Raw genomic sequence first — 57,671 nt, forward strand, 5'->3', positions numbered from 1 at the left:
GTAAAGTGCGGCAAATTGAGAACGCCGCCCGAAGTCATCTAACCATTCTTTAACGTCTTGGGGTCTGCTTTGTTCGGGAGAGGTTGGGGCTTGGCTTCTTCGGGTTTTGACGGGTGGCGCATCGAGGACAACCATGCGATAGGCGGGGCTGGGGGCGGCATTTTCGCAGCCGGTAATCATGGTTTCCATTACGCCATGAACCTGTTCGAGGTTGAGGAGTCCGCGTTCGTAGGCGAGCATGAGGTCGGGACAGGCAACCATTGCTACATCGTCAATTTCAAACAGTCCTTGAACGCCGCGACGATTTTTGCGCGATCCTGATAGTTTTTGGTGGAGGCGCTCGGCGGGATAAACTTCGGGAGGAGGAGCGACTTCGTAGTAACCGTTGGCCGGACGACGGGCGAGAGGAAGTCCGCGATCGCTTTTGATTTCAACGTCGATATAGGGGGATTCTTGGAGAGCGGTTAAAACAAAGGTTCCTTCTTCTGGGGCGACCTCTGGATTCATGGTGAGATGCCGATAGGGGCCTTCTAGAACGTTTTCTCCTTGTTTAACGGTGAGTTGGAAATATTCTCCGGTATCGAAGGGTTCTTCGTCGGGGTTATCTTCCAGGGGACGGGGTTCGTCGGTTTCGATAATGACGTTAATTCGTCCGCCTTCGGCTTGTTCGGGTTTGAGTTTGAGTTCGAGGGAGGGATGTTTTCCGGCGGTGGTAATGGCGGTAATGCTCTGATTTTCTGGGGGAGACTCGTCTTGAGCTTGAGATTGAGGCTGAGGAAGTTGGGTTCCTAAGCTAACAATCCAGCAGCGTCCTCCTCCGTTGTCAAACCAGCCTTTAACCGCGAAAGGAAGGTAAGCATTGAAATCGGTGAAGCCATCCGAACCGGGTTTGGCAAAACATTCGAGATATTGCGTCCAGTCGGCAATAAGTTGAGGTTCGAGTAATTCTGCATCTCCGCGTATGTCTTCGGTGAAACCAACGAAACCAGCTACGCTCATTGACATTCCTTCGATGGGGCGACTGCCTCGGTTGACTTCTTCGACATATACCCCTGGAGCGAAGTAGTCCAAACGTCCCATGTCACTCTCCCTTAACGTAATTTAAGTTCAAGCCTAAGATAACTTAATAAGTTTTGCCAATTCGCGATCGCAAAACTTTACTGAGTATTTGAATTTTAAGGGATTGGAAGATTAAGGTACACTCCATTAATGATAGGCTGGAATACTTTTTTCGCAAGTTCGAGCTAATGAGTAACTATTTGGCGATCGCGACGGTAACGGCTGCTTTGCAAAAACTTCTTCTTACGGGAATCCAAGAAGATATGCCGGAAGCTAACGTTACTACCGTTCGTCCGGAGGTGACGGCTATTAATAACCAAGGTGCTGGGATTAATATTTTTCTTTACCAAGCGTTACCGAACCCCGCTTGGCAAAATGCCGATTTACGCACGCGCCGCCCGAAAGAGAATTTGATCAAACACGGACAAGCGGGACTGGATCTTTACTATTTGCTAACGTTTTACGGAAATGAGGTGGAACTGCAACCTCAAAGACTTTTAGGGGCTGCAATCCAAACCTTGGTCGATCGACCCATCCTCACGCAAGCCATGATTCGGGAAGTTTTAGCCGATCGCAATTTTGGGTTTTTAGGCGATTCGACGCTTGCCGATCAGGTGCAGCAAGTTATGTTTATTCCTAGCATTATGACGACGGAAGATTTATCGCGAATTTGGTCGGTTTTCTTCCAGATTCCTTATGCTTTATCCTTTGCTTATCAAGCTTCTGCTGTTTTGATTCAGGGCAAGCAGTTGGGTAAAGCTCCTTTACCCGTTCGCAAGACTCAGTTTTATGTTTCTCCAAGGTTGCCCGCGATTGAAAAAGTTAAGGTTTGCCGAGCAGAAGGCAAACCAATGTTGCTCCAACAAATTGGCGATCGCTTGCAAGATTATGGTAGTCTCACTTTAAGGATCGAGGGAAAGCAGTTGAGAGGAGAACCCACCACACGAGTGCAACTGGGGGATGCCCAGCTAACTCCTCAAGATGTAGGAGAAAATGGAGTTGAACTCATATTTTCAGAACTGACAACGGCTGAGAAAAATGCGTTGCGAGCGGGCGTACAAAAACTCCAAGTCATCCATCCGATTCCTGACGGTAGCTTTGCGCCGGAACGTGCGATTGAGTCTAATGCGATCGCGATTGTGCTGTGTCCGAAGATTGAAAGCATCAATCTTACTCATGTTGAGGAGAACGAGGAGGGTTTATACGATGCTAGTTTGACGGTACGGCTCGATTTGATGGTCGGTAAGCAACAAAGAGTCTTTGCAATTTTGAATAGTATTCAGAATGATAATCCGATAACTTACATTTTTGCGGCAGAGCAACGCGAAATTGCTACGCTTTCGTTAATATTTACAATAGACAATATTTCTTTAGGGGAATATCTCGTGCGCGTTCAGATTGACGGTGCGGAGAGTAATCTAGAGGTTGAGGGCGATCGCTATTCGGGACCTTTCGTTAGCTTGCAGCGTTGAGGCTATACTCAGAACTCTACTTTCTGATAATATTCAGCACTGTTCAGCAGTTCTGCGATTTTCTAATAAGGGTTCGATCGCGCGATCGATTTGCTCCCATAAAGCCTCTAAACTTCCCGAATTCTCTAAAACGACATCTGCCGCCGCTATTTTTTCGGCTAGGGGCATTTGACTTTCAATACGCGCGATCGCTTGCTCTAAATTGAGGCGATCGCGATTCATCAACCGTTCTAACTGTTGCTCGGCGGTGCAAGCAACGACCCAAATTGTATTGACAAAATCGGTCATTTGTGATTCAAACAGTAAAGGAATCGCTAAAACGGCAATTTTTGGGGCAAGGCGAGCCAGTTCTGCAACGAAGCGATCGCGAACAAACGGGTGTATTTGCGCTTCAATCCAGCCTTTTTCCGCCTCGTCAGCAAACAGGATATTCCCTAATTCCGCGCGGTTTAAGCTGCCATCTTCCTTCAGCATTCCGCTGCCGTAGCGCCGGACAATCGCCGCTAAAGCCGACGAACCGGGCGCTACCGCCTCTCGCGCGTAAATATCCGCATCCAAAATCGGCAAGCCATACTGTTGGGCAAGATAGCGAGTTACCGTCGTTTTACCCGTCGCAATTCCGCCGGTTAAACCGATGCGGATGGGCGAGGTGTTAAAATGAACGTTTAGCGAATTCACCGTACCTTAAAAAAAATTTCGAGAGTTCAGAATGAACGTTCAGCAAGTTTTAACGATTGTTTGGGCAGCGTCAGCCTTATTTTTAATTATTTTAGTGTTATTGCACAGTCCCAAAGGCGATGGCATCGGCGGTATCGGCGGACAAGCGCAATTATTCACCAGCGCTAAAAGTGCCGAAACTTCTCTCAATCGCATTACTTGGGCGCTGAGTAGTGTATTTATCGGTTTGACGATTGTTTTGAGCGCTGGTTGGTTGAAGTAAGCGAGAATTGCCGGTGAATTATCGAGGGCGCTGGGGGGGAAAAGTTGCGATCGCTGCCTTTGTCGCCAGCCTCATCATTTTCTCTCCGGCGCTCCTCCCCAGTCAAGCAACCCCCCCTCAATCCTCTCTACCCGCGCCCGCAGCCACTCCCCCACAAAACCTGCCGCTGTTACAAGTCTATCCCCTACCGCCGCAACTCGAACGATGGCAGGATTCCGAGCAGCAAGGCGATTATTTTGATGCGATTAAACCGACGGCTGTCGGTTATTTAATTTGGTCGTCGTTTCCAATTAAAGTTTATATCGAACCGCCGAACGATCCCGCAGATCGACGCTTTCAAGGTTGGTTTAAAGCCGTAGAAACCGCCGTTACCGAGTGGAATCAATATCTACCTTTAGAACGAGTTGCAGAGCGGGAAGTTGCGGATATTATTTGTTTGCGATCGCGTCCGCCCCTCCGCGCCACCCTCAACCGCCAAACCCGCACCTTTGAATTTCCCACCGCGCGTAACGCCGAAGCTAGTTACAAACTCTATTGGCGGGGAAACAACCCTTCTACCCTCGTCCATCGCTTCACCCTAGAAATTAGCCCCAATCAAACCGACGCATTCACCCTCGCCACCGCCCGCCACGAACTCGGACACGCCCTTGGAATTTGGGGACACAGCCCCGATCCCGCCGATGCACTTTATGACACGCAAGTCAATAACCCGCCGCCGATTTCTGCACGGGATATTAATACGTTGAAAAAGATTTATCAACAGCAAACGCGATTGGGTGGGAGTTTGTGAACGTCGATTGTACGCCCTAGGGAAACAGTATTTCTTTCCGTAATCGCTGCGTTGCAGAAAGACTGAAATCTTTTGAATTAGCACGGGCAATTTAACTCAATTGGGAGTGCAAAAAAGAGTAGCTTATTCACCTACTCAATTAAGGTTGTTTCCAACTAATACCATTAAACTCCTGCTCCCCTCTCCTGGGGTTGGGAGAGGGGCGGGGGGTGAGGGCAATTCCAATTTCTGAGGGGGGTTTTATAGCGCTAGCCAACTTGCTTAGGACATTATCATGCGCTGAGAGTGACAACTGGCTTGAAGTACCTCGTCCTAATTTCAGTGGCTACGGCTATACGTTAAGTTGATACTAATGGGATTCGTTTCATTCTCTTCGAGCGCGAGGTTTCCTCAAAGCATCGCGAAAAAACAAAAATAGGGACGTTATTTAAACATCCCCGCGCAGAAAATTCACGCTAACAATTGTCAATTATCAATTAAATTCTACATTCCCGGCAGATTCAAACCGCTCGTCAGTTCTTCCATGCGAGAGCGCATCGTTTCGGTTGATTTTTCGTAAGCATCTTTCATCGCTTCGGTTACTAAAGCTGAAAGTGCATCCGCCCCTTTTGCAAGCGCTTCGGGAGCAATCGTAGCAGAGCGCGGTTCTTGGTTGCCGCTAACGACGACTTTCACCGAGCCATCGCTGCTTTTGCCTTCAATCGACATCTCCTCGAGTTCTATCTGAAGCTGCTGCGCCCCTTGTTGAACTTGTTGGGCTTTTTTGAAAGCTTCGGCTAACTCTTTCATTTTGCCCAAGCCTAAACCAAATCCTTGTCCTTTATTCATTATCTGTTCTCAAGTATTACTCTGGCGTTACTCCATTGTACTGACGGAGTTACGGTTGCAACTCCGTCTAAATGTCGGGGTTTCTTAAAACTCTCCTAAGAGTTTAACCTCTGGATGCAAAGAAAGCGACCAGTGCGCTTCGACTTGCTCTTGGACGTGGCGGATGAGTTGAAAGATATCGTTGGCTTTCGCGCCGCCGCAATTCAAGATAAAGTTGGCGTGACGGTGGGCGATTTGCGCGCCGCCGATTTGATAGCCTTTGAGTCCGAGTTGCTCGATTAGCCAGCCCGCTTTATGGGTATCGTGGTTGCGGAAGACGCTACCGCAACTGGGCAAATGGTAGGGCTGAGTGCTTTTGCGCTGCTGGAGATTTTGGTTAGTGGTTGCCATAACTTGCGATCGCGTCGAACCGGGTTGCAGTTGCAGCGTCGCTTGCAGCACCAAGCGCTTATCGCCTTGCAAGCTCGAAGTCCGATAGCAGTAGCCCAAATCTTCGGGTTTGAGCGTCACCAGGGTTCCATCGGGTTCGAGAACGACGACACTCTCGATAACATCGGCCATGCAACTACTGTGCGCGCCTGCATTCATCACTACGCAGCCGCCGATGGAACCGGGAATCCCGACTCCCCACTCAAAGCCCGTCCAACCGCGTTTTGCGGCTTGCCAAGCGATACGCGCGATCGATTCTCCCGCGCCCACCGTAACTTTACCGCTATCGGAGTCAAATTCAGCACCACGGAGATGGCGAGTCCCGACAACGAGGCCGGGAATGCCGCGATCGCTGATTAACAAATTCGATCCCGCACCGAGTAAAGTAATGGGCAAATCGCGTTCTGTTGCCCAATCAAAACTTTCCATCACTTGGTCGATATTGTTCGGTACGACATACCATTCTGCCGGACCGCCGACGCGAAACGTTGTGAAATCGCCTAGAGGAACTTGAGGGCGAATGATGCAATCGGTGTGGGGAAGATGAACGCTGCTAGGCGCTACGGGGCGATAGTTTCCGTAGAACAGAGTGGGGCTGCAACCGGAGGCATCATAAGAAAGGGTCATAGGATATATAGGTTTTAGTCTTAAAGAGTTGAATGTGAATCGAGTTGGTCATCGGCAGCAAAAGCGGCTCGAACGTCTGGGCAAGACCCCTAATCTGGATGAAGGAAAAAGAGTCTGGAGTTCGACGGGCTGCTCGATCTCTATTACTAAATCCGCAGATCCAATAATCATGCTCCTTAAGGGTTATAAAAAGCGACCAATTTGGGGATGATTTGATTCAAATTGCCCGCACCCAAAAATAAAGCAAGATCCCCTGGTTGAAGAATTTCTTTCAGGCAACTTTCAAGACCGTTGAAAGTCGGTTGATAGATGACATGGGAATGATGTGCTGCGATCGCATCAGCCACAGTTTGACCGCTGAGATTATCGGGGTTAGCTTCTCCTGCGCTATAAATATCGGTAACGATCGCGATATCGGCATCGCCAAAGGAACGAGCAAACTCTTGAAGGAAAGTTTGCACTCGGCTGTAGCGATGGGGCTGAAAGACAGCGACAACGCGATGGGGATCCTCGACTCGCAAGCGCGCTGCTGCCAGAGTCACTTGAATTTCGCTGGGATGGTGGGCGTAGTCATCGAAGAAGGTAATACCGCCGCCCTCACCGCGATACTCGAAGCGTCGTTTTGCACCCTCGAAACTTTTTAAGGCTGTTGCGATCGCGTCGAACTCCAATCCTAACAGCCGCGCTACCGCGATCGCTGCCAGGGCATTGCTAAGATTGTGCCGTCCGAGCAGTTGCAAATTCAACTCGCCCAATAACTCTCCCCGCTCCCAAATTTTAGCGCGCGTTCCCTGCCCGCTGTAGGTTGTCTCGGTGGCGATGTAGTCGGCTTCGCTGTTGGGATCGAGGCTGTAGGTAATCTGCGGGTTGAGGCGATCGCGCACCACCGCACAATCCTTGCACCCGACCAGGATTTTGCACTGCTGGGCAAAGGTTTGGAAGGTGCTGATGACTTGCTCGAGGCTGGTGTAATGGTCGGGATGATCCAGTTCGATATTGGTGACGATCCCGATATGCGGAACCAATTTTGTCAGCGTACCGTCCGATTCGTCAGCTTCTGCGACTAACACGCCTCCTTGCCCCAAACGCGCGTTTCCGCCCAACGTTTCGATCTCCCCGCCGACGATGACGGTGGGATCGAGACCGACTTGTACCAATAAGTGCGCGATCGCGCTACTGGTGGTCGTCTTGCCGTGAGTTCCCGCCACAGCAATGCTTTGGCTGTAGTCGCCCAGCAACCCCGCTAAGACATCCGAACGATGGAAAATCTCGTAACCCTTATCGAGGGCGGCTAAATACTCCAAATTCGTCGCCGCGATCGCTGTCGAACAGATCACCTGCGGGGAATCTCGGCGATCGGTCGGAACGACCGCACAGCCGCTCGAATTGCGACTTTGCCCTTCAATTTCGAGGGCATTGCTCGAAGATTGCGACTTCGAGGAAATCGATTGAAAAAAGTCTAAGTTCGTCGCTTCTTGAGCGCTAAAGATATGAGCGCCTGCCGACTGCAAGCGATCGGTAATCGGCGTGACCCGCAAATCCGAACCCGAAACAGGAAGCTTGCGTTTCGCTAAAATATATGCGAGCGCTGACATTCCAATGCCACCGATTCCGATAAAATGGAATGGTTTGCCCCGAAAATCAACAGTCTTTGACATCAAATCTCCTTCTACACCACACCGCGCACCATGTGCCTTTGATAATCACGCGCTATAATATCAGGAATTGATTTTCTCGGATCGCAGCTATCACAAATTTCTATCCTTAACCGAGATTTTCTTATTGATTCCGTTATCTCGAAAGCTAGCATTACTCAGCAATTCCCGCGATCGAACAACCCTGTTGGCGGCGCGCGCGAAATTGACCGCCACCGAGACTCGAGCCGTCTCTAAAAGTCTCTACCCTTCTCAAAGGATTTAAACAGAAATCCGGAAAAGTTTCCAACTGAGAATTCAAAATTTGAAATTGTCCGTAGCTTTACTTCCCTCCCCCCTCATTGAACTCGATCGGCACAACTCGATCGCGGCATCGTCCGCGAACATTTCGCTCCTCTCAAGCCTTGAAGATTCGAGCTTCTTTTCTCCCTCGACCTCAAGGGATAAGGATATCCCCGCTCTGAAAAGCCTCGTTATCACCTCGGCTTCGCTCGATTGATGCCCTCGATTGCCAACTCGCGCGCGCCGTCGCCCGTCTCAACTCGCTCTCAGAAAAAATAGAGAGTTGATGCTGAATTGCGGCCGCTCTGCGATATGATTTGAATGATTAAAAGATCTTTAGCGGTAACGCGCAGACAGACATATCAGTGATACTGCGGTCGGACAGATCGTGAAAGCTTGTGGAGGGCTAGACTACAACCTGGAAGTTGTAAAACTCCAGTTCCCTGCGAAGCAAGAATCCCCAGTTTCTAGGGATGTGGAGGGCGAGAGAATCTCACAACCGAACATCGTCCCCGAGTTATGGGGAGTGTCAATAGAACTTCCGAGCATAGAGGGCAAGACAAAGTGATTAGAGTAGCGATCAACGGATTTGGGCGGATTGGACGTAACTTTTTGCGGTGCTGGTTGGGTCGAGAAAACAGTCAACTTGAGGTTGTTGGCATTAACGATACCTCAGATCCCAGAACCAACGCTCACCTGCTCAAATATGACTCCATGTTGGGCAGACTCGATGCAGACATCTCAGCTGACGAAAACTCTTTAACGGTTAACGGTAAAACGATTAAGTGCGTCTCCGATCGCAATCCTTTGAACTTGCCTTGGGGAGCATGGGACGTTGACTTAATTATCGAATCGACCGGCGTTTTCGTTGACGATGCCGGTGCTGGCAAGCACATTCAAGCCGGAGCTAAAAAAGTTCTCATTACTGCTCCCGGCAAGGGCGATAAAGTCGGAACGTTCGTTATGGGCGTGAACGACAAGGACTACGATCCCGACAAATACGACATCGTAAGCAACGCTAGTTGTACGACCAACTGCTTAGCTCCCATTGCTAAAGTGTTGCACGAACATTTCGGCATCATCAAAGGCGTGATGACGACGACTCACAGCTACACCGGCGACCAACGCATCCTCGATGCCAGCCACCGCGATTTGCGTCGCGCTCGTGCAGCGGCGGTTAATATCGTCCCGACTAGCACGGGTGCAGCCAAAGCCGTGGCTTTGGTGCTGCCAGCCCTGAAAGGCAAGCTCAACGGCGTAGCCTTGCGCGTTCCGACTCCTAACGTCTCGATTGTAGACTTCGTGGCTCAAGTCGAGAGAAGCACCATTGCCGAGCAGGTGAACGACGCACTCAGAGCAGCTTCGGAAAACGAACTCAAAGGCATCCTCGGTTACAACGAACTGCCTTTGGTGTCTTCTGACTATCGAGGAACCGACTGTTCTTCCATCGCTGATGCCAGCTTGACAATGGTTTTGGGTGGCGACATGGTGAAAGTTGTGGCTTGGTACGACAACGAGTGGGGCTATTCCCAACGGGTTGTTGACTTGGCAGAATTAGTCGCTAGCAAGTGGAAATAAACGCCGGGTTTTAATTGATTCTCCGGTAAATCTCCGCAGCGATCGCTCTCCTTAACTTTCGCAATTACAGGGTTGAGGGGAGCGAATTTATCGGTTTTAAGGTTGGGTAGCAAAGGCGCAATTCCAAGTTTTTTCTGCGATCGGGTTATGATATCCCGTTTAGCCCAATGGCTTGACAAAATCGCAAAACCATGAAGATCGATTCCTTCAGAAATTATCCGTTATAAAAGCTTCGGCTTCGGCGCGATCGCGGATTTTTCCATCGAGCGTAGCAATTAACAATTCATCCAAAATTTGCTTGAATTGCGGCCCGGGCTTATAACCCAATCCCTTGAGATCGTTTCCATTTAAAGGCGGGCGCAGATTCGCCCAACAAACGAGATAGCGCCAAATTTGCCGTCGGATGCGGCGCGGCGTTCTCAACATCAATAGCACCAACATCGGCAGCGAATATTGACGCAACAATAGGACGATTTCGCTCGGACGCGGCGCACGAGTTTCCATCTCGCGGCTATTTAAATTATCCATCACTTCTCGTTCGACATCCGCGAGCTTTTCCAAACGCTGCAAACTCTCAGCACTCAATTGTAAGTTCGCAGCGACGGGCGCGCGTTCTTCGGCAGGTAGGTATGCAATCAGCGCCTCGAGCCGCAGCAAATAGGGCGTTAAGCGACGTTCGGAATCAAAGCGCTGCAAACAGCGATCGAGGAAGCGAATTTGCCACCACAACCGCTCCGTTAAGGTTAAATTGGGGTGCAGACAGCGCAACGCCCCTAAGTCAGCCAGAAGGCGCAGCGCTCGCTTCCAATAATGCGCTTCGAGAATGTATTTAAGTTCGGTTTTGAGGCGGGTGGTGAGGGCGGGGGCGCGCGGATGGGTAAGGCGCAAGCGGTCGTAAGCCCCACTTTCGATCGCGTAACGAATGTATTGTTCCGTTTGCGCTTCTAGGCTGAATCCCAGGCGCACGGCAAAACGCACGGCGCGATAAATGCGGGTGGGATCTTCGATGAAACTGTTGGCGTGGAGAACGCGAACCCGGCGCGATCGCAAATCTAACATCCCGCCAAAAAAATCGAGCAATTCCCCAGAATTCGGCTCGCTTAGACGCAGGGCAAGGGCATTAATCGTAAAGTCGCGGCGATATAAATCTTGCCGAATCGAACTGGCTTCAACTTCGGGATTTGCCGCCGGATAAGGATAAAACTCCGTGCGCGCTGTCGCAATATCGACGGCTAAAGAATCTAATTGCTTATCTTTATGCCACAACAACGCTGCGGTTTGAAACGCGCCGTGAACTTCCAAGCGTGCATTCGGATAAGCAGCTTGCAGCGCTTTGGCTAATTCCATTCCCGCCCCCCCATCGGCAGCGCGATGAAAACCATCGACGACGAGATCGATATCTTGGAGAAAGGGATTGCCCGCCGTGATTCCTTCGGTGGCTAAAAGTAAATCGCGTACCGCCCCTCCCACTAAATAAAGGTGCCAGCCCCGGTCTTGGGCGGCGGAGGCGGCGCGCATCAAAAAGTCCCAAATCGGGGCGGGAATCGCCGATTTTAAGGTATTGAAGCGATCGCGCTTTCCCCGATCGCGCGGCGGTTCGGTTAGAACTTCCCCGCTTCCCAACTCCCAATCTTGGTAGCGTTGGCGCAAAACATCGGTGCGCGTCACGATTCCCACCAATTGCCCGCCTTCCAACACCGGCAAGCGCCCCACATCATACGTCACCATCAAGGCTTCGATTTCGGACAACGGCGTATCGGGCGCAATCGTTTTCAGGTTTTGGCTCATATACGCCTTCACGGGCGCGTGACTGAAGCCGTGGTGCAGGGCGATATCCAAGTCCCGACGGGAGATAATGCCGACTAACTCATCGCTTTCGTTGACGACGGAAAGCCCGGAATGTCCGTAGCGCAGGAGGATGCGTTGTGCTTCGTCGATGGTGGTTTGGGGGCGAATCGTGCGGACGGGGGAGGACATCAAATCGCGGGCGGCGGGCGGGTGGGGAAGTTGGGCGCTGAGTTGCTCGATGAATTCTTGGAGTTGGCGCTGGGAGTTGACTTCGCGTAGCGTTACCGAAGCCGCCGAAGCGTGTCCGCCGCCGCCGAAGGGTTGGAGGAGGCGGTTGAGGTCGATTTCGGGAAGGCGCGATCGCCCGACGATGGCTAAACGCTGCCCTTCCCCTTCGCGGCGATAATATTGGTGGGCGAGGAGTAAGACATCGAGATTGGCGAATTCGATGACGTACATCGCTAAACTGGAAAGTCCCGGCACGAAAGATTCGGTTTCGAGCAGTACCGAGCCGAGGGTATAGCCTCGCACGGTGAGGATTTGCAATTTTTCGATCGCTTCTGCTAAAAGTTGTTGCAATTGCGGGGATAAACCGCGATCGCTATACTCGCGAATACTTTCTAAACTCGCGCCTGCTTCCATCAACCAAGCCAAAGCGCGGATATCGCGGGGCGTGGTTTGCTCGAAAACCAGCGAACCCGTATCGGCGTGAATCCCCAGCGCCATCACCGTTGCTTCGAGGGGGGTGAGTTGTAAGTTTTCTTGCTGGAGTCGTTCGACAATCATCGTGGTTGTCGCGCCGATGGGTTCGATTTGGCACTCAGTAGCGGGAATATCGCGATCGGCTTCTAAATGATGGTCGTAAATCGCGATCGCTTCAATTTGCGGCAAATCGAGCCATTGTGCGGCTTGCCCGAAGCGATCGCGTTTTTGTGCGTCCGGGATTGCCAGCGAGCGAATCCGCTCCGGATTGACGCTGCGCTGTTCGAGCGTCGCCAACTCATCTCGATGCAACGCCAAAAAATCTCTCACCCCCGGATGCGCGCCCCCCGTCAGCACGATTTTGCTGCCCGGTTTCAGGCACGACAACCCCACCGCCGCCCCTAAAGCGTCGAAATCCGCAGTTTGATGGCACAAAATTAAATCCACTCGTTAATTCGTAATTCGTAATTCGTAATTCGTAATTGAGCATTTCGGCATTTCGGCAAGCGCCACACTGCGATGCCCCGAGCTTGCCAAAATAAATTAAAGTTCAAAATTATCAATTATCAATTGTCCATTGTCCATTATCTCCGTCCCCTCTCTGATACAATAAAATCTGCGATTGAGGTGGCGCAAACTTCGATCGCCGCTCGGGCAATGAGACGGACTCACTCGTTTTGCCCCGATTCCCTTCTCTGTCTTTAGAGTACCGCGTCCTTAGTGGAAATAGCTTTGAGATAGAGATCGGCAGGGGAAAAACCCCCTTTCTGGAACCGAACGAGCTTCGAGCAAGCCGCCGATCTCGCCGTTTTGGTGGAATTGAGGTTTGCACGGACACAGAAAACCTTTAAGATTATCTCGATTAAATTTTCAGCACAGAGAGCGTTTCGATCGCTAATTTTGGGAGAACCACAAGATGTTTTTTATTTTCCAAGTCGCCCTTTTGTCGTTAGTTTTTCTGTCTTTTGCAATGGTAATTGGGGTTCCCGTTGCCTATGCTTCTCCCCAAAACTGGGAACAGTCTAAGAACCTGATCTTCCTTGGCTCTGGAGTTTGGGCTGTATTGGTGATTGTGGTTGGCATTTTAAACTTTTTTGTTATTTAAACCCGTCAACCCCGCAAACAACTGGGGAATTATGCGATCGCGCCTTTGACTGTTTGACGAGTTGAAGTCCGCGATCGTTTGTCGTTTCATACCTTACCAACCCATTCATGACTGTTTTTGAGGGAACCTTCGATCGCGACCTTTCCGCCCTGCGCTTCGCGATCGTAGTCGGTCGTTTCAACGACTTAATCACTAGCAAACTTTTGTCCGGATGTCAAGACTGCCTCAAGCGGCACGGCATCGACATCAATCCCCACGGCTCTCAAGTCGATTACATTTGGGTTCCCGGCAGTTTTGAAGTCTCGATGGTCGCTCGCCAACTCGCCCTTTCCGGACAATACAGCGCCATTATCTGCCTCGGTGCCGTGATTCGCGGTCAAACGCCCCACTTCGATTACGTCTCCAGCGAAGCCGCCAAAGGGATTGCCGCCGCCAGCTTTCAAACTGGAGTCCCCGTCATCTTCGGCATCCTCACCACCGACACCATGCAGCAAGCCCTCGAGCGCGCCGGGATTAAAAGCAACCACGGCTGGGATTACGCCCTCAACGCCCTGGAAATGGCCAGCTTAATGCTCCAGTTGCGAGGGAACCTAGGCAATCAACCCATCCTAGCCGCCGCCGAAGAAGCCGAGGTTGTCCCCTCCGCCCCCTTACCCTCAGAAAAAACAACGCATCTTTGAACCGTATCCCGCATGACAGCGAAGAGCTTCCTTCCCGAAGGTCAATTGTCAATTAGAATCCTAGGCTACACTGCGAAACGCTTTAAATGCGATAGGATAGTTCAAATTGCTCGAGTGTTCTCAAAAGGAAGAATCGAAAAGCAGAACGCGATTGCTAGCGTTAGGAGGGTTGAGATACCGCCCCGCTCGCAACCCTAAGTTACATTTATTCGCTACCATCGCTAAAAGAGCGTATTAGAATAGCATAAAAGGTCAATCACGGTGCAGAGGTCTGGATGAGTTTTGAAAGTGACAGCCAACAGTGTTTAGAAAAATTGGTCTGGGCAACCCGCGAACTCCAAGTAGACATCGATCGGAGCCAACTCTCTAAGATTGCCGATTTGATTGTCCAAACTATGACGGGGCCCTGGCGCTATTTTCACACGCCCGAACACACCTTTGAGGTCGGCGGGTCGGATAATGCCGTTGAAGTGCTAGCCGCCCTGTTTCACGACCTCGTATACGTTCAAGTCGATAAGAGCGTTAACTTTAACCTAACCTATTACATTTCCCCGTTCATCCAACAGGTTCAGGAAAAGCTCTATATTCGCTCGGCTAACGAACTGCCCGATGACCCCATGTGCCGAATGGTGATGGATGTTTTTGGGTTTACCCCCGGAAAAGAACTCTCGCCCTTTGCCGGACAAAATGAATTCCTAAGCGCACTCATTTGTACTAAAGTTCTCGAACCTTTCATGAATCGAGGACTCCTGCTGAAGCTGATTGCCTGCATCGAAGCGACTATCCCTTTTCGCTTCCCCTCCCCAGACGGAGTGAGTGCAGCCGAACAACTGTACGAGCGCCTCAAAGAAGTCAACAGCGAGTACGACGCGCAGTTAAGTCCTGAAGAAATTACGGAAACCGTTCGGCAAGCAGTGCGGATGTCGAACCGAGATGTCGGGAGTTTCGCCAACCCCAGTTCGGCACAATTCCTCGATGGAACCTGGAGTTTGCTACCGGAAACCAACCATAACCTGGATTCCCGCTCTTATACGGTGCTTGAATATCGGAATGCGCTGCAAAAAATGGAAGGCTTCATGAACTTCCTCAAGCCCAATATTATTTTCCAGCAGTTTGAAGGCGAACCCGACGACGAATACTATAACGAGTTACTGCACCGCTCGGGCAGAAACCTCGATATTGCGCGCCTTTATTTAGGCAGTAAACTTTATACTATCGCCTTGCTTGAAGCTCTGTCCTTGCGCGTCGGCACCGATATTCCCCTTTCTACTATGATGGGAGAATCCGGCGATCGCTCCGCAGAAGATAACTTAACCGTCGAAAAGCTCGAGAACTTTCTCCCCAAAATCTCTCATCCCCACCAACCCGCCAACGATACTGAAGGAGAAGTGCTGAACTTGCTCGAACAGGGACGTTCTAAGAGTTCGGGCTACGATATCAAAAACTCGCCTCTGACAACGTTTATCGTTAAGTTAATCGGCTTTGACGAAATTCGCGATTCTTTAGCCATCACGAAAGAGTTTTTCCAAGGCAAGATTTCGGGAGAAGCCTTTCTTTCGCAGTGTAATGCTGAAGTTGTTGCGATCGTCACCGATGCGCTCGTTCAACTCTTCGAGCGTCGCAAGGTGGCGTTGCGCCGAACTACGGGTGAGTTAATCGTTGAAGCGGTTTCCTGAAGGTCTGTTCGGTGTTAGTCGCGATCGCCCGATTCTGATAACGTGAATTTGAGAACCGCGCAAGTGGCAAGTCCGGTTGTGTTGTCCTTCGAGTCGTTAACTCCCGCAAGCGGAATGTATAGCGCTACTCGAAACGTGAATGTATGTTTTTAAAGGCTGAAAGTATTGACTGGTGGGCGCTGCCCACCCTACCCGATGTCATAACTGAGTTGCGTAGCGCTATATTAAAATGAACGATGCTCGAAGCTCAGCTACCCGAATCAGAACAAATTGATGTCTCAGCACTAGCTCGCATCTTTACAAACACGACAACATCTTATAAATACCTTTTTTTCCTATCGGTTCTCGATATTCTCAAGAGACGCAACTTTACAGTGAGTTGTCCGATTAATTTTCGAGAAATAATTGTCGAGATGTTAGCTAATGCCTGGTATCCTCACACTTATTTTAAACTTTATTTTGGCACTCAGGACAAAATCGCTCAAAAACTCGATTCTCTACAGTTAGAGATTACAGAACGAGTTTTAAAATTTACGGATACCGATAAAACGGAATTACGCGCCACAATTGCCCAGCAAAATTTAAAAGACGCGATCGCTCATTTAAAACGTTACGTTCCTTTTCGCCTTATCGCTCCTTTTTTAGAAACCGAACTCGAAGCAGAAAATGTAAAGCGAGGAACGGGAAATTGCTTAGAAAAAGCGATGCCCGCTCTTGCCGATCGATACTTCGAGCGCCGAAAACCTTTCTATAAATTCGATACTTCAAGTTATCGAGATTGTACCTCAATTTTGATTCATCCCGACTGGGCAAACTATATTAAAAATAACTACGCAATTGTTCGCGGTTGGGTATTCTGGGAATGGGTGCAATATATGCAAAAACTCAATCCTAATACTCCTAATATCATCAATAAAATTTTTATCCCGCAGCAAAGAGGGTCTTTAGAGGTGCAAAAGCAATATTGGAAACTGATTCTAAAAAGTAACCCCATCCTCTGCATCTATTCAGGGCGAAACCTCGAAGCTAATAATATTAGCTTAGACCACTATTTACCTTGGTCATTTGTTGCCCACGATCTTCTTTGGAACCTAATCCCCACTCACCCAAGTATTAATTCGGCGAAATCAAATAACCTCCCTTCAGAACAATATTTTGATGCTTTTGTTAAAGTTCAGCATCAAGGTTTAGTAACTTCTCACGAACAACTGAAACCCCAACAATGGGGGAAAATGATTGAATCTTATCTTGCAGAATTTAGGATGAGCGGTACGGAAGACCTTCTCAATTTAGAAAAACTCCGCAACGCATACAAGTTAACGATTCAACCTCTAATTTCGTTAGCAACACTTCAAGGTTTTACTCCCAACTGGTTTTATCGCAGCACTGAAGATTAACTTGCCTAACCGCAATAACGGGAAAGTCTAAGAGATTATTTATAAACTGTTGCTGAAGACTTGTAGAGACGTTGTATACAACGTCTCTACAATCCAGCTTTAACATCTCCCTCCCTCACAGCTTTTTTGACATTCAAACTGCCTCTAATTGGCTGCGAGAAGCGCGCAACTGTCCGCAAGCCGCATCCGCTTCCAACCCGCGAGAATAACGAATGCTGACGGCGATATTTTCCCCTTCTAACGTCTTTTTAAAGGTATTGATGCGATCGCGCGTCGGCCGTTGATAATCCACTTCAGCGATCGGATTATACGGAATTAAGTTAACGTGGGTTTGGAATCCGCGCAAGTGACGGGCGAGTTCTGCGGCGTTTTCCTTCGAGTCGTTCACTCCCGCGAGTAGAATATATTCAAAGGTAATTCTGCGTCCGGTAATCTCCACGTATTCCCGGCATTCTTCGAGCAATTGCTGAAGCGGATAGTGTTGGGCGCTGGGGATGAGTTGTTCGCGCTGGCGTTGGTTGGAAGCATGGAGGCTGACGGCTAAAGTGGCTTGCAGCTTGTATTGCGCGAGTTGGTGGATGCGCCCTTGGAGTCCGACGGTGGAAATCACGAGGGAACGTTGCCCGATACCCACATCTTCATTCAAGCACTTGACAGCAGCAACGACTTGTGCAGTGTTGAGCAGGGGTTCGCCCATCCCCATAAAAACAACGTTACTCACCCGCCGCTGAAAGTCATCCCGCACGGTTAGGACTTGATCGACAATTTCGTAAGCTTGTAGGTTGCGCGTAAAACCGCCTTTCCCCGTCGCGCAGAAGTCACAAGCCATCGGACAGCCCACTTGGGAGGAAACGCACACGGTTAGGCGGTTTTCGGTGGGAATGCCAACGGTTTCGATGATTAAGCCGTCAGCAAGGCGCAATAAATACTTGCGCGTCTCATCTGGCGCGACGCTGCGATAGTGGAGGGTAGAACGTCCGATCGCGCCCTCCCCCATTTCCTCGCGCCACGCCTTGGGGAATACCGAAATTTCAGCGAGCGATCGCGCCCCCTGCTGATAAATCCACTGATAGAGTTGTTTCCCACGATACTTAGGCTGCCCCTGCCGTACAACCCAATCGGTTAATTGAGCGAGCGACTGTCCGAGTAGAGGCGCATTTTCAGCGTGCGGCGTACTGAGTTCGGAGCGAGTGTCAAGATTAACAGTCATAAAATAACTTGTAAAACAATAAAGTTTAAGGGACTTAATAGAAATTCAGGAAATCCTTACTTTTCTTTAAGTTTATTAAAATTCTGCTCGAATCTCACTATAGACTTACAGCATTATCCCATGCCCCAGAGCTACAGCGCTTGGCGATCCAACGTGGTTTTACAAACTAATTTAAAAACTCCTGTGTCTGCTCCTGACTCTAATTTAGAATCCCTGCCTCAATTGTGGGCGAAAAAGTACGTTCAAAATCTAGTCGATCCCGAGGGGATTTGGCAAAATCAAGCCTCAATGAGTCGGGAAGCGATCGCAGAACAACTGAACGAATTCTTACGCAATGCCTCAGCGCGAGCTTGGACGCAAACCGAAAACATTCTCGGCAATGAAATCAAACGCCACAGCATCGATAGCCAACTAATCAACCCCTGGCAAATTTCCCAAGATGTTCGAGATGTTTACGAAAAAGCTCTTTTAGCCTACCGCGATCGCGTCCTACCCCGCCGCTTCTCCGTCAAAGTTTCTCATGACTTAGGAGTCATTCGCCAGCGCCACACCGCGAACGATCCGCGCGTTATTGGCTTCGTCAGTATGCAATTCCACTATACCGGACAAGTCCTACTCGAACCCCTCAAAACCGAAGAAAAAAGCATTCTCAGCGAATATTTCAAAGTTATTGACGATCACCTCTATATGCCGCTGCAACGCGCTTATTACGCTGCCGCAGAACTCAACTACGACGATCCCATTCTCCAGGCTGTCCGCAGTCTGTTGCCCCTAATTACAAACATCGCCCAAAAAATCTATCAAGATGTCACCGAACTTTATCCCGGCTATCAATGTTATACGGGAAAATTGACCGATGCGCCAGTTCGGATCTCCAGTATTCGCGATGCTGAAATGTTCCAAGTTTACCTCTGTTTGTGCGCATTAGAACAAAACTTTAGCAGCGTCAAACAAGAACTCTTTCCCCTCTGCGCGATGCTCTATCCTTCCTTAAAAGTGAGGTGGGAATTGGTACAACAATTAATTAATTTGCTCGGAATTGAAATTCAGCGTAACCTCGGTCCCGATCTCATAAAGATATTCAAACCCTATCTCAAATCTTTTGCCGAAATGTTCTCTCCTGAAGTCTTCTCCGATAGCTGAGTAAAGGCATTAACCCTAAAGATTTCGGTCACTCTGGCTTCGCCGCTAAAATTTAAGAGACTGCGGGTTAATTAGCCTGCTGACCTTTTCGAGCTTCTATCCCGAGCCGCGTCGTAAATTCTTACTAGCGGTAGATTTGAACCGGAATGCAGCGGGAGTAAAGTTGAGCGAAGTTAAGGATTTGGATTTCCCGGAATGCTAAAACATAAATTGATTGGGATCGGACGAACCATCTTGTCCTGTATTGTTGTAGGATTTATTGCGCTTGGGTTTGGCTTCGCGACTCCACAGCAGGGGATGGCTGCCCCTTTACCAACCCTTATCGCTGATGCAGCAGATGCAATCCCAGAGCCGAACCCCGCTGAAGGGGCAAAAAAAGCGGAAAAAGCTTCCGAGAAAATTTACGACGGTTTAGAAGAAACCAAGCAAAATATTGGTAAAACAGAACCGCGCAAGGATGCAATGGACTACGCCCGAGGCCATGCCAGTAAGCGTTTGGAAATACTAGCCGATAAAGCTGAAGCAGCAGCACGCGGAGAAGATTCCCTTTCTGAAGTCGATAAAGTCAATATCGATCTTATGCTAAATCCTCAAGGTCGCTAAAGATTGTTAAAATCGGGCTTTTCCTAACAACTTGAGATCGATCGAGAAGCTGAAAAGAATTACAATTCATAAAGCTTATAAGTTTTCAAGAATTTGATAAAGAAGGCTAGAGAATCAGTTCATTCCTCGCTCTTGAGAAAATGCAATTGACTGCATTGCTGACTTTTTGCTTTTTTTGATTGGATACTAATTCTCATTGATTTTGCACGATTCTCGAAGAGGGCATAACATTGTTATGCCCCGGAGAGCAAAAAATTTAGTGCATCGCAATTGAGAATAGGTATAAGGAGATGCAATGCCCACCCTACACCTTTACTCGTAGAAACTTGTCTCAATCAAGCTGTTCTTCACCAACATCGGAGAGAGGAGGCGGCGCATCTTCTGGAGAACGCAAGGTTTCAACTAACTCTTGAATTTCAGCAGGTGGCGGCGGCGTTACACGAGAAACAATTAGGGTGACGAGGAAGTTTAAAATCATGCCGACAGTGCCGATTCCTTCGGGGGAAACTCCGAAAAACCAAGGCGACATCCCATAGAACTTTACGCCGACAATGTAGAAGACGGTAAATAGCAATCCGACAATAATACCCGCGATCGCGCCTTCTCGATTGGTGCGCTTGTCGAAGATTCCAAGCAAAATAGCAGGGAAGAAACTGGCAGCAGCTAAGCCAAAAGCAAAAGCGACAACTTCGGCGACAAAACCGGGCGGATTGATGCCAAAATAGCCCGCAATTGCGATCGCGAATCCAACCATAACGCGCCCCACCATCACCCGTTGTGATTCGGATGCTTGGGGATTAATCATGCGGAAATAGACATCGTGGGCAATAGAACTCGAGATCACTAATAGCAGTCCCGAAGCCGTTGAGAGGGCAGCGGCGAGTCCTCCTGCGGCAACCAGCGCAATCACAAAGGGCGAAAGTTTGGCAACTTCCGGAGTCGAAAGAACGATGATATCTTTGTCGATTTTGATTTCGCTGGCTTCTGGGGTAGGCGCTAACTCAATGCGACCGTTATTATTTTTATCGGTAAACTCTAAGAGTTTAGTTTTTTCCCATTTTGTGGCCCAGTCGAGTTGTTGAATTTCGGCGGGAGTTTTGTCATGCAAGCTGTCAATGAGGTTGTAGCGTGCAAAGGCAGCAATGGAAGGTGCAGTGGTGTAGAGAAGGGCGATAAATAGCAGCGCCCAACCAGCGGAATATCGAGCGGCGCGAGGGCTAGTAACGGTGTAAAAACGCACGATAACGTGGGGGAGTCCTGCGGTTCCGACCATTAAGGCAATGGCGATAAAGAGGACATCCAACATCGATTTGTTGGCGAAAGGTTGGGTGTATTCTTTGAAACCGAGGTCGAGTTGAATTTGGTTGAGTTTGGGGACAATATCGCTGAAGGTGAAGGCGAGTTGGGGGATGGGATTGCCCGTGAGAATCCAAGCGATCGCGATCGCGGGAATTAAGTAAGCAACGATTAAGATAATGTATTGGGCAACCTGCGTCCAAGTAATGCCTTTCATCCCGCCCAACACGGCAAAAAAGCCAACAATTACCATCCCGATAATTACGCCCGTCTCGACGCTAACTTGTAGGAAGCGACTAAAGACAATACCTACGCCGCGCATTTGTCCGGCAACATAGGTCATAGAGATAAAGATAGCGGCGACGACTGCCACCAAGCGGGCGACATTGGAGTAGTAGCGATCGCCAACAAAATCAGGTACGGTATATTTGCCAAATTTCCGCAAATAAGGCGCTAAGAGTAGGGCCAGAAGAACAAATCCGCCCGTCCAACCCATTAAATAAATCGAACCGTCGTAACCGAGAGTTGAGATAATCCCCGCCATTGAGATAAAGGAAGCGGCAGACATCCAATCGGCGGCGGTAGCAGCACCATTAGCGATAGAAGGAATTCCTTGGTCGGCGACAAAAAAGCCTTTGCTATCGCGAACGCGCGACTGCCAACCAATGTAGGTATAAAGGATAAAAGAAAGAATGACGATGATAGTCGTCCAAGCTTCAACTGACATGATTTTTGCGAGAGTCCCAAGCGGCGAAATTACATTCGGTTGTTATATTTGCGATCGATTTTGTCCATTTGGATCGCATAGATAAAAATGAGGATGACGAAGATTACAATCGAACCTTGCTGCGCCAACCAAAATCCGAGCGGCAAACTGCCCAAGCGTATGCTATTGAGCGGCTGGACGAGCAAAATACTGCCGCCTAACGAGACAAGCGCCCAGACAAGCAGGAGGTTGCGAATTAACGTCGTATTTTCGCGCCAATACGCGCGACGGCGATCGGAGTTCATCTTGAATCGCGTTGTTTTTAAAAGGAAGGAATGGAAAGATTAGTCTACACTGGAGTTTGACCGAGGATGAGAATTTCGTATTTTTCGTAACAAATTGTTCGGCGATCGATTTTTTGATAATATTCCTCGGATACAGTACATAAAAACTCTATTATTGCTCGATGGTTTCCCCCGTTCCCAAACCGGAAAAAAATAACCAACTCGAACCCGCCGTACAAACCTGGGAGTTAGGAAAAGTTTATCGCACGGGTTTTTGGATGAACCAAAAAGTAGAATCGCTGAAAAACTGTTCGCTGACGGTGTATCGAGGCGAAACGTTTGGGTTATTAGGGCCGAATGGTGCGGGAAAAACGACGCTATTTAAGGTATTACTAGGGATTATCCGACGCAGTGGCGGCAGAGCGACGATTTTGGGGCAGCCGATTGGCGATCGCGCCGTCAAGCATCGCCTCGGATACCTCCCCGAAAATGCTTATTTTTACGATTATTTAACGGGATGGGAGTTTCTTTCTTTTGTCGCGGGATTGTTCGAGATTCCGCGATCGATTCAACGCCAGCGCATTCCCCAATTATTAGATTTAGTCGGTTTATCGGAAGCAACGGCGAAAAAGAAACAATTGCGCCAGTATTCTAAGGGAATGTTGCAGCGAATTGGTATGGCGCAAGCGCTGATTAACAATCCTGAATTAGTCTTTCTGGACGAACCGATGTCGGGTTTAGACCCGATGGGACGCTATCGAATTCGTCAAATTATTCTCGCGCTTCAGGAAGAGGGAAAAACAATCTTTTTTAACTCGCATATTTTGTCTGATGTGGAGCAAATTTGCGATCGCGTTGCCATTCTTGCCAACGGAGAATTAATCGGGAGTGGAACCTTAGACGAACTGTTAGGAACGACCGAAGCCTTTCAAGTGGTCGGAAAAGGAGGAAATGAGGAAATATTGCGGCGTTGGGTGGCTAATCTAGAATTCAAATACGACGGTTGGCACGGACAGTTGACGGGCGATGCGCAAGAATTTATCGCGACGTTGCGGTTGATGAATGGGGAACTGTTGAGCATGACGCGCGATCGCGTTTCGCTGGAAGATTTCTTTATCCAACAATTGCGCGATCGCGGCATGGATGTCAGCCGTTGATAATCCCCAAATAAACTGTAACGCAATCCGAACACCCCCAATTCTTGCCCGATTGAGTAGCATAGAAACAACATTGCCCCCCGTAACCTCCGCAGACTGCCATGTCCCAAGCTGCACTCACCCCACCCCCAATTATCCTACTTCCCACCGAAGACGACTTACCCTACGACGACGGTATCCCGATGGAAACCCCACGACATAGAGCGCAAATGGAAGTTTTGATTAACGCTCTCGACTCCTGGCTGGAGGGGCGCGACAATGGCTTTGTCGGCGGCAATATGTTCGTCTATTTTAGTGCCGAACAAGTTCGCGATCGCGACTTTCGCGGGCCGGATTTCTTTGTCGTTCTCGGAGTCCCCAAACGCGAGCGAAAAAGCTGGATTGTCTGGCAAGAAAGCAAAGCGCCCGATGTCATCATCGAGTTACTTTCCTCCAGCACCGCTCTTTTCGATAAGAATGAGAAAAAACTCATCTATCAAAATCAATTGCGGGCTTCGGAGTATTTCTGGTTCGATCCCGATAATCCGGCAGATTGGGAAGGCTTTATCCTCGACGGCGGGGTTTATCAACCGATTCCCCTCAACGAACAAGGGCATAGAATTAGCCGTTCGCTCGAACTTGCACTCGTGCGCTGGCAAGGTAGTTACCGAGGAGTTTATACAACTTGGTTGCGCTGGGCAACTTTGGACGGAGAATTATTGCCCCTGCCACAAGAACTTGCCGAACAAGCTCAAGAACGCGCCGAACAAGCCCAAGAACTTGCTGAACAAGCCACAGAACTTGCTGAAGCCGAACATCAACGCGCCGAACAAGCTCGAGAACTCGCCGAACAAGCCCGAGAACTCGCCGAAGCCGAACATCAACGCGCCGAACAAGCCGAACGGGAACGCAAAGCAGCGATTCCTAAGCTTTTGGCGATGGGATTGACGGCAGCACAAGTTGCTGAGGCGTTAAATTTGCCGATTGAGGCGATCGAGCAATAGTCAAAAGGGATTGACATCAGTTAAGAATTGTGCGTTACCAATGGTCGGGGTGAAGGGCTATTTGTCCCTATTCTCTAGCGAGCGATCGTTGAGAACCGTTAAACGTTAGCTCGCTTGGGTTGTTCGTAGCTTTCGTAGGCTGCAACAATCTTTTGGACAAGCGCATGGCGCACCACATCGGCGGCGGATAAGTGACAAAACGCAATTCCTTCGACGGATTTTAGAATTCTTTGGGCGACAATTAACCCCGACTCTTGAGCGGACGGTAAATCGGTTTGCGTGACATCGCCGGTTACAACCATGCGGGAATTCGCTCCCAAGCGAGTGAGCAACATTTTTAACTGCGCGGGAGTCGTATTTTGGGCTTCATCGACGATAATAAAAGCGTTATTTAAAGTACGACCTCGCATATAGGCAATGGGGGCAACTTCGATTTTGCCGCGTTCCATTAAATCGGGAATTTTTTCGGGTTCGATGAATTCGTAGAGGGCATCGTAAAGCGGGCGGAGGAAGGGATTGACCTTTTGTTGCAAGTCTCCGGGGAGGAAACCGAGTTTTTCTCCGGCTTCAACGGCGGGGCGCGTCAGAATCAAGCGTTCGCATTCATCATTAAGGAGTGCTTGAACGGCGAGAACGGCAGCGAGAAAGGTTTTTCCGGTTCCGGCAGGGCCGATGCAAAAGGTAATATCGTGGGTTTGAATCGCTTGGATGTATTGGCGCTGGCGAAAGGTTTTAGCGCGAATTTGTTCGCCGCGACGGGTACGGGCGAGAATTGTTTGTTGGAGGTCTTTATATTCGTCAGTGCGTCCGGTATCGATCGCGTGGAAGGCTGTCTCAATTTCAGCGCGGGCGATGGTTTTTCCTTCCTTCCAGTAGGGCGCGAGAGAGCGCACTGCTTTAACGCAGCGTTCGACAGCCTTTTCTCGCCCGGAAATAACCACTGTATTTCCGCGCAAGACAACTTTCGTCCCAGTATGCTGCGAGAGAAACTTTAAGTTTTCCTCTTTTTTGCCCGAGAGCGCGATCGCGCTTTCAATACTCGGTAACTCAATGGTTTGAGAGACTTCGCTCAATACAGTTAATAGAAATCAGCAATCAGTGTGTAAAGGCGGGTTTTCGGAACTTACCGTGTTATCAACTCACCCTGCGCGGAGTGGAGCGAGGAGCCGCGAGCAACTCCCGCCCCAACGCTTAATGAGGATGCGATCCGCGAAGCGGATCCCTTCGGGCGCGAGTCGCCGGTTTAGACAGAGAGGAACGTTGAGGACGCGGCTTTCGGTGCTTGTTAGTTTCTTCCGAGCCATCCCCAGCACGCTCTTCCGAGCGATTTCGCTCGTCTTGAGTGCCGTAAATATCTAAGTAGACGGACTGAGCCGCTCCTCGGGCTGCCGCTTCGAGGAGGGTGCGAATCGCCTGGATATTGCGTCCCCCTCGCCCCCAAACTCGCCCCCGTTCGCGCTCTTCAAAGGCAACTCGAAGCCAAACTCGTTTGCTGTGATTGGCTTGTTCGCAATTAACGTGCAGCGCCTCGGGAGTTTCTAAGAAGGGTTCAATTAGAAATCGAACCAGCCCCACATAGTCCGGGCTGGTGGATTCAAGGGGAGAAGGGGTTTGAGCTTCAGGCATTGACTTGTTCTAAGACTTGAGCTTTTCTGAGAATACTGCGTACCGTTTCTGTGGGCTGCGCGCCTTCTTGAAGGCGTTTAACGATGGCGGGTACATTTAAGCGAGTTTCGTCGGTTCTGGGATTATAGAACCCTAGCTCCTCAATGGAACGACCGTCGCGGCGATCGCGGCTGTCCATTGCGACGATGCGGTAGCTAACTTCTCTTTTCTTGCCGTAGCGTTTTAGTCTCAGTTTGATCATGGAATCTCGAACAGTTTACAAATTCTCCTTTCCGATCCTACACAGATCGCAGGCAGAAAGCAACGGCTCTCCTATCTTAGCTCTTCGAGACGTGCCGTCGCTAGGAACAGTGTACTGATGCGTGCTGGGCAGAGCGTCAAAATTTTTCTATGGGAAAATTTTAACGAATTTGCCATAATTCTAAAGTTCGTTACTGTCAACCTTGAAGGGAAATTCCATTTTGATGATGCTGTTCAGAAAAGCGTTAACGCGCAAGTCCATTGTTGTGGCAAGCGTTCTCGGATTGGGCGCGCTGAGTTTGCCCGCGATCGCGCAAAACCTGTCTTCCCCCGCACCGGGCGCGATCGAACTCGCTCAAGCTCCCGCTCCAAACATCGTCGGTGTTGCCCAAAACAATCCCGATTTCAGCACGCTGGTTAAAGCCGTTCAAGCCGCCGGATTAGCTGATACTTTAGCCGGGAACGGGCCTTTCACCGTGTTTGCGCCCACCAACGAAGCCTTCAATAAGCTTCCGCCCGGAACCCTGGATACGCTCCTGAAACCCGAAAATCGGGATTTACTGACCGATGTTCTCAAATATCACGTCGTCCCCGGTCGCGTTCCTTCCGACGACCTGAAAAATGGCGGACTCGATACGCTCAATGGCGGTGTTGCCGTGCGAAAAACCCCCGATCGCGTTATTGTCAACAATGCTAACGTCGTCGCGCCCAACGTCCCGGCTAGCAACGGCATCGTTCACGGGATCGATCGCGTCCTCATTCCGATGGCCGTGCGCGATCGACTCGCTCAAAGAACGCCTGTACCTGGTTTATGGTAATCGTTAGCAACAAAGTGAAACGCACCAGAATTATTCATTGTGCCTCACTCTTCGTTCGCTTGACTTTTTCTTAAAAATCGTAGAGACGTTGTATACAACGTCTCTACGATCTCTTATCGTTATAATTGCAATCAATCCAGCAAGGTGAAAAAACTTTCATCGAGGTCGTAGCCCAACATTTGCGCGAGCGCTTTTAACTTTGTCGCACTAGAAATCCCCTGCTGTTTCAACCAATCCGAAAGGACAAACATTTTATTCATCACAAAAATTTCTAGAGCTTCGGGATTATATTGAATTCCTTCAGTACGGTTGAATTGATGGGGAACAAGCATCGCGGTGTAGCGGTAAATTTCGCCAGATTTTCCATCGAGTAGAAAGAAAAACCAGGGATAGCGCGCATCCAAGCGAACGAACCACAGACGAATTTCAGGAATTTCTGAAAGTTCGCGCGGATCGTCTTCCTCTCGGGAATAGTTAATTTCAAAACTGACTTGCTGTTCGTAGCTTGCTAGCATTCCTTCTGCTATCTGTTTCGTTACAAACGTTTCGACAGGCGACAAGTCTAAGGCGTTAATGGTGGCGGAATTCAGGGCGATGCTGATACTCATTTTGGGCTAGTCTTCAAGGTTTTCTGATTTTTCAATAACTTCCCCATCAATAATTTCGTATCCCCAACTTTCGTAGCGTCGCGCTAACTGTTTTGCAGCTTCATATTCCCCAATTTGGCACAGTCCGGAAAGTTGTTGATACAGTTCTTCTTTTTGCTGCCGTGCTTGCTGCTTATTGTGTTGCTTCCGTTCCCTTGGGGTTACAGGAGAACGCTCAATTTTTGAAGGATCGATCCGCGCAAGCTTTTGCATAGTTCTTCATTCAGTAAGGCTTGCTGAATAATGGATAATGGACAGTTGACAATGGATAACGTCTTTCATAATGGATAATTGATAACGTTCGGAGCCGTTAATTGCTTTGTTAAGACCTAGTTTTTTCGCTACATCATCCCTTGTCAATTACTCCCGGCGTTATCCATTATCCATTATCCATTATTAATTAAGCCACGAACTCATATCGACTCCCAAACTTTGCCCCAAACTTAGGAGAATCGGTACTTGCTCGGATTTCCAGCGGCAGGGAATCGAGGCGGGCGAGTGGGTTTCCGATTCGAGACAATACGGCAAGATGTGACTGTGGAAGAAGCGATAGTACAACTCCTGGACGCGCTCGAGCAGGAGTCCGAGGTGCAAGCTGTTGCCGATCGCGATCGCGCGAGCAATGCGTTCGCTTTCTGACTCGAGTTCGGCGGGATCGCTGCGATCGAGCAGATTTTTCAAAGCCGCCGCGATAAACTGCTCCAGCATTACTCTCGCTTCGGGAATCTCTAGCTGACAGCGCATGGTATTGGCTTCCACCGCGATCGCCTCTAATTCCCCAAAATATTGCTCGATTTGCTGGGGATCGTCGCTACTAGCTGCCAATAACCGTACCATTGTCAAACAGCGATCGGATAAAGCCAAATTAGCAGCAACTTGTAACTCTGGCGGAACGGGCAGTTCGTCGCGATGGAAGGCGCGCAACACGCCATAATTATCCCGATAGATTTGAGTGTAAAGCCGATCTAACTTCGCGCGCGTATTCTCAGTCAATTGTTGAATGATGCGATAGCGTTCCTCAGCGAACAAGTCATCCAAATTAAAGGCGAGATCGCCGAAAGTTTGCGTCATCGCCACCATCATTCGCGTCACGCTGGCGCGATCGAGCGCCTCAAATAGCTTATCTTTAATTTGGTTGTAGGCTAAACGCCCGCCGAAGGGTTGAAGGCAGCAGTGAAAATCCCAGCCGCCTAAATGCAGTACCGCAAAGGCAAACTCGGCACTTTCCCGCGTAATTTCCGAGATTAAGCGCAGGTGTCCGACGGCTAACGTCATCGGTCCCATTTGCTGTTTTTGGTAGTCAAACTGCTCGGTTTGGTAGCAATAAACGCGATCTTTGCTTTGGTAGCTTTCAAAAAGCGCACTAATCGCATAGTGGGCGGCGACTTGCTCGAAACTAACGCGCGCGGTGGTAACGAGGCGATCGTAAACGATTGCGCCGTTGCCAAATCCTTCAATATTGCTCGGCGCGGCTTGCAAGCGGCGGCGAAATTCCGGTTCGAGTTGTACCCCCGCGATATCCCCCGCTAATTCGATCGCTCGAGCCGCATAACGCAAAATTTGCACGCCTTCCGGACGCGACAGTTCTTCAAAAAACCAACCGCAACTGGTAAACATAAACAGGGCGTTACGCTGCATTTCTAATAACCGCAGCGCGTCGATCTGTTCGGTTTGGCTTAAAGGACGACATTGATGTCGATAGAGGAAGTTAATTTGCGTTTCGGGGCGGCGATCGCGAATCACTTGAATATATTCGTCCCGCGCTCGCCAGGGATCGCTGAAATAGTGCCGCCCCGAACTTTCGTACACTTCCACAACGCGATCGCGCAGCCAATTGAGGCTCTCGCGCAGGGGTTTGCGCCACTTTTGATGCCAAGCCCCACCGCCGCCGCAACCGCAGTCATCCTGCCAGCGATCGACTCCGTGGGAACAACTCCACGCCGTGACGGGCTTCAGTTCGACTTCCCACGTCGGCGGATTGCTGCTTAAATAATGGGCGTAGTTCGTCACCGTCCAACCCCGATGGGGGATTTCTTGGGTAAAGGCGTAGGCGAGAGATTTTTCTGTCCCGCGTTTGTGATGTCCGAAGGTTTCGCCGTCGGTGGCAACGCTGATTAATTGCGCGGCGCGGCGATCCCCGCGCACGGCTAGGCCCAAACGCCCGACAAAAATTTCGGAACTGTTAAGGACATCGTTAAAGCCCATATCCCGCGAAATCGGGCCGTCGTAGAAGAAAATATCAATAAAGCGATTGTCGTTGAGGAAGCACCGATAGGGACGGGTGGGATCGATCTGCCCGCCGCCGACTTCGTGCCATTGGGGATCGCTGTTGCCTTCACTGGGGATCGCGCGGTAGCGGGCGGCTTGGGAAGGTGCAAGGATAATAAATTTGATGCCTTCATCGATTAAGGCGGCGATGGTTGCAGCATCGACTGCGGCTTCGGCTAGCCACATTCCTTCGGGATCGCGCCCGAAATGGGAGCGGAAATCGGCTTTCCCCCAGCGAATTTGGGTGTATTTGTCCCGTTTGTTGGCCAGGGGCATGATGATGTGATTGTAGACTTGCGCGATCGCGTTGCCGTGACCGTTCAAGCGTTCGGCACTTTTGCGATCGGCTTCGACAACCCCGTCGTAGGTTTCGCGATCGTAGCGTTCCAGCCAGGACATCAGCGTCGGGCCGATGTTGAAGCTCATATACTCGAAATTGTTAACGATCCCCACGACTTCGCCGCGATCGTTGAGGATGCGTGCAAAGACATTGGGACGGTAGCATTCGCGATCGATGCGTTCGTTCCAATCGTGAAACGGATAAGCGCTCGATTGGCGCTCGATCGCGTCTAAGTAAGGATTTTCCCGAGGCGGTTGATAGAAGTGTCCGTGGATGGTTACGCAAACCCCCGTAGCGGGTTGCGATGGTTGCGATTCCTGCGATCCCCCGACGACGGGCGAGGGGTTGGCAACAGGGCGAAGGCTAGTGTAAGTCATAGTATTGCCACAAATAGAACAAGGAGTCGCTTATCCTGGATGCACCGACCACCGCCGACGGATATCGAATCTCGTGCTGCTCTTTGCAAGCGAGAGAACCTTCAGCTTTGGGGTCAATTAATTGTTAAAAGTCTAAGGGTCTGTTGATAACCGATTTATTTCACGACCGGATAAGCGACAGGGTGAGGATTCAGTTCGCGCGTGGCGCGGTTTGCTAATATTCTGAACGATCCTTATCACCCAACTTAACACTTTTTTTTGAAAAAGTTGAATTCAATAAATTATTAGATTTGTCAAGTATTTTTTAGCTTTTATTTGGGATCGCTAGAAGTTAAAGGGAGGACGGGGTTGAGTGAAGTGAGCGTTGTACTGGCGGTTGTTCTTTTGCGAACTTTGTTTAAGGGCAATTAAATATTATTTAAAAGTTGCGATCGCGAAATCGGCATACTCAAAAACGTCGATTGTTTGAATTCGGCTTTTAAATCGGTTTCATCGCCCGCTCTAAAAACGCGAGTCTGCCAGCGCCAGATATAATTGCCTTTGACTAAATTTGCTTGCAATTTAACGACGACGCGATCGCGTTGCGCCAACTCAACCGGGTGCAACCAAGGGACAAACGCCTGTTTGTAGATTAACTCGGGCTGTCCCGGTGCATTGGAAAACGTTACCCCATCGGCTAAAGTCGTATCGAACCACAACCCCAAACCGCACGCTTCGCCGGGACGTTCCACCGTCCAGCTTAATTCGGCGCTGGCATTCGGATTTTCAACCGTGGCGTAATCTAAAGTTAGCCAGCATTGGGGTTCGACTAAACACTGTTCCACCGAAAAAAGCGCCTGTCGCCAAGTATTGACCATAAAGCGCCGCCCTGCTTGTAAATTTAAGTGGTAGGGTTCGTCTTCCCAGGGGGAAAGATGCTGGCGGTAGAGTTCTGGGGCTGTTACTAAAGTCGCCCACAGGCGATCGCACTTTGGGATTAAAATACCATCGGGGGCGAGCAAGCGCGATCGCGCGTCGATGATTGTCGGGATATGTTCTCCGAATAGGGGCAAAATTCCGCGCAAATCCGATAGAATCACATCAGCGGGATTCTCGAGATTAACCGCTGTCGAGAGCGCTTGGATAAACTCGATGCGATCGCGATAACCATTATCCCGTGCCATTTCTCGCGCAATCTCGATCGCTGGCGAAGGTTCGATCGCGTAAACCTTCCGCGCCCCCAATTGACAGGCGACCAACGCAAAAAAGCCCGTCCCCGTACCCAGGTCGAGAACGACTGAATCGCGCCTTACAGCACCTTCTAGCACCCGCACGTAAGCTTCAATCCGAGGGCGATCGGCAATCATTTTGCCATAGCCCGAAAGACTGTACATCTATTCAATTGACTACAAAATTGATTCGGGTCGGAGGAAGACGAACTCCGGTAGAAATTTCTTCAGGTATACATCTTCCCCAAAACCTACACTAAATCACCGTTCCATCGGGAATCGTTGCATTCTTAAGAATTACCACAATTCCACTGCGAATATAGAACCCTAAATCTTCGCGAGCCGCCTCATGAACTCGCTCTTTATTTAAGATTAATACTTTGCGACCGATGCGAGCGTTCTTATCGATAATGGCGCGCCGAATGATCGTTTCTTCGCCAATTCCCATTGGAATTTTTCCCTCTCTTTCAGCAGAAACCCGCTCGGCAAAAGGTTCGTAATAATCCGCCCCCATCACCAGCGTATCTTCAATTTTGCACCCTGACTCGACTCGAGAGCGAACGCCTAAAACCGAACGGCTAATCTGACATTTTTTGATCAGACAGCCATCCCCGATCATCGATTCGATCACCTGACTATCTAAAAGCTTACTGGGAGGAAGATAACGCGGACGGGTATAAATCGGAGCCTTTTCATCGTAAAAACTAAAAGGCGGCGCAGGCTGTTTAGTCAAAGCTAAATTCGCATCGAAGAACGCTTCGATCGTTCCGATATCTTCCCAATAACCATTAAATAAATAAGCCTGAATGTTGTAATGTCCGCTCGCACTCGGAATAATTTCTTTTCCGAAATCTGTTTTATCGGGATTTTCTTGCAAAAGCTTCTCGAGAACCTGCTTTTTAAAGACATAAATCCCCATCGAAGCGATGTAAGGACTTTGGCGAGCTTCTTCTGGAGTGAGGCCGAGAACCGTCGTATCGACTTGCATTTGTTTTAGCTCGTTGCCCGTCGGTTTCTCGCTAAAATCAATTACCCTACCGTTACCATCGATCTTCATCAGACCGAAAGCGGAAGCTCGTTTGTCGTCAATGGGAACGACCGAAAGCGTAATATCTGCACCCGTTTCTCGATGGCGTTCCACAAACTGACTGTAATCCATCCGATAGAGATGGTCGCCCGACAAAATAATATACTCATCTACATCCCACTCTTGGAATAACCAGAGATATTGCCGAACTGCATCGGCTGTTCCCTGGAACCAACTCGGGTTTTCAACGGTTTGTTGAGCGGCGAGAACTTCAACAAACCCTTGAGTAAAGCCCGAAAAATTGTAAGTGCGGCTGAGATGTCGATTCAGAGAAGCTGAATTGAATTGAGTCAGAACGTAAATTTTGTTGATGTCTGAGTTGATGCAATTGCTGACGGGAATATCGATAAGGCGATATTTTCCAGCCAGCGGAACTGCGGGTTTTGCCCGCAATTTGGTTAATGGATGAAGACGGCTACCGGCACCGCCCCCTAAAATGATCCCTAGTACATTTTTCACAAGAACCTCTCGACTGCCGCTGCTTGACTTCACACTGTTAAGTTTAAGGCGGTGTGGATCGTCTGGTAAGGGGGAAGGGCAAATTTCCTGTTAGTCGAGAGAGGCGATCGAGATATTCGCTTGTTTTTGGTACAAAAGAACTAAGCTGAAGCCCGGATTCGAGCCGCAATTTCGGAAAATTTTAGATCGCTAAACTTCTGGCATCATAAAGATTTTTGAAACAAGCAAACCAACTTGCGTAAAAATCCTGCTTTCAAGCTGAGACATTAATGAAAAAATGAATTAAGCCAGCAGACGCGGGCAATAACACAGCGATGGATTCAGCCGTAATTCAATCTCTGGTCGAGCGACTCGACGAACTTCTGGAGCAGTACGAAGAACCGAAACTTAACTCTCGCGAAAGCGCGTTGCTGCGAGGCACTCTTGGCGGTCAGAAGTATACCCATCTGAGCCAAGAGCCAGATAGTGCCTTAGCTTACTACCAACCGGGCTACATCGGCAAAGTTATTGCCCCTCCTTTGTACAAACGTTTAACTCGGGTTTTGCGAGAAGTAGGCGTTCTGAAACCCACAGAAACGCTGACTCAAAAAAAAGCACCGGAATATTTGAGTCGGCTGCTCGATTTTCCGAGCAGTCCTGCGGAATGCAGCGCGGAAAGCGAGAGGGATAGCGAACTATTTTACTGGGTTGGGAGAAAAAGCGCGATCGCTCAATGTCGAGAAAAACTGCTGCAAGACTGCCGCATCCTCGAAATTCTCGGCATTACCGGAATTGGTAAAACCTTCCTAACCAAACGCCTCCTCGCCGAACCCGCCCTTAAAAGCGCCTTAAGCGAAGTCATCGTCCTCAACTTTGAATCGCCGCGAACCAGCTTCGAGACGCTCGTTGAAATGCTGTTGGGCGACGCACTCTCGGGCAACCCCGAACTCTACGGCAAATATCCCGAACGAGTGATTCGCGCCCTCGTCACCGAGTTGCAGGATTCCCCCCATATCGTCATTCTCGATATGGTTGAAGAAAGCCTGGAGTCGGATGGAGAGGGACAAATCCGCTTTAACGACTGCCGCTTCACGCAACTACTCGAAGAAGTTCTGCGCGTTGCGACAATGCCCAGTCGTATCATCCTGACCTCGCAAATCTACCTTCCCGTCCTCAACGAAGGGCGCTACCCTCTACGAAAGTACGGCGTAACGCTTCAAGGACTCGACGAAGAGGAAAGTTTGGAACTCTTTGCCAAACGAGAGATTATCCCTTCCTCGGAATCGGCTCTGTACTGCCTCAAACGCATTATTTGCGCCCATGCCGGACACCCGCTGACCCTCCGCACCATCGCTGGCGAAATTCGCGAAGCGCCTTATGATGGCTCAATTCTGGCCTATTGGAACGATTACGGCAGCGAAATCGAAGGCGAGGCTGCGAGCAACAATGAAAATGCTCTTTTTGTCCCTCGCTTGGATTGTTATAGTCCCCAATTGACCGATTACGTTAAAATTCGCGTCGAAAAAAGTTTCGATCGCTTGTTGGATTCTGCGCCCCTTGCCGCTTACCTCTTGGCGATGGGCGCGACTTATACCGAAGCAGTTCCGCGCAACTTTTGGTTGGATATGATTTCCGAGTATCCCCAAAATGAGGCGAAGCTGGCTTTCCTAAGCTTGCAACGTCGCTTCTTGCTCAATGCCGTTCGAGAGAGCGATCGCGTTTTTTACAGCGTCCATCCTTTGATTCGTCGAGTCGCGCTCGAAAATGTGGACAGAGCATACGCCAGAATACAATCATGATGAGTATATGCGATCGCGCGCTTCATTTGCAACATTTCCAACGGGAAAATCTGAATTCTTTTCGACAGACGCGATCGGAAAAGTTAGTGTTTGTGCCGCCAGGAAGTCCTATCGATCCGGAGCTTCAAGCGCTGCTTCCTCGCTACAAACAAGTGCTGGTTAAAGGGATTAATTGGTTGCAGTATCAAAGCTCGGAAAACGAAGCGCCCCTGACGCGATCGCAAAATAATCTCAAAGCCTTCGATGCCTTTTGCGAACTCGAACTCTGGAGCATTGCCAGGGAACTGTTATGGCATCCTTTTGATGCGTTTCAAGATGGTAGAAGTGCTTTTTGGACTCCCCTCGCGCCTGTCGTGCCAACCGACGCTCCCGACACGGCTAAAAGTGCTTCAACTTGGGCAGCATTTCTCGTTAAAGAAGGGTTCTATCAAGAGGAAATTCAGATTTACTCCAAGCTGTCCCAGCGTTTCGATCGCGCTTTTGAATGCTTCTGTTTGTACAAAATTGCGGCTGCATACCACGCGCTTGGTCGATTTTGGAAAGCGAAGGAGTTCTATCAACAACAATTGGAGTTGGCTCGCGCGATCGACCATCGGGGCGCGATCGTACAAGCATTAAATGGCTTAGGAAGGGCTTTTCACAAACAGATGAAGAATGAAGAATCTCTCAAATATCATCATGAATGTCTTGCCCTTGCCGAACAGCTTCAAGATGCTGGAATTATTAGCGAAGCTTTATATTATATTCATATGGTCTACGATCGAATTTATCAATTTAAAACCGGAATGATTATAGCCAAACGAGCATTAAATTTAGCGCAAGCGATAAAATGCGAGCCATTAGAGGGTGTAATTGTAGGGAGTGTTGGTATGTCTTTAGTTCTACAAGCAAAATTTAAGCAAGCATTACCTTACCTCCAGCAACAATTGTCGATTGCAAACCAAGCGGGAACGCAGCGCGATCGTTGGATTTCGCTTCGCGATCTCGGCGGTCTTTATACAGGATTAGGAGATTACGATCGCGCTCTTTCTTTATTCAATGAAGCGCTGAAGTTAGCCGGAGGTTCTAATCTTTACAGTAACTCTGTTTTATACTACGACATCGCATTTAATTGTATTCATGAAAAGCAATATAAAGCTGCAGTCGATTTCTTTAAAAAAAGCAGAAAGAATGCACGAAAATTAGCTAACGTCGATTGTGAATTAAACATCTACTATTCACTTTCTTACTGCTACGCTTGCTTAAAACAGTTTTCTCAAGCGCGGCGTGCTGCCTGGAAATTGCTTTGCCTCAACCGGAAACTACAAGATCGAGTCTATAAAGGGTATGGTTTACTCGTTCTCGCCAATGTAGACTGGCATACCGGCAAAAAAATAAAGGCACTGAAGCTGCTTATAGGTGCTGCTATTATTCTCTTTAAATATCGAAACCTATACGACGTTCGCTACGCTTTTGGAGTTGCCTTCGACACCATCTTGGATTTTTTTAAACGGAAGTAGCGATATTTTTACTATTTTGATAAAATAAAATCATAATTTTTTTTTGCTAGTATAGCGGTTTTCACATGAATGAGGTATGCCCAGCAGGCAAATACCATTCGCCCCTACCAATTTCATTTTTGGATTTGTACCTCATACCAGTTCTCATCGATTTTGCATGATTCTAGAAGAGGGCATAGCAGTGCTATACCCCTACAGCAAAAAAATTAGTGCATCGCGATTGAGAATTGGTATCACACAAAAGAAAAACGCTAGATCTTGATAGTGGTCTTCATTTCTTTTACTTACTATGAATACTACACTTGCGGAACATCGAAAGAAAATATCAAAAATCATTGATATATTGCCGGATAGCGCCCTGCCCGAACTTTTGCTATTCCTCGAATATATGCAATATAAGTTCGACTCTTCATCGATATCATTCTCCGAATCAACTTCCGAACCAAGCTCTGATTTTACGCTACCCAAGATTCTCCTGAAGCTCGCAAATATTCCTGACGCAGAACTAAAGCTAGAACTTGCTCTTCTTCTCTTTAAGCAAGAAAAAATTACTTTAGGCACTGCCAGTCAAATAGCAGGTCTCAATCAACTCGAATTTCAACGCCATTTAGGTCGCCGTCAAATTCCCATCCATTATGGAATTGATGATTTTCGTCAAGACTTAAAAACTTTAGAAACCGAACTATCGGAATGATTGTTGTCAGCGATACTTCCCCTATTTTCTATCTTTCGACAATTGGTAAACTCGATCTTCTTCATCAATTGTATGAGAACATCCTTATCCCACAGGCAGTTTTTAAAGAAATAACTAATATTGGGAATACTGAGCCAAGTGCTACGACTGTACCTACCTTAACTTGGGTTCAAGTTCGGGTAGCGACCGACAGAGATTTGGTGGAACGCTTGCTAGTCGAACTCGATATTGGTGAAGCTGAAGCGATTGCTTTAGCACTTGAATATAAAGCAGATCGCCTTCTTATCGACGAACGATTGGGAAGAACCGTAGCCCTACGTTTAGGGCTGCAAGTTACAGGAGTTTTAGGAGTTCTTGTTACGGCAAAACGTAGAAACTTAATTCAAGAAGTCAAACCTTTACTAGATACATTAATCGAGCAAACTGGTTTTTGGCTCGATCGAAAACTTTATGCGGAAGTTTTAGAAGCTGTTGGGGAATCAGTCTGAAATGTTGTTTTTTCAGATTGGGTAGTGGTATAGCGCTGCTCGAAACGCGAACATCCGTTTTTAAACACTGAAAGTCTTGGCTGGTAGGCGCTGCCCATCCTCTATAGAAGTTTTCATGTGAGGTACACCGCGCGGGTGAATACCATTCGCCCCTACCGATTGAATTTCAATTTGTGTGCCTCATCCATTTGAAAAACGCTACAAAATGGCTCGGTATACCTCATCCATTGAAAAAATGCTTTACCGCATTCCTCGTCTTTTGTCAAGAAGGTATTGACCCAACGAGGAAAGATTTTGAATTTTTGAATATTTTTTCGCCTACCCGTCTCAAATATTCAAAAATTCACAAAAAGATAATGAATTTTTGAATTGCGTTTTCAATCTCCTAGCTGTTTAACTAAAGGAACGCAAAGAATATTCCCCTTTTTAAATAGAGAGAAGATTGATGATGCTAGCTATCAATGCGATCGCGTGTGGCCCCAACTTTTCTGAAGCTTTTGCATGGGCTCGATCGCTCGCACCCAGTTTTGAAAACGCAAAAGCAAGCTATCACCTTGAAGAAGATGACGACGACGATCGCGATGATATCGTACCGACTCGCTAACCAACCGTTATCGAGCGTGCGATCGCCCAGGCGAATTATTAGTAGGGTGGGTTAGGCGCGGTAACGGTTTTGAGGGAAAAACTCATAACTTTTCAGAAGCGCCGTAACCCACCATCTTCAGCTTAGCAGTCTGGAATACTTTTTCCTCGATAAGGTCGGAAAAGCCAGATGACTGAGAACTTCAATTCATTTTAACGGTAGGAATGTTAAATTCAACTTCCCTACGCTGTCGAACTCAAAAAGGCGACACTTTTTATTCAAGGATTTTGAGAAACTGACGGGCTTGACTCTGCCAAATATCGAGTTCGGGAAGTCTCCAAGGTCGCTCCGAGGTTCTGTTCTTGTCTAAATTGAATCCTTTTTCCCAGAATAGACGAGCGCCCTCTGTATCTTTTTGGATTTCCCGGACTTGCGCTAATAAATAGTAGGCATCGGAGCGAGAACTGTCTAACTCGATCGCTTTTTGTAAGGAGTTTTCTGCTTCGCTGTTGTTTCCTTGCTGGAAATATGCCCAGCCTAAATTTTTATGGAGGGTGTATTGTACTTTAGGGTCTTTAGCGCGATCGCAATAGCGTAAAAGTAGCGCGATCGCGCTTTCACTTTCGCCATCTCTAATTTTCAAACGGGCGAGATTATTAGCAGCATCGGCACCAACGCTCTGCTTAGATTGTGTCGCGCGTTCGTAGTGTTGCTTGGCAAGGTCGAGTTGTCGCAACTCTTCGTAAGCCGAGCCTAAATTATAGTGGGCTTTCCACAATTCTGGCTCAAACGCGATTGCCCACTTTAAATAAAAAGCCGCATCGCCAAAGTTGCCTTTTAAGTAACTGTTGGAACCAAAATGGTTGAGCTTCTCAGCAATGTGCTGTTTCTCCCATGCGTCGGAAACGTTGCGTTCCAAAGCGATTAACAATGGCTCTTGACTCGGTTGGGGGATGGCGAGTAACTGTTCGACGATATGGACTTGCTCTGGAGCGGGTTTATCGATCTCGTCGCCGTTTTCGGGTTCGGTAGGAGTCGAATATCCCAGTAGTTCCGGTTTGTACTTGGCAATCAGGGCGACGACGCGATCGCGTTTATAGGTTCGTCCCTCACTCTCCTCGCTCTCAATACCCAACGCTTGACAAATGCGCTCGATGTGCTTGCGGATGGTGGTGCGATCGATTTCGAGGGATTCCGCGATCGCGCGATCGCTTTCCCCCGCCAGGACTCGGCGTAACACTTCTTTACGTCGGGGAGTGAGTTTGCTGAAAGCGCGATCGAATTCTTCTGGGTTCATGGGTTTTGGGCGATGCGGGAATCTGCCACGGGTGCGACTGTATTGATTGTAGGGGGTGGGTGCGCGATCGCAGGGAGACGCGAAGCAGTGCAATTTTGGAAATGGGTCTTGACAGTTAATGTTTAGTGTCACTAAACTAAGCTATAGTCACTCATGCGACTTTAGGTGCATTATACAGGCGTGGCAAGAGGAGATAGTCGCTTAATTGCAAGCTTTAAGGACGATATTTGCTCGACACATTGGGCTTCACCTTGGAAGGATTAGACAGCAATTTGACTCATTTTGATAGGAGTATTTCATGTACGCTACAAAAAATCCATCGTTATTGTCCGCAACCTTAATCGCGATCGCTACAACTATCGGTGTTTCCTCATCTTTAATGCCAGCTAAAGCCGGAACCATCCGTAGCGATCGCAGCGACTGGGAATATCGCAGCCTTGCCAATAACTTTTCTAGCGTTGGCTACCTCAGCGCCCGCAATAATTCTAGTGGCTGGGGATGTTCGGGAACCCTAATCGCTCAACGCTTTGTGTTAACAGCAGCCCACTGCGTCGAAAATTCAAGTACCGGGTGGATGAACCAAGGCACTTTTTGGCTGGGCAATCAAGGTTATAGCGTTAACCTTGTCGGTGCGAATACCGATTGGTTCAATTCAGGACGGGATTTAGGTTCTGGGGTTGACTTAGCCATATTGAGTTTGAGTCAAAATGTCTGGAATGCGAACCCCGCAATGTTGTACGACGGACGCGACGAAGACTTAAAAATGGGAACTTACGTCGGTTACGGCGCAACCGGAAATGGAGATACGGGTTACTACTATTATGATTACAACAAACGGGCAGGACAAAATACGATTGGAATTGGCACCCGTTTGGGCTGGAGCGATCGGACATTAGTGTCTGATTTTGACGACCCTCGCACGGCACAATGGAACGAGCCATTGAGTCAACCTCGTAACCTCGAATATCAATTGGCTCCCGGAGATAGCGGCGGCGGACTCTTCATCGACGGACGACTAGCAGGAGTTCATTCTTTCATTAGTAGCACCGATGGAAACACGAATTCCAGCTACCGCGATAGTTCTGCTTCAGTGCGCGTTTCCTCCTGGACGAGTTGGATTCGCGGTGCAGCGAATTACCTCGCGCAGTGGACGGGACAACCGACACCGCCAATTGCTAGCAGCGGCGGAACAACCTCTAACGGAGAGGGTTGGAATCGTCAAGCAGAGGCTCCGTTAGCTCCCCAGTACGACTGGTTTGACGACCAAGTGTTTGTCAATTTCATCACCGATGTAGACTTTGCTCAACACGATCCGGGCAAACCTGTCGATCCGACTCCAGCAACAACGCCCGAACCCAGCGCTCTCTTAGGTTTAATGGCGCTTTTCGGATGGATGAAATTGCGGAAACGCGAGCGCTAAATTTTTAACCTAGGATGAAATACGCGATCGCGCGATCGCTTTCCCCCGCCAGGACTCGGCGTAACACTTCTTTACGTCGGGGAGTAAGTTTGCTGAAAGTGCGATCGAATTCTTCGTTTTACGAAGCAATAGGGGTTACAGCGAACGAAAAAATGAGGCTTTCGGCTTATCCCGAACTGACGTTAACTCATTTTTATGGTAGATGGGTAGGCGTTTAAAAACTTAAATTTTACTATGATTTGTAAGTATCAAAAGGTTGGTATCAGACCAATATTAATAATCATATCAACATTGACGTTTTCCTCACTATTAGTAAGCTGCTCTGATCGCAAGCTATCAACAACTTTAGCAATAGATATTTCAGAATCAAATGTTGCTAATACAGAAAATCACAAGTTAATGGAGGATATGTGTAAGGTAGTTACATTACAATTGCGAAGCTCAGATGCATTAACTATAGCTAGATTCAACTCTAGCCCAGAACCCTCATTACTAAACAAAACTATTACCCAGTCTAATAGCCAACAGTGGCGAGATCACGGTAAGAGTATTTGTAAGACTTTATTTCAATATAATATCTCTAAAAATTTTGCGCCTCCCGGAACGGATATTCGGAGAACTTGGCTCTCTTTTTATAAAAACTATGAAAAACAAAAAATAATGTTTCTTCCTCAAAAAAAAGATATGCCAGTTGAAGTTTTTATAGCTTTAATTGACTCCCTTGAGCCTGTATCACAAAACGGGCAGGAAAAGTATAATATAGAAAAATTTAAAGATTCAGTTCAAACATTCATTAATGATGGAAACTTTGTTTTTATATACGTTTTTAACCACTCTGACAGACAGGATTTAGCGACAGATTTGGATTTTGTAGATAATACTTCAAAACGCTTAATATTTCTGGATGAAAACTACCAAGCACAAATAGATGATATATACTCACAAGCCAGAGCAGAAAAACGCAATGGTCAGGATAAAAAAAGTTAACTTTTGTATTCGTTTAGTCATATAGGAGCGTAAAACTTATGGATAGAAAGCTTCAGAATCGGCGAGATGAATGGCTAAAACTATCAACAGAAGAGTTAAATGGAATAGGAGATCTTTATGGTTCTTATATGTATGCCCAAATTGAAAAATATGCTGAATTCAAACTTGCACAGTCTCGGCTGACAGATTTGGATACGGAAACCAACCAAAAATTCCCTAAATGGGCAATTTTTTTAGTATGGGTATTTTTGACTGCCCTAGGCTTAACAATCTTTACTGTACTTCCAAATATAATTTTAGGCAAACAAGGTAAAAGTGACAGTTTTATTGTTTTTTCACAATCAATTTTTGGTACATTTCTAGCTTTTATCGCTCATTTTGCTATTTCTTCCTTCATTGCAGGAATGTTGACTCGTAATCAACACCTAACTGCTTTAAAACAGCTAAAAGAAGAAATGAGCAATGCAAGTATTCAGCAAATACGTAACCTTTTTATAAGTTACCAAATTATTGATTTACAAAAAACCGAAAAAGCTTACGCAAAATTTCCTCCAATATTTGTGGTATTGCCCGCTTTTATTTTTACTTTGGCTGAGATTGTTGCACTATTTGTTATATTAACAGGAGGTGATGCTAGCCTTAACCCTATAATTTTACTGGTTGCTACACTTTTACCAGCTTGTTTGCTATGGGGAATTGCTTATATCACTGCTTATTATCAAAAAGTTCCACATCAAAATGCAGTTTTGAAAAGTATATATATTCAAAAAGTTAATGGAATAAACTTAATTTATGATCGATACAATAAATCTAAACTTTTTTTCGATATGAATGAAGAAATTCAAGTTTATATTGACACAATGGAAAGTCTTCTCTTTAATGATATAGAAGAAAAAGAAAAAACGATTGAGTATGTTTTAGAATGTCAAAGAAGAAAAGATAATCGTGGAAACACATTAATTCAGCTTGATGGTCAGATAAGATTCTATAGAGAGACTCTTCAGTTTATAAAAAATGAATCAAGTAAACTCACACACAATATTGAAACATCTAAATATAGTGATTTATCTGATAATGATTCAAGACAGCGTAACATTCAGCCAGATGGTGAAGGTTATACGCCATTTAAAGAGCAAGTTTATAATGAAAAAATAATCAAAAAACATGACTACAAGTCACTTACAATAGAACGAAGAGTAAATTTTTTAATTGAGTCATGTGAAAACAAAATAAAACAATTAGAAAAAAGTTATGAAGAAATGCAAAAAATTACCTTTAGTGAGTAAATAATTTCTATCCATAAACTATTTATGTAAGGGATTATAACTAACCTATGATTTTTTTTGGAAGAGAATTTAATAGTGCTTGGTCTGAGCCGCATTTTCATGAACTTCACACCGAACTTGAGACTTATGATAATTTGGGGAAATTAAAAAGATACAAGCAACCAGGTAGAATTCTGAACATAGGTGGAGTACCAAATACTCCTGGCATTTATCTTATACGAGATATTTATAAAACTAACATTTATGTTGGTCAGACTGAGAAACAAGGGATACGAACTCGCCTAAGTCAACATCTGAATGCTCAGGGTTCTAAAGGACTTAAAAGAGGTATTTTATATGAAATACGATGGGCTGAAACTTATGGGTTAGAAATTGAAAAGATTGCTGAAGCTGTAGCAGTTGTCTTTTTTCAACCTAAACAAAATCCAGGTAATGATTGGAAAGGTAATTTGAGAAAAGCCCTACAGAATGACTTAGAGCATGTAGTTATAGCTGAAGCTAAGCGATTAGGTTTCCTGAGAGGATCGGGATCTGAAAAAGAACGTTTCATGGCAAAATTGCTTGAAATAAGTAGATAAGATTTTCTCTGAGCTTTAATTAATGCGTGAAGCGTTCCGAAAAGACTGAGAAAGTATTGATATGAATAGACCTCTCTAGAAACGTCAGAACTGCCTTCAGCAGGCTGTTTAAAATTTTAACGTTCAGCGTCGTTTAAAACCTTTTGATTCGCTTTTCCTGCCTCTCTGACCGTCAAAATATCGTGTCCCAATACTCGCAAAAATTCGACGACAGGAACAGGAAATTGTTCGTCCGCATAGAGGCGCGCCATACTTTATACTGCTTCATCCATGACAGCTTCATTTTCCATAATCTCAGCCTCTATTTCATCCGAGAAAGCTTCTGTATAAGCCCAAGCATTTACCAAATCTCTCGCAGAGAGTCCGGGATAACTAGCGAGCAAATCTGCTTCACTATAGCCAATGCGACGCGCTTCCACCAGGCCCCAAACGGCGATGCGCATTCCCGCAATGCAAGCGCTACCGCCGCAAACTTCGGGCGTTTTTTCAATCCCGCGCCCTAGGGAGAATGACTCTCGAGAAAGCAGTTGGATAACTCGCTCTTTGTCTTCGTTAGACAGGGCTAACAATTGAGGTTCTAATTCTTTGAGCGTTGCCATAGTCAAGCGTTAACCTCGATTTAGAAGAGGAGATATTGACGGAAAATTGCGATCGCGTAGATATTATTGATGAGCGAACGTCCCTACAGAGCAGATGCTCGATCTAATTTCTCTAAAATCTCCAATCCCCGCTCAACATTTCCTGTCGCCGCCAAAGCGTTGAATCGAGTCATTGCCTCGAATTCGCTCACAGCCACTGTTGATAACTCTTCCATTAACTGGTTGACAGTTACCCCTCTCGCTCGTGCTAGATTTTTTAGCTGAGAATGTTTCTCTTCCGGTAAATGAATTGTTAAAGTCACCATTTTAATTTAACTCCTGAGTATTTCTTCTGGCTTTAAAATTGACAAATTGGGAAACAGTAAGGTGGTGTTTTTGAAGTCTTTAATGTTATTGGTTACGATGCTGGAGGCATTGCCAGCAATCGCTAATTCAATTAAATGATTGTCGCCCTCATCTCTTAGATTAGGTCGCCATGAATAGTAAATATGTACCCACTCACTTACGCTTATCAATGCTGAAAATAAACTTATAACTTCTGTTTTCTCAAGCGGACATTGATTCAAAATCTCTGTCCTATTCATCACTGATTCATACTCGCAAAATAAAGCATTACCCATTAAAGAAGTGTACTCTTTCTTTAAACAACGCCGAATAACTTCTCGACTCGCTCCAGTTTGCCCAATCAAAGCACTAATAAAGACACTGGTATCGATAACGATTTTGATGCTCATCATGTCATGATAGCATATACGTTATCAAATCGAAAGCGACACAGCCTCAATCGGCAATCGAGCGATCGCTACAAACAAAAAGTAGTTTTATCGAACGGAAACCTTTTCTTTGAAAAGTATCGATTATACGGGGACTTTTGCCCAACTTTACGAGGATGTTACTTTTGGATAATCTAACGCGAGTCCAAAGGGATACGCTTATCGGGATGCGCGGCTCCAAGTAATGAAATAAAAGGAAAAATCGCGGACTAAAAATTGCAACAAGAAAATGATTGGGGGCGCTGCCTCTCGCCCCCCTTACCACAACATTCATATCCGTTTCCTCCCTCAAAGGGACTAGATATTGCAGTAGCGAGTAACTTTTACGTTCCCAAGCTAAGTAAAACTGCTGAGATCGCAAGCATTACACGCTTTACACAACGTTTACAATAACTTTCACAAAAACTTTGCAAATCCCTGTTCGCGTTGGGGGCAGTCGTGGAACTCTAGACAATAGGAGGATGCAAGGTTAGTTTAATATTGATTCACAACTCAAAGCCAATCAGCCCTATGAGAATCCTGGTAACAGGTGGTGCGGGTTTTCTCGGTTCCCATCTTATCGACCGGCTTATGGAAGCCGGTCACGACGTAATCTGCTTGGACAACTATTTCACGGGTCACAGGCGCAACGTCCAACAATGGATAGGTCATCCCAAGTTTGAACTTATCCGTCACGATATTACCGAGCCAATCCGCTTAGAAGTCGATCAAATCTATCATCTTGCTTGTCCTGCTTCGCCGATTCACTACCAGTACAACCCGGTCAAAACCATCAAAACCAACGTCATGGGGACGATGAATATGCTGGGGTTAGCCAAGCGAGTCAAAGCGCGATTTTTCTTGGCTTCTACTTCTGAAGTCTACGGCGATCCGGACGTTCACCCCCAACCGGAAGACTATCGGGGCAACGTCAACCCGATTGGGATCAGATCCTGTTACGATGAGGGCAAGCGAGTGGCGGAAACGCTGGCGTTTGACTATCACCGCCAGAACGGAGTCGATATTCGCGTGGTGCGGATTTTCAATACTTACGGCCCTCGGATGTTGGAAAATGACGGGCGCGTGGTCAGTAATTTTATCGTTCAGGCGCTGCGCGGCGAACCGCTGACGGTTTACGGCGATGGTTCCCAAACGCGGAGTTTCTGCTATGCTTCGGATTTGATCGAAGGCTTTATTCGCTTGATGAATAGCGAACATACCGGCCCCATTAATATCGGCAATCCGGGGGAATATACGATTTTGGAGCTTGCCCAAACGATTCAGGGCATGATTAATCCAGATGCGGAGTTAATTTATAAACCTTTACCCCAAGACGATCCCAAACAGCGACAACCGGATATCACGAAGGCAAAAACGCTGTTGGGGTGGGAACCGACGGTTCAGTTGCAGGAAGGATTAAAGCAAACGATCGCATATTTCCGCGATCGCATCGAAGCCGAGTAGTCTCGGTAAAACTCCCACTCTTGACTCTCCAGTTCGCTTAGTTTACCTATTTGTTGAGGAATTAGTGATATGCGCGTTTGTGTCATTGGTACGGGTTACGTTGGCTTAGTCACGGGCGTTTGTCTCTCTCATATCGGCCACCACGTTATCTGTATCGACAATAATGAGGAAAAGGTCAAACTCATGAAGTCGGGACAATCCCCGATTTACGAACCCGGACTTTCCGAACTGATGCAGTCTTCGATGAAGTCCGGCAATCTCGAGTTTTCTTCCGACCTCGAACGAGGGGTTGACAATAGTGACATCTTATTTATTGCCGTAGGAACGCCAGCGTTGCCGACGGGAGAAAGCGATACGCGCTACGTGGAAGCCGTCGCGCGCGGAATTGGCGAACATCTCAAAGACGGCTACAAAGTCATCGTCAATAAATCAACCGTTCCCATCGGTTCTGGCGACTGGGTACGGATGATCGTTCTCGATGGCGTAGGAGAACGCCAGAAAACGCTAGTAGCCGCAGGCGGCCCGGATGCGTCCACTCAGGCGATTGGGGCAGAATTTGATGTTGTCAGCAACCCCGAATTCCTGCGGGAAGGTTCGGCAGTCTACGATACCTTCAATCCCGATCGCATCGTACTGGGCAGCAACAGCCAAAAAGCGCTCGATATGATGCAAGAACTCTACGCGCCCTTAGTGACTCGCACCTTTGGCGAAGAAGAAAACAAAAACTTACCGCCCGTACCCATTGTCACCACCGACCTCAACTCGGCGGAAATGATCAAGTACGCGGCTAACTCCTTCCTCGCCACCAAAATCAGCTTTATCAACGAAGTCGCCAATATTTGCGATCGCGTCGGCGCGGATGTCGTCCAAGTTGCCAAAGGTATCGGTCTCGATTCTCGCATTGGCACCAAATTCCTGCAAGCCGGACTCGGTTGGGGCGGTTCCTGCTTCCCCAAAGATGTCTCAGCCCTCATTCATACCGCCGACGACTACGGTTACAACTCCGAACTGCTTAAGTCTGCGGTGGAAGTCAACAAACGCCAGCGCGCGATCCTGCTCGAAAAATTGCAAAAGGAACTCAAAATCCTCAAAGGCAAAGTGATCGGTTTGCTTGGTTTAACCTTCAAACCCGATACCGACGATATGCGCGACGCACCCTCCCTCGACCTCATCGAACAACTCAATCGCCTCGGCGCAAAAGTCAAAGCCTACGACCCCATCGTCTCCCAAACCGGCATCAGCCACGGCCTCTCCGGTGTCATTATTGAAACCGATGCCGAACGCCTCGCCGATGGTTGCGATGCCTTAGTCTTAGTCACCGACTGGCAGCAATTCGCCAACATCGACTATGAGAAACTTGCCAAACAGATGCACAGCAGTCGCGTGATTGTGGACGGCCGCAATTTCCTCGATCGCAAAGCCGCAGAAAAAGCAGGTTTCCGCTACGTCGGCATCGGGCATTAATGGGTAATGGATAATTGATAATCAAGGACGGCTTGCTGTTCCCACTTTGTCAATTATCCATTGATTAAGATAATGTTAAGATACGTTAAACTGTAAAAACCAGAGCCGGTTTAACGTTGAATAAATGAATGAATGCCAGTGGGGGGGAAAGCCAACCGTTTTGGCAGACCTCCTGCAAATCTTGCTTGCTAAGCTTCCCAAACTCGCAAACCTCGGTCAATTTCTCATCATTGCCTTGCTTGCGGGTTTTTTGTTCGATAAATTTCACATTCCTGTCAGTTGGTTACTCGGCCCGATGGCCGCAGGCGTTCTCTGTGCTATCTTCTCAGGGCGCGCCCAAACCCTCACCCCCAAGCTTGTCATCCTCAGTCGCTCGATACTCGGTTTGATGGCAGCGTCTCGCTTCTCTCCCGATACCGCGCACCAAGCCGTCACTTATGCCCTGCCCCTCCTCTTTTGCATTCCGCTGGCGGCAAGCTTCAGTTTGATCAACGGCTATCTCCTCTGGCGTTGGTCGGGAATCGATCGCATCACCAGTTTCCTGGGCTGCATTCCCGGTGCGTCCGCCGGGATCATTGCCATGAGCGAAGATTTGGGTGCAGACGCACTCGCTGTCTCCATGCTCCAATATATTCGAGTGCTGATGGTGGTTGCCATCATTCCCGCGATCGCGACCTTTTACATTCCCCATCTTACTCCAACCAACGTAACGGCCCCCCTCCCTCTACCGCACGTCTCCTCCTTCTCTCCCTGGTTCAATCTTTCCCTCTTAGCCCTAGGCTGCCAATTGGGAATCGTCCTCGGCAACAGCTTGCGCTTACCCTCCGCCGCCTTCCTCGGTAGCTTCTTCATCGGGCTTCCCGCCTTTTGGAACTTACCCCACTCCCTCTACATTCCCCACTGGCTATTCCTCACTGCTTTACTGATTGTTGGATTGTCCATTGGCTTACGCTTCGACCGACCAACTGCGCAACAACTATTTAAAGCAGTGTTGATTGATGTCGGGTTAGTGCTGGTGATGATTGTGAGTTGTTTGGGGATTGCCTACGGCTTCCATCAAGTGGCGCGCGTTGATATCGTCAGCGCCATTCTCAGTTTTACGCCGGGAGGTATTGAGGCGATGTTAGCAACAACTCTCCAACTGGGCGGCGATACGGGTTTAGTCCTCGCTATTCAAATGACTCGTATGTTTTTAATTCTGTTCTTAACCCCTTGGCTGATTGGCTTGTGGTTGAAGCCGAAGACCGCCGATAACGAACAGTGAACAGTTATAAGCAGTAAGAATACCTCGGAAATAAGCTCGACTATTGTGAGGCGGGAAGGGTCAAATTTTAAGGTATAATTTGTCGATCTTGAGTTTTCAACTCGATAAGCGCATTCTCAATTGCGATTTTACTCAATATAGTGCTAACTCGCTTGTGAATGTACGTTTCTAAGCGCACCAAAATCTTAGCGGATGAGCGCTGCCTGTGCTACCGAATCTCCTAACCGAGTTGTGGAGCGCTATATCACCTTGCTGCGATCGCGTCCTCTGCTTTTTAAAGCAATAGTCACTAATAACGGCCAGGACAGCTTTCAGCATCCACCTCTACTGATGGGTTAACTCTTCTTATTCACCCTTCCCGATAACCGATCGCTAATAAATAAAATGACCTTATCGCCCATTTTTGTAACGCTTAGCGTTGTCATTCTTGCCCTAATTGCCTTCATTTTTGAATGGTTGCCCGTCGATATCACTGCCATTATCGTTGCCATTGTTTTAATGTTAATTGGCTTGGTCGTTCCGGAGGCAGGAGTTACCCCTGAAGAAGGCATCGCCGGATTTGGAAACTCGGCAACTATCACGGTCATGGCCATGTTTATTCTCAGTGCGGCGATTACCAAAACGGGAGTGATTCAAATCGTGCGAGATTGGTTTCTCAAATGGGGTGGCGACGAACCCGCTCAACAAATTGTGGTGATGGGAGCCATTGTCGGCCCCATTACTGCTTTTATTAATAATACGGCGGTAGTTGCTATTTTCTTGCCAATTGTAGAAGATTGGTGCAAAAAGCGCAATATTTCCCCCTCGAAACTCTTGATTCCCCTATCTTTTGTAACGATTTTAGGGGGAATGATAACCTTAATCGGTACGTCTACTAACATCTTAGCCAGCGGCGTTTCAAAGAAGTTAGGATATGAAGAATTCGGTTTGTTTCAGTTTACCGCCTTGGGGGTAATCACCTTTTTTATCGGTTTAGCCTATCTCGCATTTTTTGCCCCTAAATTGCTTCCCGATCGCAAACCGGCAGCCGGAGATTTAATGACCGATGAGTACGGACTGAAAGATTACGTGACTGAAGTCGTGGTTTCGCCGCGATCGAGTCTAATCGGGCAAACGCTGCAAGAAAGTGAAATTCAACGCAAATTTGACTTCGATGTTCTCGAAATCATTCGCAACGACGAACGCTTTCCTCAACCGATCGCGGATCGCAGCCTCGCAGCGGGTGACATCCTTTTAGTACGCGGCACTCGTCCAGAACTCCTGAAAATTAAAGACGAGCGAGGGCTTGACATTTTAGCCGACGTACAGTTCGGACAAGTCGAAACGGAAATGACGGTCGGAGAAGAACGAGTTGCTGAGATCTTAATCCTGTCCAACTCGCGCTTAGTCGGAACGACGCTCAAAGATTTGCGCTTCCGCCAACGCTACAATGCAACCGTGCTGGCGATTCGGCGCGGTGAAGAGTTAGTGCGCGAGCGCCTCGGTAAAGTAACCCTGCGTTTCGGCGATTTGCTCCTCCTCCAAGCGCCAAAACAAAGCATACGCGGTTTACAGACCACCCGCGAACTGCTCGTTCTCGAACAGCGCGAGATGGATAACTTACGTCAAGATAAAGCTTGGCTTGCGCTCGCGATCGCGGTTGCCGTCGTTGTTGTCGCCGCTCTTGATTGGATGCCGATTCTCATCAGCGCTCTCGTCGGTGTCGTTCTGATGGTGATTACCGGCTGCCTCAAACCGGGCGAACTCTACGGAGCGGTGCGTTGGGACGTAATCTTTCTCCTGGCAGGTTTGATTCCCTTGGGAACTGCAATGGACAAATCCGGTGCAACCGAATGGCTGGCTAAAAGCCTCGTTGCTGCTGGAGGAAGCCTTTCTGGGTATTGGATTTTGCTATTCTTTTTCGCAGCTACTTCCCTGCTTACCGAAATTCTTTCCAACAACGCCTCGGTGGTACTGATGCTCCCCATCGCCGTCAAAGTTGCAGAAACCCTGCAACTCAATCCTTACGCCTTTATGTTTGCCGTCACCTTTGCCGCTTCTAATAGCTTCATGACTCCCATCGGCTATCAAACCAATACAATGGTTTACGGTCCGGGCGGTTATAAATTCCTCGACTTTTTCCGCGTCGGCGCGCCCTTAAATTTATTAATGGCGATTGTTACACCGGTGTTAATTGTGTGGTTATATGGGTTGCAGCCCAATTAAGCCCTCTCGTACTCGCTTCGCCAAAGCCTACGTCCCAATTATTTCAAGAATTAGGGCGGCTTTGGCTCGTTTTTCGGTAAGATGCAAAGAAAAGGGCGAAAATCGCGAAATATTCCTTGCAAATGCAGAGTTCTGGCTTGTTTATCGGTATGGTAACGCTCGATTTAATCTATCGAGTCGATCGCTTCCCTCACTCCAATCAGAAGATAGCAGCTAGCGATTGCGCGATCGCAGCAGGCGGCCCTGCAACCAATGCTGCGGTTGCCTTTTCCACCCTCGGCAGTCGCGCCTTACTCCTCGGTGCGATCGGTAATAGCCCTTACAGTCGTTTAATCCAAGAAGATCTCGAAGCGCGAGGCGTAACGAGCTTAGATGTCGCCGCCGATGCGACTCTCTCCCCGCCCATCTCTTCTATTATTACCACCAAAGAAACGGGCGATCGCGCCGTTGTCTCCTTACCGGGTTCTCGCGTTCCCGTACCCGCCGCCCGCTTCCCTCCCGGTTTCTTACTCGATTGCGACATCATTTTGTGGGACGGACATCAACTCGAACTCAGTCGCGCCTGTGCCGATTTACGCGAGACAGCCGCCCGGGCGAGGGCTAAAGAAATTCCCATCGTTCTAGACGGCGGCAGTTGGAAACCCGGATTGCAGGATGTTCTGCCCGCCGTCGATTACGCCATCTGTTCCGATGACTTTTACCCGCCTTCCTGTAACAATCGCCAAGACGTTCTCGACTATCTCACTGGACTCAACATTCCCTATATTGCCATTACCGGCGGCGAACGACCGATTCAATATCTCGCAGGCGGGCGGGCTGGCTGGGTAGACGTTCCCAGCATCGAACCCGTCGATACATTAGGGGCAGGAGATATTTTCCACGGCGCTTTTTGCCATTACATCCTCAAACATGACTTCCTTGAAGCCCTATCCCGTGCGGCAGAAGTTGCGGCGTTTTCCTGCCAATTTTTTGGAACCCGCGCTTGGTGTAAGGAAATATCGCAGAGATTTACGCTTTCGCAGGACGATATGCTGGGGGAGAATACTTAAAGTTATCTGCGATCGAGCGTTAGCTATATGTACCGTTTCACTCTAACTTCTGTTAAACTAACGCAAATTCTACCTATATCTTATTGTCAGTGGTCGAACGTAATTATCGAAGAACAGTAGAGCAACTACGGGAAGTCGCCTCTATGTTCTGGCCACTAGAATTATCGCAACAAGAAGCTGAACTTAGTATTGTTCCTAAACTCATAGAAACTCAAAATCAGTTTGTTTCAATTTTGAGCATTGATGTTTCCAATATAGAAGGGTTATTCCAGATTATTAATGCTTCTCAGCTTTCTGCTAATTTATTTCTCAAACACTTAGTCATTTTGTCTGACTTTGGTGGAGAAATGTTACAACGTTTGAACAGTCGTTTTCACTCTATTTTTCCATCCGGTAATTTAGAGTATATTTGGCATAAAGGTAAGCAGATTTATGAATTTGAATGTTTGCCTTGTTCGGGCAAGCTAACAAACTCTAAGTTAGGAATTGACGGAAAGAAACTTTTACAGTCTCGCGCTTTGTCTCCGTTGCATAAAGATATCATTGCTATTCTGCTTTTTGGAAGTAATGCTACGCAAAAACGAACTGCGGAGATTCTAGCCAAATGCGAAATTGGTAACTATTTAGGAAAACCTGATGCCTTAACCCGATTTCTTAAACAGCGATATATCTGGGTTAGTAGAATTACGTCTGGAGCGCAATCCAATACTTTAGGAAACACGACTCAAAATTTTGTAAAAAAGTATATAGAGGAGCATTTGCGTATTAACAACATTCAAATAGAACGTGACAGTCATTTGCCGGGTATAAAACATACAGGTGATGACAGTGAGATGTTTACAACTTTCGACATAGTTGCTTCTGAGGGAACACGCTTTATCGCGATAGAAGTTAGTTTTCAGGTAACAACAAATAGCGTCATCGAACGGAAAGCTGGACAAGCTCGTTCGAGATTTGAGCAAATTGAACGCTCCGGTTATAAAATTGCTTATGTCATCGATGGTGCAGGTAATTTCGAGCGGGAAACAGCTTTGAGGACTTTATGCTATTACAGTCATTGTACAGTGACTTTTTGTACATCGGAACTCGACAGACTTTGTGATTTTTTAGAAGAATATTTTACGACTGATTAAATTTATTTAACATAGACTCAAAAAAAATAGATTGTATGAGCCGAGCAAATATTAATTTAAATAAGCTTCGTTTTGTCGATCTGTTTGCCGGTATTGGTGGCATGAGGTTTGCTTTTGAAAATGCCGCTCGTACCTTAGAAATTGAAACAGAATGCGTATTCAGTAGTGAAATAGATGCTGAAGCGCGATGGGTTTACGAACAAAACTTTGCTTGCCAACCTTACGGAGATATCCGGCAGGTAGGGAGGCTACCGGAACACGATATACTTTTAGCAGGTTTTCCCTGCCAATCTTTTTCTTATGCAGGAAAAAAAGAAGGTTTTGGCGATACGCGAGGAACTTTATTTTTTGAAATTATGAGGTTGGTCGATACTTACCAACCCCAAGCTTTTATTTTTGAAAATGTACGGGGTTTAACAACCCACGATTGTGGCAAAACTTTAGAAACGATTAGAAACGAAATTCAACAACGGGGTTACAGTTATGACGCATTCTTACTGAACAGTAGCAATTTTGGATTGCCACAAAATCGAGTCAGGATTTATATCATCGGTTTACTGAATGCTGCACCTAAGTACAGTTTGGTTTCTGATGTCGGATGCAGAGATTCGCATTCCTATAGCAATACCGAACAGCTTTCATTATTTCAAAATTCTCGATCGCCAATTCGGGTATTAGATATCTTAGAAGAAGCTCCCGATCGTAAATACGACTGTTCGGAAACGTTTGTGTTTGCCTTAAAAAAGGTGTTAAATAACGATCTCGAACGGTTGCACGGACTTCGATTAATTGATTATCGCGGCGGAAACTCCATTCATTCCTGGGAATTAGGCTTGCGCGGAGAGTGTACGGCTGAAGAGATCGAGTTAATGAATCTTTTTATTCTCAAGCGAAGAAATAAAGCCTTCGGGAAGGAACAAGATGGTAAGCTTTTAACTCAAGAGCAAATTGCGACATTCTACAGTCATCCGCACTTAGAGAGTATTCTAAATTCTCTGATAGAGAAGAAATATTTACGCAAAATCAAAGATTTTTATAAACCCGTTGCTGGAAACTTTTCCTTTGAAGTTTACAAATTTTTAGACCCTCAAAAAATATCTGTTACTTTAGTCGCCAGCGATGCGAATCGATTGGGAATTTATCATAACGAGCGAGTTCGTCGGATTACCCCTCGCGAAGCAGCCAGATTGCAAGGATTTCCCGATAGTTTTGAACTTCACCCTCAAGACGATCGAGCATACTATCAACTGGGCAATAGTGTTAGCATTAATGTAGTTGAAGCTGTCGCAAAAGAAGCGATTTCCCAAACTTTAGTTTGGGGAAAGAATTGTTTTGAAGCTGAATATCCCTCTTCTGGTATTCTCCAGAGCTTTTCTCGATCGCGCCTTCCTTCGCGCTTCAACTAGATTGTAGTTCGCAAGCTGCTAAAGTCCAGACGGGGAAGCGGGGGAAACATTAGGGGTGATGGGAGCGGGGGCTTCTTTAAGCAGGAGGTAATAAAATTGCCCGATATGGCGCGTTACTCCGGCGCGAGCGCCTGCTGCTTTGCCGGAACCGGCGAAGTAATCGACGCGCCCCGGGCCTTTAATCGCGCCGCCGGTGTCGCGATCGAGAACGTAGCGGCTGACGATTCTTTCTTCGACTTTTCCGTTGATGACGAGGGGGAGGGGTGCGTAGAGTAGGGCTAAGGCTCCGGGGGGCATAACGGATTTGTCGGTGGCGACGGAGCGATCGAGGGTTAAGGGCAGTCCGAGGCTGCCAGAGGCGGGTTGCCCTCGTTTTTCGCGGAAGAAAACGAAGCTGCGATCGCGCGGCAGATAAACGTTCATTTCTTGGGGATACTGCTCAAAGTAGGCGAGGATTCCCGGCATCGTCGCTTGCTCGAGGGTCAATTTCCGATCTTCCACCAGCGCTTTACCGACGCTCGTATACTCCTGACGCACATTTCCCGCGTAGCCAACGCTGGTTTCCGTACCGTCGGTGAGTTTCAGCCTTGCCGAGCCTTGAATGTGGATCGTATAAGCTTCCCAGCGATCGCGCAACCAAAATAACTGCAATCCCTTCAGTTTGGGATGCGTTTGCAAGCCGTCTTTGCCTTCTAACTCGGCGCGGGACGGGTGGGGGCGCGGCCAGCGATCGAGGTCTGGGGGGGCGCTGTAGAGGGGATAGCGATATTCTGGGGTGCGCGTGCGACTGGCTTCGTAAATTGGCTCGAAATAGGCGGTAAATAAGACTTCGCCTTGGCGCGGCGGGCCAATCCCAACGGCTTGATAAAAGACAAATTCTCGCTTGACTGCTGCTTGCAGTTCTTCGGGACTTCTGGCGGCTAGCAACAGTTCGCGAAAGCGCTGCAAGCTGCGAATCAGACGCGCTTGCGTAATTTCTTTGATGGGATATTTCCGATAGGCGATCGCGGCCGCATCGGAGGCAAGATAGTTTAAGTTGCCGTCAATTGTCCTCAACAGCGTCTCTTTATCCCCATTATCCGCCCACAAGCGATCGTCTAACCCCAAAGCGGGACTGCCTCCTCCCGCTCGTTCGCCATCAATGGGGTAGAGGGGGAGCAATTTTTTATCGTTGACGTTCCAATGGGGCGGCGACAGCGCGATCGCCCGAGGAGGTTTGACGAGAGGAGATTGCAGGAGGGCGGGCGGTCGCAGCGGTCTTCCTTGAATTGCGAACTCGATTAAACGGGTTACGCCGTAGAGCATCGCGCCCGTCGCCACTAAACTGAGGGGAATTGCCACTAACGCTCGTTTCATTAACTTTTATGAAGTCATCGGGCAACTTTGCGTAAAAAACTTCTATAAATTTGGAGAGCTTTTTAGGTGAACTTACCTTCTTGGGTATCGCTCGCCAGCGTCCTCCGATTTTAGTTCCTCTTTTTCCCCCCCCGAAGGGAGGAACTAAGCAGGGGACGTTAACCGACTGGGGGCCAAGTATTGAAGACAAAAATAATGACGGCAAGGAGGGCAAGCAGTCCTTCGATGAGATTGCCGATTACCGAGCCAATAACGACCCCAGAAGCGGCTTTAGCAGAACGTTGGACGCGATCGCTCATTGCTAAGTCTTTACGGTAGAGAAACTCCCCCGCAAAAGCACCGAAGACCGGACCGACCAAAATTCCTACCAACGGACCGCCGAAAGGTAGAGCGGGCAGCAAACCAAAGAACCCCAAAGCCAAACCCGCGATCGCACCATACTGCGCCCACTTACTCGCTCCCAACTGTTTAGCGCCCCAATAGGTTGCTAGATATTCCACCGCCGCGCTCAAAATCAAGATGCCAAAGATGGCGACCAAAGCCCAGCCCGCACCGGCAAAACCCGTTGCCCCGTACCAAACTGCCAGGGCGACTAAAATCAAACTCGGCCCCGGAATTGCGGGCAGGACTGCGCCGACTACACCCACAAGCATGACGGCGATAACGATCCAGTAAAGAACAGTAAAACTCATAATTTAAAATTTTAAATTCAAAATTGCGGGAGCGGGTTTCGTTAGGTCGTTACTATAGGTTGAAGGCGGGGGGATATAAGTTCGCCGTTCCTAGAAGACCTTACCGTTGCGACTGTTGCGAGCGGACAACGCGAGAGAATTCCTCTTTTCCTTCTTTCAAGTTAGCAGGAATGCCATTCGGGTAAGTTTGTTGCACCATTGCTTGCAAGCGTTCAAA

Annotated in this window: 55 protein-coding genes and 1 pseudogene (2 of these 56 only partly in view); 30 read left to right on the top strand and 26 right to left on the bottom strand. The window is 47.9% G+C overall.

Features of this window, described 5'->3' with window-relative positions; translation table 11 throughout:
* On the bottom strand, positions 1–1,080 hold the 5' portion of the coding sequence (locus tag H6G50_RS02220; RefSeq protein ID WP_190712820.1) for a phage tail sheath C-terminal domain-containing protein. Its footprint begins 612 nt before the window's first position; the window shows 1,080 of its 1,692 coding nt (coding positions 1–1,080); its start codon is at positions 1,078–1,080; the stop codon falls past the left edge of the window.
* Positions 1,081–1,247: 167 nt separating this feature from the next.
* On the opposite strand from H6G50_RS02220, the gene H6G50_RS02225 reads away from it, so the two are divergent.
* Positions 1,248–2,531 carry a DUF4255 domain-containing protein gene (locus H6G50_RS02225; protein ID WP_190712821.1) on the top strand — a complete coding sequence of 428 codons (1,284 nt, stop codon included), beginning with the start codon at positions 1,248–1,250 and terminating at the stop codon, positions 2,529–2,531.
* A 33-nt stretch (positions 2,532–2,564) separates the two neighbouring features.
* Here H6G50_RS02225 and coaE read toward each other — a convergent pair whose 3' ends face one another.
* Entirely contained in the window at positions 2,565–3,209 is a 645-nt protein-coding gene (coaE, locus tag H6G50_RS02230; RefSeq protein WP_347239850.1) for a dephospho-CoA kinase, read from the bottom strand.
* Positions 3,210–3,240: 31 nt separating this feature from the next.
* Between coaE and secG the strand changes: the two genes are divergently transcribed.
* Together secG and H6G50_RS02240 are read left to right on the top strand one after the other, a co-directional pair.
* The gene (gene secG / locus H6G50_RS02235) at positions 3,241–3,471 is read left to right on the top strand and encodes a preprotein translocase subunit SecG (protein ID WP_190712823.1); all 231 of its coding nucleotides are present in this window, start codon (positions 3,241–3,243) and stop codon (positions 3,469–3,471) included.
* A gap of 13 nt (positions 3,472–3,484) precedes the next feature.
* Complete coding sequence (locus tag H6G50_RS02240) at positions 3,485–4,261, top strand: peptidase (RefSeq protein WP_242032666.1); 777 nt, start codon at positions 3,485–3,487, stop codon at positions 4,259–4,261.
* Between the two features lie 483 nt (positions 4,262–4,744).
* Here H6G50_RS02240 and H6G50_RS02245 read toward each other — a convergent pair whose 3' ends face one another.
* From H6G50_RS02245 to H6G50_RS02260, 4 genes are all read right to left on the bottom strand, one after another.
* Positions 4,745–5,089, bottom strand: a complete 345-nt coding sequence (locus H6G50_RS02245) for a YbaB/EbfC family nucleoid-associated protein (RefSeq protein ID WP_190712826.1) — start codon at positions 5,087–5,089, stop codon at positions 4,745–4,747.
* A gap of 84 nt (positions 5,090–5,173) precedes the next feature.
* Entirely contained in the window at positions 5,174–6,145 is a 972-nt protein-coding gene (gene murB / locus H6G50_RS02250) for a UDP-N-acetylmuramate dehydrogenase (protein ID WP_190712828.1), read from the bottom strand.
* 176 nt (positions 6,146–6,321) lie between these two features.
* Positions 6,322–7,803, bottom strand: a complete 1,482-nt coding sequence (gene murC, locus H6G50_RS02255) for a UDP-N-acetylmuramate--L-alanine ligase (protein WP_190712830.1) — start codon at positions 7,801–7,803, stop codon at positions 6,322–6,324.
* Between the two features lie 151 nt (positions 7,804–7,954).
* A complete protein-coding gene (locus H6G50_RS02260) occupies positions 7,955–8,101 on the bottom strand; it encodes a hypothetical protein (protein WP_190712832.1) in 147 nt (48 codons plus the stop codon).
* Positions 8,102–8,646: 545 nt separating this feature from the next.
* Here H6G50_RS02260 and H6G50_RS02265 point away from each other — a divergent pair.
* A complete protein-coding gene (locus tag H6G50_RS02265; protein ID WP_190712834.1) occupies positions 8,647–9,660 on the top strand; it encodes a type I glyceraldehyde-3-phosphate dehydrogenase in 1,014 nt (337 codons plus the stop codon).
* Positions 9,661–9,867: 207 nt separating this feature from the next.
* On the opposite strand, the gene H6G50_RS02270 is transcribed toward H6G50_RS02265, so the two are convergent.
* On the bottom strand, positions 9,868–12,597 hold the full coding sequence (locus H6G50_RS02270; protein WP_190712836.1) for a CBS domain-containing protein: 2,730 nt from the start codon (positions 12,595–12,597) through the stop codon (positions 9,868–9,870).
* A gap of 469 nt (positions 12,598–13,066) precedes the next feature.
* Between H6G50_RS02270 and psbZ the strand changes: the two genes are divergently transcribed.
* The 4 genes from psbZ to H6G50_RS02290 all read left to right on the top strand — a co-directional run bounded on the left by psbZ (position 13,067) and on the right by H6G50_RS02290 (position 17,008).
* A complete protein-coding gene (gene psbZ / locus H6G50_RS02275) occupies positions 13,067–13,255 on the top strand; it encodes a photosystem II reaction center protein PsbZ (RefSeq protein ID WP_190712838.1) in 189 nt (62 codons plus the stop codon).
* Between the two features lie 107 nt (positions 13,256–13,362).
* A complete protein-coding gene (ribH, locus tag H6G50_RS02280; RefSeq protein ID WP_190712840.1) occupies positions 13,363–13,935 on the top strand; it encodes a 6,7-dimethyl-8-ribityllumazine synthase in 573 nt (190 codons plus the stop codon).
* A 275-nt stretch (positions 13,936–14,210) separates the two neighbouring features.
* The gene (locus H6G50_RS02285) at positions 14,211–15,611 is read left to right on the top strand and encodes a hypothetical protein (RefSeq protein ID WP_190712841.1); all 1,401 of its coding nucleotides are present in this window, start codon (positions 14,211–14,213) and stop codon (positions 15,609–15,611) included.
* 236 nt (positions 15,612–15,847) lie between these two features.
* Positions 15,848–17,008: an HNH endonuclease domain-containing protein gene (locus H6G50_RS02290; protein WP_190712843.1), complete on the top strand. Its 1,161-nt coding sequence runs from the start codon at positions 15,848–15,850 to the stop codon at positions 17,006–17,008.
* Positions 17,009–17,141: 133 nt separating this feature from the next.
* Here H6G50_RS02290 and rlmN read toward each other — a convergent pair whose 3' ends face one another.
* Positions 17,142–18,218, bottom strand: coding sequence for a 23S rRNA (adenine(2503)-C(2))-methyltransferase RlmN (rlmN, locus tag H6G50_RS02295; RefSeq protein ID WP_190712844.1), 1,077 nt, complete (start codon positions 18,216–18,218; stop codon positions 17,142–17,144).
* Positions 18,219–18,401: 183 nt separating this feature from the next.
* On the opposite strand from rlmN, the gene H6G50_RS02300 reads away from it, so the two are divergent.
* Together H6G50_RS02300 and H6G50_RS02305 are read left to right on the top strand one after the other, a co-directional pair.
* Entirely contained in the window at positions 18,402–19,361 is a 960-nt protein-coding gene (locus H6G50_RS02300; RefSeq protein ID WP_190712846.1) for a hypothetical protein, read from the top strand.
* Positions 19,362–19,556: 195 nt separating this feature from the next.
* Complete coding sequence (locus tag H6G50_RS02305; RefSeq protein ID WP_190712848.1) at positions 19,557–19,964, top strand: hypothetical protein; 408 nt, start codon at positions 19,557–19,559, stop codon at positions 19,962–19,964.
* 331 nt (positions 19,965–20,295) lie between these two features.
* Here H6G50_RS02305 and H6G50_RS02310 read toward each other — a convergent pair whose 3' ends face one another.
* Positions 20,296–21,987 carry a sodium:solute symporter family protein gene (locus H6G50_RS02310; RefSeq protein ID WP_190712849.1) on the bottom strand — a complete coding sequence of 564 codons (1,692 nt, stop codon included), beginning with the start codon at positions 21,985–21,987 and terminating at the stop codon, positions 20,296–20,298.
* Positions 21,988–22,016: 29 nt separating this feature from the next.
* Positions 22,017–22,271: a DUF4212 domain-containing protein gene (locus tag H6G50_RS02315; protein WP_190712851.1), complete on the bottom strand. Its 255-nt coding sequence runs from the start codon at positions 22,269–22,271 to the stop codon at positions 22,017–22,019.
* Positions 22,272–22,432: 161 nt separating this feature from the next.
* Here H6G50_RS02315 and H6G50_RS02320 point away from each other — a divergent pair, with 161 nt between their 5' ends.
* Together H6G50_RS02320 and H6G50_RS02325 are read left to right on the top strand one after the other, a co-directional pair.
* Complete coding sequence (locus H6G50_RS02320; protein ID WP_190712853.1) at positions 22,433–23,407, top strand: ABC transporter ATP-binding protein; 975 nt, start codon at positions 22,433–22,435, stop codon at positions 23,405–23,407.
* A gap of 101 nt (positions 23,408–23,508) precedes the next feature.
* Complete coding sequence (locus tag H6G50_RS02325; RefSeq protein WP_190712855.1) at positions 23,509–24,390, top strand: Uma2 family endonuclease; 882 nt, start codon at positions 23,509–23,511, stop codon at positions 24,388–24,390.
* 98 nt (positions 24,391–24,488) lie between these two features.
* Here H6G50_RS02325 and H6G50_RS02330 read toward each other — a convergent pair whose 3' ends face one another.
* From H6G50_RS02330 to rpsP, 3 genes are all read right to left on the bottom strand, one after another.
* On the bottom strand, positions 24,489–25,463 hold the full coding sequence (locus H6G50_RS02330; protein WP_190712857.1) for a PhoH family protein: 975 nt from the start codon (positions 25,461–25,463) through the stop codon (positions 24,489–24,491).
* A gap of 118 nt (positions 25,464–25,581) precedes the next feature.
* Entirely contained in the window at positions 25,582–26,016 is a 435-nt protein-coding gene (locus H6G50_RS02335) for a KH domain-containing protein (protein WP_190712859.1), read from the bottom strand.
* Complete coding sequence (gene rpsP / locus H6G50_RS02340) at positions 26,009–26,257, bottom strand: 30S ribosomal protein S16 (protein ID WP_190712861.1); 249 nt, start codon at positions 26,255–26,257, stop codon at positions 26,009–26,011. The genes H6G50_RS02335 and rpsP overlap by 8 nt, the downstream gene beginning before the upstream one ends.
* Positions 26,258–26,480: 223 nt before the next feature.
* On the opposite strand from rpsP, the gene H6G50_RS02345 reads away from it, so the two are divergent.
* Positions 26,481–27,074, top strand: coding sequence for a fasciclin domain-containing protein (locus H6G50_RS02345; RefSeq protein WP_190712863.1), 594 nt, complete (start codon positions 26,481–26,483; stop codon positions 27,072–27,074).
* 131 nt (positions 27,075–27,205) lie between these two features.
* On the opposite strand, the gene H6G50_RS02350 is transcribed toward H6G50_RS02345, so the two are convergent.
* From H6G50_RS02350 to H6G50_RS02370, 5 genes are all read right to left on the bottom strand, one after another.
* Entirely contained in the window at positions 27,206–27,682 is a 477-nt protein-coding gene (locus tag H6G50_RS02350; RefSeq protein WP_190712865.1) for a CRR6 family NdhI maturation factor, read from the bottom strand.
* Positions 27,683–27,688: 6 nt separating this feature from the next.
* The gene (locus tag H6G50_RS02355) at positions 27,689–27,934 is read right to left on the bottom strand and encodes a hypothetical protein (protein WP_190712868.1); all 246 of its coding nucleotides are present in this window, start codon (positions 27,932–27,934) and stop codon (positions 27,689–27,691) included.
* Between the two features lie 183 nt (positions 27,935–28,117).
* A complete protein-coding gene (locus H6G50_RS02360; protein WP_190712870.1) occupies positions 28,118–30,706 on the bottom strand; it encodes a DUF3536 domain-containing protein in 2,589 nt (862 codons plus the stop codon).
* Between the two features lie 407 nt (positions 30,707–31,113).
* Positions 31,114–32,079: a 50S ribosomal protein L11 methyltransferase gene (locus H6G50_RS02365; RefSeq protein WP_190712872.1), complete on the bottom strand. Its 966-nt coding sequence runs from the start codon at positions 32,077–32,079 to the stop codon at positions 31,114–31,116.
* Positions 32,080–32,170: 91 nt separating this feature from the next.
* Positions 32,171–33,460, bottom strand: coding sequence for a glucose-1-phosphate adenylyltransferase (locus H6G50_RS02370; RefSeq protein ID WP_190712874.1), 1,290 nt, complete (start codon positions 33,458–33,460; stop codon positions 32,171–32,173).
* 314 nt (positions 33,461–33,774) lie between these two features.
* Between H6G50_RS02370 and H6G50_RS02375 the strand changes: the two genes are divergently transcribed.
* The 5 genes from H6G50_RS02375 to H6G50_RS02395 all read left to right on the top strand — a co-directional run bounded on the left by H6G50_RS02375 (position 33,775) and on the right by H6G50_RS02395 (position 38,523).
* Positions 33,775–35,238, top strand: coding sequence for an ATP-binding protein (locus H6G50_RS02375; RefSeq protein ID WP_190712876.1), 1,464 nt, complete (start codon positions 33,775–33,777; stop codon positions 35,236–35,238).
* Entirely contained in the window at positions 35,235–36,737 is a 1,503-nt protein-coding gene (locus H6G50_RS02380; RefSeq protein WP_190712878.1) for a tetratricopeptide repeat protein, read from the top strand. The genes H6G50_RS02375 and H6G50_RS02380 overlap by 4 nt, the downstream gene beginning before the upstream one ends.
* A gap of 289 nt (positions 36,738–37,026) precedes the next feature.
* Positions 37,027–37,431 (top strand): UPF0175 family protein, encoded by a 405-nt coding sequence (locus H6G50_RS02385; RefSeq protein WP_242032667.1) that lies wholly within the window; start codon positions 37,027–37,029, stop codon positions 37,429–37,431.
* Entirely contained in the window at positions 37,428–37,919 is a 492-nt protein-coding gene (locus H6G50_RS02390; protein ID WP_190712880.1) for a DUF3368 domain-containing protein, read from the top strand. Before H6G50_RS02385 ends, H6G50_RS02390 begins: the two co-directional genes overlap by 4 nt.
* Positions 37,920–38,364: 445 nt before the next feature.
* Positions 38,365–38,523 (top strand): hypothetical protein, encoded by a 159-nt coding sequence (locus tag H6G50_RS02395; protein WP_190712883.1) that lies wholly within the window; start codon positions 38,365–38,367, stop codon positions 38,521–38,523.
* 253 nt (positions 38,524–38,776) lie between these two features.
* Here the strand turns inward: H6G50_RS02395 and H6G50_RS02400 are convergent, their stop codons facing one another.
* Complete coding sequence (locus H6G50_RS02400) at positions 38,777–39,799, bottom strand: tetratricopeptide repeat protein (protein WP_190712885.1); 1,023 nt, start codon at positions 39,797–39,799, stop codon at positions 38,777–38,779.
* A 298-nt stretch (positions 39,800–40,097) separates the two neighbouring features.
* On the opposite strand from H6G50_RS02400, the gene H6G50_RS02405 reads away from it, so the two are divergent.
* The 5 genes from H6G50_RS02405 (at position 40,098) to H6G50_RS02420 (ending at position 44,070) form a co-directional block, all read left to right on the top strand.
* A complete protein-coding gene (locus H6G50_RS02405) occupies positions 40,098–41,219 on the top strand; it encodes a trypsin-like serine protease (RefSeq protein ID WP_190713027.1) in 1,122 nt (373 codons plus the stop codon).
* Between the two features lie 14 nt (positions 41,220–41,233).
* The gene (locus H6G50_RS23950; protein ID WP_206756558.1) at positions 41,234–41,437 is read left to right on the top strand and encodes a hypothetical protein; all 204 of its coding nucleotides are present in this window, start codon (positions 41,234–41,236) and stop codon (positions 41,435–41,437) included.
* 73 nt (positions 41,438–41,510) lie between these two features.
* Entirely contained in the window at positions 41,511–42,206 is a 696-nt protein-coding gene (locus H6G50_RS02410) for a hypothetical protein (protein ID WP_190712886.1), read from the top strand.
* A 38-nt stretch (positions 42,207–42,244) separates the two neighbouring features.
* Positions 42,245–43,492, top strand: coding sequence for a hypothetical protein (locus tag H6G50_RS02415; RefSeq protein WP_190712888.1), 1,248 nt, complete (start codon positions 42,245–42,247; stop codon positions 43,490–43,492).
* A gap of 47 nt (positions 43,493–43,539) precedes the next feature.
* Positions 43,540–44,070 carry a GIY-YIG nuclease family protein gene (locus tag H6G50_RS02420; RefSeq protein WP_190712890.1) on the top strand — a complete coding sequence of 177 codons (531 nt, stop codon included), beginning with the start codon at positions 43,540–43,542 and terminating at the stop codon, positions 44,068–44,070.
* Between the two features lie 143 nt (positions 44,071–44,213).
* Here the strand turns inward: H6G50_RS02420 and H6G50_RS02425 are convergent.
* The 4 genes and pseudogenes from H6G50_RS02425 to H6G50_RS02440 all read right to left on the bottom strand — a co-directional run.
* A pseudogene (locus H6G50_RS02425) lies at positions 44,214–44,321 on the bottom strand (DUF5615 family PIN-like protein); the annotation flags it as partial.
* Positions 44,322–44,324: 3 nt separating this feature from the next.
* Positions 44,325–44,669, bottom strand: coding sequence for a DUF433 domain-containing protein (locus H6G50_RS02430; RefSeq protein ID WP_190712895.1), 345 nt, complete (start codon positions 44,667–44,669; stop codon positions 44,325–44,327).
* 83 nt (positions 44,670–44,752) lie between these two features.
* Positions 44,753–44,974, bottom strand: coding sequence for a toxin-antitoxin system HicB family antitoxin (locus H6G50_RS02435; RefSeq protein ID WP_190712896.1), 222 nt, complete (start codon positions 44,972–44,974; stop codon positions 44,753–44,755).
* Between the two features lie 6 nt (positions 44,975–44,980).
* Entirely contained in the window at positions 44,981–45,406 is a 426-nt protein-coding gene (locus H6G50_RS02440; protein ID WP_242032668.1) for a putative toxin-antitoxin system toxin component, PIN family, read from the bottom strand.
* Positions 45,407–45,952: 546 nt separating this feature from the next.
* Here H6G50_RS02440 and H6G50_RS02445 point away from each other — a divergent pair.
* From H6G50_RS02445 to dcm, 7 genes are all read left to right on the top strand, one after another.
* Entirely contained in the window at positions 45,953–46,885 is a 933-nt protein-coding gene (locus tag H6G50_RS02445) for a UDP-glucuronic acid decarboxylase family protein (protein ID WP_190712898.1), read from the top strand.
* 69 nt (positions 46,886–46,954) lie between these two features.
* Complete coding sequence (locus H6G50_RS02450; RefSeq protein ID WP_190712900.1) at positions 46,955–48,349, top strand: UDP-glucose/GDP-mannose dehydrogenase family protein; 1,395 nt, start codon at positions 46,955–46,957, stop codon at positions 48,347–48,349.
* 124 nt (positions 48,350–48,473) lie between these two features.
* Complete coding sequence (locus tag H6G50_RS02455) at positions 48,474–49,613, top strand: AbrB family transcriptional regulator (protein ID WP_190712902.1); 1,140 nt, start codon at positions 48,474–48,476, stop codon at positions 49,611–49,613.
* Between the two features lie 384 nt (positions 49,614–49,997).
* Positions 49,998–51,818: an SLC13 family permease gene (locus H6G50_RS02460; protein WP_190712904.1), complete on the top strand. Its 1,821-nt coding sequence runs from the start codon at positions 49,998–50,000 to the stop codon at positions 51,816–51,818.
* A gap of 122 nt (positions 51,819–51,940) precedes the next feature.
* Positions 51,941–52,867, top strand: coding sequence for a PfkB family carbohydrate kinase (locus tag H6G50_RS02465; protein ID WP_190712907.1), 927 nt, complete (start codon positions 51,941–51,943; stop codon positions 52,865–52,867).
* Positions 52,868–52,956: 89 nt separating this feature from the next.
* Positions 52,957–54,000: a restriction endonuclease gene (locus tag H6G50_RS02470; RefSeq protein WP_347239851.1), complete on the top strand. Its 1,044-nt coding sequence runs from the start codon at positions 52,957–52,959 to the stop codon at positions 53,998–54,000.
* A gap of 35 nt (positions 54,001–54,035) precedes the next feature.
* Positions 54,036–55,406, top strand: coding sequence for a DNA (cytosine-5-)-methyltransferase (dcm, locus tag H6G50_RS02475; protein ID WP_190712909.1), 1,371 nt, complete (start codon positions 54,036–54,038; stop codon positions 55,404–55,406).
* A gap of 18 nt (positions 55,407–55,424) precedes the next feature.
* Here the strand turns inward: dcm and H6G50_RS02480 are convergent, their stop codons facing one another.
* From H6G50_RS02480 to H6G50_RS02490, 3 genes are all read right to left on the bottom strand, one after another.
* Entirely contained in the window at positions 55,425–56,762 is a 1,338-nt protein-coding gene (locus H6G50_RS02480) for an MltA domain-containing protein (RefSeq protein WP_190712911.1), read from the bottom strand.
* Positions 56,763–56,920: 158 nt separating this feature from the next.
* Positions 56,921–57,454, bottom strand: a complete 534-nt coding sequence (locus H6G50_RS02485; RefSeq protein WP_190712913.1) for a DUF456 family protein — start codon at positions 57,452–57,454, stop codon at positions 56,921–56,923.
* A 100-nt stretch (positions 57,455–57,554) separates the two neighbouring features.
* A protein-coding gene (locus tag H6G50_RS02490) for a M48 family metalloprotease (RefSeq protein ID WP_190712915.1) crosses the window boundary here: on the bottom strand, positions 57,555–57,671 show its 3' end. Its footprint extends 741 nt past the window's final position; the window shows 117 of its 858 coding nt (coding positions 742–858); its start codon lies off the right edge, out of view; the stop codon is at positions 57,555–57,557.

This window comes from Oscillatoria sp. FACHB-1406 (genome assembly GCF_014698145.1).
Taxonomy (GTDB): Bacteria; Cyanobacteriota; Cyanobacteriia; order Cyanobacteriales; family Spirulinaceae; genus FACHB-1406.

Coding starts and splice junctions, on each gene's coding strand:
- H6G50_RS02450 (WP_190712900.1), top strand. CDS start 46,955: ATGCGCGTTTGTGTCATTGGTACGGGTTACGTTGGCTTAGTCACGGGC.
- H6G50_RS02345 (WP_190712863.1), top strand. CDS start 26,481: ATGATGCTGTTCAGAAAAGCGTTAACGCGCAAGTCCATTGTTGTGGCA.
- H6G50_RS02445 (WP_190712898.1), top strand. CDS start 45,953: ATGAGAATCCTGGTAACAGGTGGTGCGGGTTTTCTCGGTTCCCATCTT.
- H6G50_RS02480 (WP_190712911.1), bottom strand. CDS start 56,762: ATGAAACGAGCGTTAGTGGCAATTCCCCTCAGTTTAGTGGCGACGGGC.
- H6G50_RS02290 (WP_190712843.1), top strand. CDS start 15,848: ATGCTCGAAGCTCAGCTACCCGAATCAGAACAAATTGATGTCTCAGCA.
- H6G50_RS23950 (WP_206756558.1), top strand. CDS start 41,234: ATGAAATACGCGATCGCGCGATCGCTTTCCCCCGCCAGGACTCGGCGT.
- H6G50_RS02405 (WP_190713027.1), top strand. CDS start 40,098: ATGTACGCTACAAAAAATCCATCGTTATTGTCCGCAACCTTAATCGCG.
- H6G50_RS02305 (WP_190712848.1), top strand. CDS start 19,557: ATGCTAAAACATAAATTGATTGGGATCGGACGAACCATCTTGTCCTGT.
- H6G50_RS02440 (WP_242032668.1), bottom strand. CDS start 45,406: ATGATGAGCATCAAAATCGTTATCGATACCAGTGTCTTTATTAGTGCT.
- H6G50_RS02415 (WP_190712888.1), top strand. CDS start 42,245: ATGGATAGAAAGCTTCAGAATCGGCGAGATGAATGGCTAAAACTATCA.
- H6G50_RS02315 (WP_190712851.1), bottom strand. CDS start 22,271: ATGAACTCCGATCGCCGTCGCGCGTATTGGCGCGAAAATACGACGTTA.
- H6G50_RS02335 (WP_190712859.1), bottom strand. CDS start 26,016: ATGCCTGAAGCTCAAACCCCTTCTCCCCTTGAATCCACCAGCCCGGAC.
- H6G50_RS02285 (WP_190712841.1), top strand. CDS start 14,211: ATGAGTTTTGAAAGTGACAGCCAACAGTGTTTAGAAAAATTGGTCTGG.
- H6G50_RS02455 (WP_190712902.1), top strand. CDS start 48,474: ATGAATGAATGCCAGTGGGGGGGAAAGCCAACCGTTTTGGCAGACCTC.
- H6G50_RS02320 (WP_190712853.1), top strand. CDS start 22,433: ATGGTTTCCCCCGTTCCCAAACCGGAAAAAAATAACCAACTCGAACCC.
- H6G50_RS02395 (WP_190712883.1), top strand. CDS start 38,365: ATGATGCTAGCTATCAATGCGATCGCGTGTGGCCCCAACTTTTCTGAA.
- H6G50_RS02485 (WP_190712913.1), bottom strand. CDS start 57,454: ATGAGTTTTACTGTTCTTTACTGGATCGTTATCGCCGTCATGCTTGTG.
- rpsP (WP_190712861.1), bottom strand. CDS start 26,257: ATGATCAAACTGAGACTAAAACGCTACGGCAAGAAAAGAGAAGTTAGC.
- H6G50_RS02350 (WP_190712865.1), bottom strand. CDS start 27,682: ATGAGTATCAGCATCGCCCTGAATTCCGCCACCATTAACGCCTTAGAC.
- H6G50_RS02375 (WP_190712876.1), top strand. CDS start 33,775: ATGGATTCAGCCGTAATTCAATCTCTGGTCGAGCGACTCGACGAACTT.
- rlmN (WP_190712844.1), bottom strand. CDS start 18,218: ATGACTGTTAATCTTGACACTCGCTCCGAACTCAGTACGCCGCACGCT.
- secG (WP_190712823.1), top strand. CDS start 3,241: ATGAACGTTCAGCAAGTTTTAACGATTGTTTGGGCAGCGTCAGCCTTA.
- H6G50_RS02325 (WP_190712855.1), top strand. CDS start 23,509: ATGTCCCAAGCTGCACTCACCCCACCCCCAATTATCCTACTTCCCACC.
- H6G50_RS02360 (WP_190712870.1), bottom strand. CDS start 30,706: ATGACTTACACTAGCCTTCGCCCTGTTGCCAACCCCTCGCCCGTCGTC.
- H6G50_RS02245 (WP_190712826.1), bottom strand. CDS start 5,089: ATGAATAAAGGACAAGGATTTGGTTTAGGCTTGGGCAAAATGAAAGAG.
- H6G50_RS02400 (WP_190712885.1), bottom strand. CDS start 39,799: ATGAACCCAGAAGAATTCGATCGCGCTTTCAGCAAACTCACTCCCCGA.
- murC (WP_190712830.1), bottom strand. CDS start 7,803: ATGTCAAAGACTGTTGATTTTCGGGGCAAACCATTCCATTTTATCGGA.
- H6G50_RS02365 (WP_190712872.1), bottom strand. CDS start 32,079: ATGTACAGTCTTTCGGGCTATGGCAAAATGATTGCCGATCGCCCTCGG.
- H6G50_RS02460 (WP_190712904.1), top strand. CDS start 49,998: ATGACCTTATCGCCCATTTTTGTAACGCTTAGCGTTGTCATTCTTGCC.
- H6G50_RS02355 (WP_190712868.1), bottom strand. CDS start 27,934: ATGCAAAAGCTTGCGCGGATCGATCCTTCAAAAATTGAGCGTTCTCCT.
- H6G50_RS02225 (WP_190712821.1), top strand. CDS start 1,248: ATGAGTAACTATTTGGCGATCGCGACGGTAACGGCTGCTTTGCAAAAA.
- H6G50_RS02380 (WP_190712878.1), top strand. CDS start 35,235: ATGATGAGTATATGCGATCGCGCGCTTCATTTGCAACATTTCCAACGG.
- psbZ (WP_190712838.1), top strand. CDS start 13,067: ATGTTTTTTATTTTCCAAGTCGCCCTTTTGTCGTTAGTTTTTCTGTCT.
- H6G50_RS02420 (WP_190712890.1), top strand. CDS start 43,540: ATGATTTTTTTTGGAAGAGAATTTAATAGTGCTTGGTCTGAGCCGCAT.
- H6G50_RS02390 (WP_190712880.1), top strand. CDS start 37,428: ATGATTGTTGTCAGCGATACTTCCCCTATTTTCTATCTTTCGACAATT.
- H6G50_RS02465 (WP_190712907.1), top strand. CDS start 51,941: ATGCAGAGTTCTGGCTTGTTTATCGGTATGGTAACGCTCGATTTAATC.
- murB (WP_190712828.1), bottom strand. CDS start 6,145: ATGACCCTTTCTTATGATGCCTCCGGTTGCAGCCCCACTCTGTTCTAC.
- H6G50_RS02310 (WP_190712849.1), bottom strand. CDS start 21,987: ATGTCAGTTGAAGCTTGGACGACTATCATCGTCATTCTTTCTTTTATC.
- H6G50_RS02385 (WP_242032667.1), top strand. CDS start 37,027: ATGAATACTACACTTGCGGAACATCGAAAGAAAATATCAAAAATCATT.
- H6G50_RS02430 (WP_190712895.1), bottom strand. CDS start 44,669: ATGGCAACGCTCAAAGAATTAGAACCTCAATTGTTAGCCCTGTCTAAC.
- H6G50_RS02435 (WP_190712896.1), bottom strand. CDS start 44,974: ATGGTGACTTTAACAATTCATTTACCGGAAGAGAAACATTCTCAGCTA.
- dcm (WP_190712909.1), top strand. CDS start 54,036: ATGAGCCGAGCAAATATTAATTTAAATAAGCTTCGTTTTGTCGATCTG.
- ribH (WP_190712840.1), top strand. CDS start 13,363: ATGACTGTTTTTGAGGGAACCTTCGATCGCGACCTTTCCGCCCTGCGC.